This is a genomic window from Olleya sp. Ti.3.14 (genome assembly GCF_038154885.1).
Taxonomy (GTDB): Bacteria; Bacteroidota; Bacteroidia; order Flavobacteriales; family Flavobacteriaceae; genus Olleya.
This window is the reverse complement of record NZ_JBAKAO010000001.1, coordinates 115,343-173,013: the sequence shown is the minus strand read 5'-3', so window position 1 is coordinate 173,013 and position 57,671 is coordinate 115,343. Positions and strand designations below refer to the sequence as shown.

The window sequence follows — 57,671 nt, the reverse complement described above, 5'->3', positions numbered from 1 at the left end:
TTTAACCAATTGCTTAAAGCATCTGTTATAGCAGAACAACGTCATACTTTTGAATAATTCATAATAACATTAAGTTTTATAAAACAAAAAAGCTATCATAATTTTAATTATGATAGCTTTTTTTTAAGCTGTAATTTAAGAATTAACTAATTAGTTAATCTTAATAGTTAATACACCTCTTCTGTTTTCTGCTCTACCAGCAGCAGTTGTATTAGTAGATGCTGGTTGCGTTTCTCCTACTCCTGTAGTTGTAATAGTATCTGAAGCTAATCCTTTAGAAACTAAGTAAGCTTTAATAGCCTGAGCTCTTTTTATAGAAAGATTGTAATTATAATTTACACCACCTTTATTATCTGCGTGACCAACAATAGATACGTTGTAAGTTTCATCTTTAGTCATGTTAGACGTTAATTGATCTAATATTATTTTAGCATTTAAATCAAGTTCGGCACTATCATAAGCAAAGTATACTTTTCTTTCGCCTTCAATAGGGTTAGCCACTGGCTTAACGTCTTTAACAACAACAGGACAACCGTTATCTGTACCTTTTATCTCAGGACAGTTATCTTTATTATCAGGGAAACCGTCACCATCAGTATCTGGACATCCACCAAATTCAACAAGACCTTTTACTTCAGGACATAAATCGTCTTTATCAGCAACACCATCACCATCCGTATCAGGACATCCACCAAGACTAGCTAATCCTGCAACTTCTGGACAAACATCATACTCGTTTGGTACACCATCTCCATCAATATCATTATTTACTTCTTCTTTAGCGTTTCCATTACCTAATTTATACACGATACCTAAGCTATGTGCAAAATGTTTTGGTAAGTAATCTTTAAAAGCATGCTTATAAGTAGTTTGTAAGTTTAATCCAAAATCATCATTAATACTATATTTTAAACCAACTGCACCATTAACAGTTCCTGCACCAACTAAATCTGAACCGTTTGCTGCATAAGAGGTATTATAAGGACCTTCTTCAATCCAAGTATAACCACCACCAACTGCTAAAAATGGTTGTAAATCGTTTTTACCAAATGCATAGTTAATCATACCATCTAATCCGTAATACTTAAGGTTGTCTACTAAAACGCTTTCATCTGCACTACCTAAATCACCCCATTTAGTTAACTCGTTTAATGTACCTCTTGCAGTAATAGATAAGTTTTTGTTGAAGTTTTTAGTAACACCAACATACACACCTAAGTTCCAGTGATCGTTAAGGTTAAAAAATTCGTCAAAATAATCACCTTGTGGCGCATTTTCTCCAACAGGATAAACATCAATAGCACTTACACCAGTTTCAAAAGACCAACGTTTGTCGTTTTTAGAATCTGTAACTGACATGTCAGCACTATTTTCTTCCTTAATAGTATCTTGATTTAAGCTATAAACTAAACCTAAACTGTGTGCCCAATGTTTAGTTAAATAGTCTTCAAATGAGTGTTTATATGTAGTCTGTAAGTTAATACCAAATCTATTAGAAACGTTATAACGTAATCCTAAAGCTCCATTTACAGTACCAGCACCAACTAAGTCTGATCCGTTAGCAGCAAAAGAAGTGTTGTATGGACCTTCTTCTATCCAAGTGTAACCACCACCAACTGCTAAAAAAGGTTGTAATTTACCTTTACCAAAAGCATAATTGATCATAGCGTCTAAACCATAATATTTAAGGTTATCAACTAATACACTTTCATCAGCAGTACCTAAATCTCCCCATTTGCTAATTTCACTAAAGGTACCTCTAGCAGAAAGTGATAAGTTATTATTAAAGTTTCTAGTAATTCCAACATAAACACCGTAATTCCAGTGATCGTTAAGATTTAAAAATTCGTCTAAATAATCTCCTTGCGGAAAATCTTCTCCGACAGGATAAACATCAATTGCAGTAAAACCAGTTTCAAAAGACCAAGTCTTTTCTGTGTTTTGTGCAAAAGAAAATTGCATACTAAATACTAGTATAAGTGTTAATGATAAAATGTTGTAATACTGTTTCATATTCAAATTATTTTTTATTTTAAAAATTAATTAAGCCGGCAAATTAACAACAATTGAAATCAATAAAAGACAAAAATTTTAATGAAATAATTAGCTGTCAAAACCCACAATTATCGAAATAATAATGTTTTTGAATTAGAGTGTGGAATCGTTAATTAATTATGTTTAAATATGGTTTAAGTCTAATGTTTTTAGTGCTTAGCTAGTAAATGCATAAAAGTTAAATTAGTCATAAAACCGAAAAAAAGTGTTTGCATTATTAGTAGGAAATTCCATTCAAACGATTAACAGTAAAAAAGTCCGTTGTAGTAAAAATCTTATCAAATTTAAAATGTATTTTTTTGATTAAAATTTAATTTTTGACTGTGTAAAACGTTTAAAAATATCAGTTTTAGTATTTCAAAATCTGTTAAAAAACTATATTCGCAGCATGTGGATGTATTTAGGTTTATTAGCAGCTCTTTTTTTAGGATTACATAATTTGTGTAAAAAGCATGCAGTACAAGGTAATGAGGTTTTTCCCGTACTTCTTGGTACCATTGGCTCTGGCTTTTTATTTATTCTTCCGTTTTTTATTGGTTCTGTTTTTTTTCCAGAGGAAACCAAAAACTTGGGATTTTATATTACTAGTATTCCTTGGCAAACACATGGTTTTATATTTATCAAATCAATGATTATGGCTGCGTCATGGATATTAGCCTATCAAGCGTTAAAACACTTACCCATAACTATTGTTACACCCATCCGATCCGCAGGTCCTTTTTTTACTTTTATTGGTGCCATAATTATTTATAACGAAACGCCTAAGTTTTTACAATGGATAGGTTTTTTTCTTATCATATTTTCTGTAATCCTCTATTCTAGAATTGGTAAAAAAGAAGGTATTATATTTAAAAGAAACAAATGGATTTTCGCTATTATTGGAGCAACATTTTTAGGTGCTTCTAGCGGTTTATATGATAAATTTTTGATCCAGAGTTTAAGCCTTAACCCTCAAACGCTACAATTTTGGTTTTGTTGGTATACCATACTAATTTTAATAGTTATATTATCTATTACGTGGTTTCCGTATAAAGTTAAACGAGAAGCGTTTAAATGGCGTTGGACTATTATTGCTGTTGGTATTTTATTACAAGCAGCAGATTATTTTTACTTTAAAGCACTACAAGATCCTGATGCATTAATCATGTTATTATCTGCTATAAAAAGAAGTCAACTTATAATTGCAGTTGTAATTGGAGGTATTGTTTTTAAAGAACATAATAAACGCAAAAAACTAGTTCCTTTATTTGGAATATTATTAGGTGTCTTTTTGATTTTATATTCTTAAATAAAATCTACAGCTTCTTCAAGCTGAATGTTAGCCATGTCATAAACCAATTTATTTTTGGAAATATGTATTACAGACAACTCTGTACATGCCAAAACCACGACTCCGTTTGTTGTATATTTTTTAAGCAGATTATTAAAAATCATTAATTCCTCTTGGGTTTGTTGATTATTATAAACCGAAATTCTTAAATTATCAATTTGAGACATATCCTTTATGTTTGGTTGTAATACCATTATATTTTCCGCTTCAAATTTGGATTTAATATAGTCGGACTGCATGGTATGTCTTGTTCCAAAAAGGGTCACTTTAGCGTGTTTGTTCTTAAGTAATTTAGTAATAGTTTTAGTTATAGGATGAATTATTTTGGTTGAAATATTTAACCTATCAATGGTTTCATGTAAGGTTATATTTGGAATTAAAATAGCGTCTATTTGTAATTTTTCTAGGTTTTTAATACATGATTTTACAATTGTATCTAATTCTGTTGAAGTATTTGGAAGTAAATTGTTTATGGTATTAAAATCTACATTTAGCATTTTAAAAGGACACGTACTAAATCCGCCATAATTTGTATTATAAAAGGTGTTAAGCTGTTGTATATAATACAAGGTTGAAAAACTTCCTAGTCCTAATAATCCTAATGTTTTCATGCTATTTCAAGGATGTAATTAGCAAAATAGTTATTACTATCGCTTAATTTATTTTTTATAATGAATTGAGTATTGGAGATAATATTATTTAGAATTTCATCATTATATTTTCTCGAAATTTCTAAATGAATTTTTTCGTCTTTTGCAAAATGAAAGGTTTTATCAATAGCCTTAATATATACCACTTGGTTTATAATGCTTGTTAGGTAACTTTTAGCAATGCCTTCTTTTTCATTATAAGTTGGTGTGTGTATAAAGTTGTTTCTGTTAAAATCAGCATCTAATTCTTTATTAATTCGGTCTAATAAATTTAAATTAAAAGCAGCTGTAACACCCTGACTGTCGTTATAAGCTGGCAAAACTATAGCTTCAGGTTTTATTAAATCTACACCTAAAAATAGTTTGTCACCTAAGTTTAAATTAGCACTTAAGTTTTGCATAAACACAGCAGCGATATCATCGCTCATATTACCAATATTAGAACCTAAAAAAAGTATAACTTTAGGATGCTTACTATGCTTTAAAGATTCTAAAACCTCAAAATAATCCCCTTGTTTTGTTTTAACTGAAACAGAGGGTAATTCTGTTTTTAAATTGTTTTCAAGATTATCTAAGGCATTTTGAGAAATATCGACAGGTAAATAATCAAAATTATAACCTTCTTTACTTAACAATTTGAGTAGCTCTTTGGTTTTTGTACCATCACCAGCACCTAACTCTATTAATTCAAAATAGGTGCCTTTCTCTAATTTTAAAGATGCTATAATATTAGACGTTTGGTTTTTAAAAATATCATGCTCTGCTCTAGTTAAGTAATATTCTGGCAAACCCATTATTTTAACAAAAAGCGCATCTCCTTTTTTATCGTAAAAATATTTAGATGGTAAATTTTTATGTATTGCGCTTAAACCGTTGTTTACCGCTTCCTTAAATTGTTCTATCATGTATTATTTAACTAATCTAATTCCTGTGTATTGCCAGCGCTCTAATGGACTGAAAAAATTTCTATATGTATTCCTGCTATGGTCTTGTGATGTTGCAACAGATGCGCCACGAAGGACCATTTTGTTACTCATAAACTTTCCGTTATACTCACCTACTGCTCCATTGGCTTTCTCAAAGTTTGGATAAGGAAGGTATGCACTAGCGGTCCATTCCCAACGTTTTCCCCAATTAAGGTTTTTGGAAGCGACTTCCCATTCAAATTCTGATGGTAATCGCATACCTTTCCATTCTGCGTAAGCATTAGCTTCATAAAAGTTAATATGACTTAATATAGCGTTTTTATCCACAGGTTGCAATCCTGCTAAAGTGTAGTAATGCCATTCTTGGTCAATTTTATACCAATATAAAGGTGCATTTACCTGGTTTTTATTAACCCATGACCAACCTTCATCTAACCAAAGATTAAAATCTGAATAACCACCAGCTTCCATAAATTCAATGTAATCTCCATTGGTTACTAAAAAATTATTTATTTCAAAGTCATTAATAAAAACTTTATGTACTCCTAATTCATTATCATAACAAAAATCGTTTCCTTTATAGCCAATCTCATAAACGCCTTCCTTTATTTTAAAGGTTTCTTTAGATTGATTATGATTTTTTAAAAGGTTTTTATCCTTTTTATAAACCGGAAATAATGGATTGTGACCAAACATATATTTAACATCTGTAACCAATAATTCTTGATGTTGTTGCTCGTGGTTTAATCCTAAAGTAATTAAATCTGTTAATTCCTTACTAGAATTTTGAGCTAATAATTTTAAAACATTTTCATCTACATAGCTTCTATAATCCAATACTTCACTAGTAACAGGTCTAGACATATTGCCTCTATTAGATTGTAATATGCGTGATCCTAAAGTATTGTAGTAACTATTAAATAGGAAACTGTAATTATCGTTAAACTCTTTATAATTAGGAAGAAAAGGCTTTAAAATAAACTCTTCAAAAAACCAAGTCGTATGTGCTAGATGCCATTTTGGTGGACTTGCAAAAGCAACCACTTGAATTGAATAATCTTCAACATTTAAATGACTGCAAAACGATACCGTTTGCGCTCTTACCTGTTTAAAATGTGTTGTAATATTCATATAATTTTAATACATCGTGTTATTATGCATAGACGTTTGAGGTATTTGCTGTATACTATCCCAATGTTCTATGATTTTACCATTATCATCAAATTTAAAAAAATCCATTGTAACATACTGGTCGTTATCTGGCCAAATTTGATGTGTGTGTAAAGACACTAAGTCGTTTTCTGCCACAATTCTTACAAAATCGATAGACTTTTCTGGAAATTCTTTATGCATACGATTAAAATAATCTATAAATGCTTGTTTTCCATCTCCAACCATAGGATTGTGTTGCTTATAATTTTCGCCTACATACAACTCCACAGCTTTTTTTGGCTTACCTAAATATGCTGTTTTGTAAAATGCAATTGCGTTTTTTTTATTTTTCTCTAAAGCTTCAGCTTTTGCTTTAAACTTGTCCATAGCTTTTTTTAACTGACCAATTTTTTTAAAAGCATCTTCATCCTGGACAGCTGTAAATGTTATAATGTTTTCTTTTTGTTTATACTTTGCTTTTGCGCCACAAGTTGGGCATGTTCTTACGTCTGACATATTTATAAGTATTTTAAAATGATTTGTTTAATATAAAAAGGCTACCAAATAGATAACCTTTTTTGCTATTAATCAAGTCGGTATATGGTTATATTGTTTACTTATGAACTTTAATTGTTGAATTTTAAAACAAAGTTACTTTTATAACACAATTTATTAAAGGTGTAAATGGTTTTAAAAATGGTAAATGTCGAACCTTATGATATTAAATATAGTCTTTTTTGAAGCTATTTGGGGTGAATTTTGTATGTTTTTTAAAATACTTTACAAAGTTTGTAGGTTCTTCAAAGCCCAAAGAATAAGCTAACTCTGTACTTTTTATTTCCGAATTTAGAAGCAAACGTTTGGCTTCAAGAATAACAAACGCATCTATAAATTGTTTTGCAGTAACACTAACTATGTCTTTACAAATAGTATTTAAGTGCTTATAAGTGATGTTTAGCTTATTGGCATAAAAGTCTGCATTTTTACTTTTAATGTAGTTCTTTTCTAAAAGCGATTTAAACTCTAAAAACCTATTTAATTTATCAGACTTTTTTAAATGAATGGTTTGGTATTCTTTTAACCGTTCTAATTTAGAAAAGATAATGGAATACAAGGCTTTGTATGTGTTTTCCTGATTGTAATCTTCCTCAATATTAGAATATTCTTCATAAAATAATTCTATATAATTTAATACGTTAGACTTTTGAGAAGCTTGAATAATTGGAGAGAACAAATGTGCATTAAACAGCCTAATCAATTCATTTTTTGGTAATGTATTAATATGCTTTTTTAAATAGTCTTCCGTAAATAATATTATATAACCTTGTAATCCTTGGTTAAATTGAAACGCATTTATTTGACCTTTAGATAAGTGAACAATAGTGTTTTGTTTTACTTCGTGCCATACAAAGTCTACTAAATGTTTACTTTGTCCAGCGGTATAAAACACAATCATATTAAAAGCTAATTGATGTGCTTTTTCTGGGTTATGCGCTATCTCATTTTTTCTATCAAAAAGACTTTTAATAGTTAATATTTCAATACCACTATTATCTGGTTTTGAAGAATCAAATTCAATATTTGGAATGTTTTTCTCCATTACTAATTTTATTCTTCTTTAGTTTTTTCTAAAGCTTTTCTAATATGCTCACTATCCCAATGATTATCATAATCTACTATACCACGTTTAAAATCTTCGTTTAAAAATTTTTCTTGTTGCTCTAGCTCTTTTCTTGCTTTAAAAATGTAGTCCTCTTCCCGTTTAGGCTCTGATGCTAGACGCCTTAAACTGTCTTCATCATACTTAATAAAATTCTGAACTTGTCTGTTAAGCGTATATTTTCTGAAACCCATTTTACTCAATACATCCTTTGCTAAAGTTAATGAGGTTTCTAGAGATTCGCGGTAAATATTTTCGTGACCTAGATTAAGTAGTTCATAGGCATCATAACGATTTTTGGTACGAATCATCATTTCTACATGAGGATATTTATCATTCACTATTTTACTAATAGCTTTAGAAACACTTATTTTATTAGTAGCACAAATTATTATTTTAGCTTCTGCAATTCCTGCAGATTCTAATAAATCTAGTCGAGTAGCATCTCCATAGTATACTTCAAAACCCATTTTACGCAAAAAATCGACACGATTAGAGTCATGATCCAGAATGGTAGCTTCCACGCCATGAGAGCGTAAAAAGCGACCAATTGTGCTTCCAAAATGCCCAAAACCTACCAATATTATTTTTTGTGTTTTGGCAATATGATCCATTGGACGTTTAACAGACTCTTTTGTTCCTATTTTAGGAAGAATAAAACGCTCATTAATAATACCAATAATTGGTGTTAGCGACATACTTAACGCTGTAATTACTAATAGCATATCTAGTTGATTTTGTTCTAAAATATTAAGTCCAAATGCAAAAGACAATAATACAAATGCAAACTCACCAACTTGCGCTAAACTAAATGTAAGTAGTAATTTTTGATCTAATTTTAATTTAAAAACAAAACCTGTTATAAATAAAACTGCTGCTTTTAAAAAAACAATTGCTATTAACAAACCTCCAATAATCCATGGGTTTTTAGCAATAACGATAAAGTTTATGGAGGCACCAACAGCCATAAAAAATAAACCTAAAAGTAAATTTTTAAAAGGCTCTAAAGTACTTTCTAACTCGTGCTTATATTCACTATTAGATAATACTACACCACCTAAAAAAGCACCTAACGCAGGACTTATACCAACGTATTCCATTAAAAATGAAATTCCGAAAACAATTAGTAAAGCTGCTGCTATTAATAGTTCTCTAACACCTGTTTTTGCTACTTTGCGTAACATTGGTACAATTAAATAACGACCAGCAACAATAATTAAAACTACAGATAAAATAATAGCAAATGTTTGAAGTCCAATAGGTAACGTCTCTAGTAAATTTGCATGATTGCTATGTTTTTCTGCGGAAGCATTACTATCTGTATTTGATAATAAAGGGATAAAACCCAACATAAAAATAACGATGATGTCTTGAAATAATAGAATAGAAAAGGATGACGTACCAAAAGTCGTATCCATTAAGCCTTTTTCCTTTATTGTCTGCATCGCAATTGCGGTAGATGATAGCGCAACAGCCATAGCAAAAACTAATGCAACTTTCCACTCAAAACCCAATAACGTAAACATAAAATACGAGAGTAACATTGTAAGTCCTACTTGTATTCCTCCCATACCAAGAATGGTTTTTCGCATGTTCCAGAAATTTTTTGGCTCAATTTCTAACCCAATTAAAAATAGCATCATAACCACTCCAAATTCTGCGAAATGCAAAATATCTTCGCCTTCCTTTCCTATAAATCCAAAAACGTAAGGACCTATTAATACTCCAGCGAGTAAATAACCTATTACAGAACTTAAACCTAATCGCTTAGCAATGGACACGCATATAATTGCTCCAGCTAGAAATACTATGGCTTCAAAGAGGATGCTTCCTGTCATTAATATAACGTTTTTAGTTTAGGTATATCATTTAAAAAAGAAAACCCATTACAATCGATTGTGTTTAATTCTTGTTTTAATAAAAAGATCAAACGTTGATATTGTTTAGCGTAATTTGATAAATCTATATCACTTAATTTATGGGTTTCCATAACTGCAAAAGGCAATAAATATTCCATACCACAAAGTTTTGCTGTTTGTTCAAAAGGTCTTAAAAACTGTCTTATAGTAAAACTATTACTACCTTCTGAGCAATATACTTCTCTTGATCCTCCTGTGGTAATAACATTAAGACAAGTTTTGTTTTTTAAAGCATTACCATTTGGTCCATAAGCCCAACCAAACTCTAAAACCATATCAATCCATTGTTTCATTAATGGTGGGCAACTATACCAATACAATGGATGATGCCATATAATTATGTCATGTTTACTTAGTAGTTTTTTTTCTGCTATAACATCAATATTAAAATCAGGATAGCACTCGTACAAATCATGAAAAGTAACACCATCAAGATCTTTAATTTGATTGACAAGTGCAGTGTTAGCTCTAGATTTTTCAAATTTAGGATGCGAAAAGAGTACTAATATATTTTTCATTTAATTGTTTTGAATTTAAGTAGCGATTAAATCGAAAGAGATCTTAATACCTTGAATAATCATACCTGTACCAATGATAGCTATAATTAGTCCCATGATTTTTCCAATAACCGAAATTACATTATGACCAAAAATTTTAACAATGACATCACTTAATTTAAAAGTGAAATATGTTAATAAGCTCATAGACCCAAAAATAGCAATTACTAAAAACATTTGTAAAGGGGCTGCATTTGACACAAAATTCATAGCTGTTACAATAGTTCCTGGTCCAGCTAAAATTGGTATTGCTAAAGGAGAAACTGCAATATCCTCGTCAATATGTACATTATTTAAGCTTTTAACATTAGATTGTTTAGATTGTAGCATATCAAAACCAATAAAAAATATTAAAATACCTCCAGTTATTTTAAATGCAGGAATACTAATATTAAATAATTCGAAAATATATTTACCTAACAGAATAAAAATAGTTACTATTATAAAGGCAATAAAATTAGCTTTTTTATTGATTACACTTTTGGTTTGTTTGTCAGCACCTTGAGTTAGCGACACAAAAACGGTCATGTTTGATATCGGATTTGTTATGGCAAAAAAAGCAGTAAATACTGTAATTGCAAATGTTGTAATGTTTTCCATAGACTGTGAAAATTTAAATCTGGAAAGAACTTGAATTACTTCTGTTTAACCAAACCAATTATGATTTTATTTAGAATATTTTACAATTATTATATATAATAATAAATGCTACAATTAATTATGTGATTAATTGTAGCATTTTAGTATCAATTCTTTTTTTTATTGAAAATCTGATGCTTTACACTACACGTTGAGTAATACGTAACAATTCCTCAATTTTTACCGCATCATAAGCATCAGGATGCGCTGGAGAAAAGTATCCTTTTGGATCCCCTTTATCATTGTCAAAATACTTTCCTGAATCATTTTTATAATCATCAGACAATGCCAAATCTAATAAAATATCAACGCCTTTTTCTGCTGGAGACCAATGCTGACCATACGCTTCATTTGCCATTTTAGTATTTAATAATGACCCAGGATTTACAGCAATAACCGTAATATTCGGTTCTTGTTTTGCTAGATTAAAACTCCACATCGTCAATGCTAATTTACTTTGCGCATAGGTGCTATTTGCAGAGTCTTGCTCCTTCCCCTTTAAAACAGCTTCAGAAATTGGAGCTTGTGCAGCAGAACTTAAATTAATAATTCTTGGAGCTTCGGATTGCTTTATGTTTTCTAATATGGCATTTGTCAACACATAAGGTGCTAAATAATTTACCACCATTCTAATGTCTAATCCGTTTTTATTCTGAACCTCTTTCGTTTTAAAAATCCCTGCATTATTGATTAGTATATCTATTTTAGGAATGTCCTTTTTAATCTGTGCTGCTAATTTTGAAACAGCTTCTAAATCCGAAAAATCAGCCACCAAACCATGGATGTTCTGATTGTTTGTTGTTGTTTTTATTCCAGAAACAACCGCGTCTACTTTTGCTTCATTTCTTCCATGTACATAAACTGTATGTCCTTTTTCGGCTAAACTAAAAGCTGTTAACTTTCCAATACCGTCTGTACTTCCTGTTATTATTATTGTTTTACTCATAATTTTTTTTATTAAAATATCACCTTGAGTTCAGATGCGAACTATAAAACCTTTCGACTGCGCTCAAGGTGACATTTTCTTATTTTTTTTTGAATTTTATTATAAAATTCTAATAAATAGTCCAGTAGCTATTTTTCCATATAATCATTGCCTAAAGCAAGATAAACGTTTTCTAATCCTTTTAAAAAGGTGCAAAGGTATCTTTGGTACTCTTTGGCATACTCCAACGCTCACGAGGACTAATACTTTCTGGTGTAACCACTTTAGATACTGAATTATCGACACTACCGTAGCTACTTGCTCCGCCTCTTGGAATTTGCATACGGTCTCCGTATAACCACACTACCAAGTTACTGCGTTGCCCACTAATAATTGGGTGCGTAGCGTGCGCTACATCGCCTCTGTGAATTATTGCTTGCCCTGATTCAAATGTAGTTTGCACCGTTTTTCCCGTGGTTTTATCGTAAAAATCAACTTGCGAACCTGTAAATGCTTCATCGGGTAAGTTAATATTAATATTTAAAGTAGCAGCAGAAGCATCCGTGTGTGCGTGTAAATCTTTGTCTTTATCTGGGTTGTACTGAATAGAAAAACCAAATGTTTGGTTGTCATAACCATAAGTCCCCAATAACAAACGTGCAATCGGACGCATATAGCGGTCCATAATATCGTTATAAAATGCCTGAAAATTCGGTGCTGCAAGGTAGCCTTCTGAGCGTGGATCAAGCATAATTCCATAACGATTCAATTGTATTCCGTATGGTGCTCGTTTAGGAATTTGTGAATTTACTACAGCTTCTAAATATTTACGAAAATCCGCTAAGCGTTCTGGGTTAAAAAACTGTGCAGAATAAACACCAGGCATAATTTCTTCCCATAAATCGGCAACAGCATTTTCTTTTTCTGGGTTTTCCCAAGCATCTTTAATTGCCTTTTGCAAGCTTGGATCTAGTAGCGTTTCGTCAGGGATTAGTAAATTATCTTTGTTTTCAATTTCCCATTCCGTCCATGCCTCTTCTAGTAAATCTCGATTATTATTCCAAAAGTGTGAAACAGAGGCTTCACGGTTTAACGAGGCTTCACGAGTAGGTAAAGTAAGTGCACGAGCTTCTTCTAATATATTTTTATTTGTCATTGTTTTTATATTTTTTTACCAAAAACTGTCGCAATAGGATATTTTGGTTTTGTATGCATTCTTGATTTTAAGTTAAAATCAATAGAAAAGCCACTCAAACAGTGGCTTCTCTTCTTATTTAATAATAATAAAAGGTATTCAACTATTAATCAATTCTTAAATTATCTAAAATAAACCCCTGTTGTAATAGGTTTAAACCTGAAAATGTAAAATGGTTTTGTAGATAAATCTTTGCCATCATTAAACGCAGCACCTTTGTTTACCTGGGCAGCGGACACATACATATAACCGTCTACATGATTGTAGCTTACACCATCTGGCCAAACCATATTAACATCTTTCACCATGGTTTTTACACTTTTATCTTTGGCCAAAACAACAGCAACACTGTTGGTTTCTAAAGCTGTTAAATAAATATTGCCTGCTGTATCAATACTCATTCCTCCATTGTTTGGTTTTTCGGAATAGGTTTCGATTTTACTATCTAATACTTCTTCCGTAAAATCTTCATTTACTAAATCTAATGTTTTAATTCTGTAGATTTTAGTTCCGTTTAACGGACCATAATAAATGTATTCAAAATTAGCATCGGCAGTAATACCATCATTTCCTACCAACAAATCTTTACCGTTAACCGCTAAATGTTTACCGTTAATTACTGTTGGTGTGTTTTCTGGTAATGTTGTGCGTGTACCTTCTAATAAACGACGTGTTTTACCCGTTTTCATGTCTACAATAATAAATGCAGCATTTGTACCATCTCCTCCATTTCCAATACCTTCATCTGCAATTATAAAATAACCGTTTTTAGTATCAACAACCATATCATTTGGCTGCGAGTGCTTTGGTACGCTAGATTTAGGTAAATAATAAATACGTTCTAACTGATTGGTTTTTGTGTTCCAACCCACTATTTTAGGTGTTACATTATCTCGTTGCGCCATATCTAACATCCAAACAATTCCGTTTTCATCGTTTCTAATACCTAAAACATTACTTAGATAATTATCGTCTGTAGTTCGTGGTGTATTCCACGCTTTATTAGGAAACGGTTGGCTTACTTTAGTTTTGGCATCCATAATCATGACTCTATTTTCTGGTGAGAAAAAAGGATGATGACTATAAACTAAATCGCCAGTATCCGTAAACGTAATATTACCAACTGCCTGTGCTGTAGTTGCAAAAACTTCGGTTTCACCTATTGTGTTTTGTGCTTTTATGGACATAACTGACGTAATTAAAATTAATAAGACACTAATATTTTTCATCTTGAATATAATTATGACGTCAGTTCTAGTGAAATTCTTATTCAGAATTTTGTACCGAGAACTTTTTCGTTACCCAAACTTCTCGATACTAATTTCTCGTACCTCAAAATTCACTCGAAATGACGTTATTTTAAAGTTTTACTTACTCTTTTTTAAATACTCTGGTAATTCTTTAGATAACCAATCTTCACGCACAGGAACATGTATATCTAAATCTACTGTTTCTTCTAAAGCCCAAAACTCATGCGGTACATTTTCTGGAAACACAATCACTTCTCCTGCTCCAACTTCTACAAACGTTTCTTTACCATCAATAATGGTTTTGATTTTTACTTTTCCAGACATGATATAAGTAATCTGTTCGTTTGGATGTTGGTGCCAAGGAATATGAGCGTCTTTTTCTAAATTAAAAATGGTCATCTGTACTTTTTCTCCATGAAACCATTTACGTTTGATTCCTTCTCCAATAGTTTTAGATTCCATGTCGTCAAAATTGAAATGTTGCACTTTTGAAGTGGCTATAGAATCTTTAAATAGCTTTTATTTCTACTAAAATATCTCTCCCAGTAGCTTTTGGCGTATTTAATTCTATGTCTTGTAATGAGTTAACATCTTCTATTGGAAGATTCTCTTTATATCCTATTGCTTTCATTTTACTTATGTCGTTCTAATAAATTATATTACAGTGATAATTTCACTTTGTGGTAATCTAGATTTTGGTGTTTTTTCTGTTGAGTTAAAATCAGATTCTGCTCTATAGCCTAGAGAAACAGCTACTAAAGACGTAAATCCTTTTGCTCTTAACCCGAATTCTTCATCTAAAGCTTTAACATCAACACCTTCCATTGGCGTTGCATCAATACCTAAACTAGCTACTCCTAATAAAAAGCTACCAATGTTAAGATATACTTGCTTTTCCATCCAATGTTGATAATCTTTTAAATCGTATTTATGAATGTCTGCAAATGCTTTTACAGCGCCTAAAAAGCCATTTTTAATGTCTTCATTTGGGAACCTTCCATTTTTATCATCTATGTCAGCTATGTGCTTGAAATAGTCTTCATCAGCATCAATTTTAGAACAAAACAGTACAACTGCTGACGCATCCGTGATTTTTGGTTCATTAAAATGAAAAAAGCCTTTAGTACCTTTGGCCATACGTGCTTTACCTTCTGTAGTTTCAGCAACTATAAAGTGCCAAGGTTGAAGGTTTACACTTGATGGACTCATCCTTAATAAATTTTTAACCTGTGCCATATCCGATTCAGATATTTTTTTGGTAGTATCAAATTCTTTAGTTGTGTATCTCCAGTTTAGTGTTTCTTCTAAATTCATATTTATATGTTTTAATGATTAATTTTTAGTTATGTACAAAGATAAAACCAGTACACAGGTAAATTGAAGTATAAAAAAAGGTGAATTAGGTATAAATGGAGGTTTTAGACTTTAAAAAACATAAATATTTCTTAATTTTTATGAAATAACCCGACTATAGCCAACCATTTATACTTTTAAAACCATCGTAATCCTTTATTAATACCAAAAAAAATTACTGAACCCATCTAAAGGTTAAGTTAATTCTTGGTAGAATAGGTTTTACTGTTTTAGGGATTTTGTGTTTCCAGTTTTCTTGTGTAGCACCTTGCATTATTAACATGCTACCATGGGCTAACGGAATTTCGATACGTTTTAAATCCTTACGTGTGGCGTGTTTTAACTGAAACGGTCGTGTGGCTCCTAAAGTTACCGATCCAATTACCGTGTTTTTACGTTTACCGACTTCATAATCTTGATGCCAATCTACACTATCCTTTCCGTCGCGATAATAGTTAAGTAAGCAACGTGTAAACTTGACATCGACCTCCTGTTCTATACGTTCCTTGATTTTAATTAATTCTGCAGTCCAAGGACGTAACTTTGTTGTTTTTCCAACATAAGCAACTTCTAAATCCGTATCACCATACCATGCTGTAAGTCTAGGTAAATCTATTTGCTTACCATAAATAGCCATTTGGTCCTGCTCCCAAGTTGTATTATTTAATAGACTTGTATATAAGGCATTACTTTCTTCTATGCTGAAGAAATTTTCGAATAAAGTAACATCTGCACCAGGTAAATCATATACTGTTTTTACGACTTGATCTGTAGAAAATAAGTTAGGTTGATTAAACACATCCATACTTTTATTGTTTATATATTAATCGAAAATAGGACTAAAAACTTACAGTAATTACTGCTCTATTTTACTAGGTATTGCTTTGTTTTTCCTTAGGTCTTTAACAAAAAGAATCAACATAATTATAATAAAGAAAGCGAACGGTAACGACGTGATTATCAGTAAACGTTGTACTGCTTCTAAAACATTGATATCTGCCTTAATATTACCCAACAATACTAAAGCTATTGTAGCTAATAAAATAAAAACAGACCAGATAACACGATGTACTTTACTTGGGTTTTTAGCGCCTTTATCTGTAAACATACTTAATACAAATACTGCCGAATCTACAGAAGTAATTAAAAAGCTGATCAATAATATAATTGAAGTTATATTTAAAAATGTCGCAAACGGATAATGTTCAAAGAATACAAAAATGGAAGAAAACACGTTGCTAAATTCATTATTATAAGTTCCCCATTCTTCTATTAATTGAAAGGCAGACGTTCCGAAAACGGAAAACCAGAAAAAAGTCCCCAAAGACGGAATGATTAAAACACCCAATAGCAGTTGTCTAATGGTACGACCTTTAGAAATACGCGCAATAAATATACCTGTAAATGGTGCCCAAGCCAACCAAAAGGCCCAATAGTAAAAGGTCCAACCGGTTAAGAATTCTAAACCAGGATTATAATCGCCAAGCGCTAAACTCATGGGCACAAAATCGATTATATAATGATATGTAGATGTGAAAAATGCTATTAAAATTTGTTTTACATCACTAGTAAAAAAGATAAACAACAAGATGGCAAAAGTGACAATGATATTTAGGTTCGAGAATATTTTAATCCCTTTATTAACACCTTGCCAAGCAGAATAACAAGCCATAGTAGAAATAAACACACATAGTAAAATTGTAGTTATTAGTCCAAAATTTTGATTTGAAATATGATTTAAACCACCATTAATCTGTGTTGTTCCTAATCCGATTGCAGCCACTAAACCAAAGACAGTCGTTATAATAGTTATAACATCTACGCTGTTTTTTAAGGTCTTGCTTTTAACATCGTCTTCTATAGTTGCGCTTATTCTCACCCTCTTTTTCTTAACATGTAAGGCGTACCCAACAATTACTGCAAAAAGGCCATAAAAAGCCCACGCTGTAAGTCCCCATTGGTAAAACGTAAACTCTAAAGCGACGGTTTGTGCAGATAAACCAGAAGTAAAAGGCGGATTTTGTTGCATAAAAACAGGCTCTTGCACTGCTCTTAATAAAATACCAGACCCCATTCCTGCACTATAAAGCATAGCCGTCCAAGACCATAAAGAGTATTCTGGTTTAGACGATGGTTTCCCGAGTTTTATTCGTCCATATTTTGAAAACGCAATTAACAAAAGCGCCAAAACACAACCAGAACCTAAATACAAATAAAAATACCCAAAATAGTTACGCACCCATAATGAAGCACTTTCAATAGCATTATAACTTGCTTCAGTAGCAAAAAACACAACCAATGTACAAGTAAATATGATACTTACTGATATTGATAAAATGGAGTGTTTTTGAACGTGTTTAAACATTAAGGGTGTTTTGATTTATTCAAAAATAGGGATTAGAATTTAAATCCTAATCCCTATTAAATAATTTATAACTGTATGGTTTTCTAATTTACTGTTTCTGTCATTTCATTTAAAATAAACTCTTCAACCTTACCTTCTGTTACTTTTAAATAATGCGCTAAATATTTATTACCCATATGCTTTTGCCATAACTCACGATTCACCCATTTTTCATGAAATATAAAAAAGTTTGGATTATCATTATCCTGATGTAGATCATAACTTATATTACCTTCCTCTGCTCTAGTCACATCTAAAAGTTTTAATAGTTCTGCTTTTACAAACGCTCTATGTTCCTCTTTTACTAAAATTCTTGCTACAATTGTTAAATACGATTTTTTCATGAGTAAAATATTTAGATGTATTCAAGATTAGTCTCAAATACAATACAAAGGTATGATTGAACTGCCCCCTTTTAATGTACTTTAAATGGATATTAATGTATAAATAAAGGTTATAAGTATGAAAATTCAGGTTGTTATTTCTTTTTTTTCTAAATTTGAATAGAAATTGTAAACAATCAGACAGAAATGCAAGTAATTGAAGCTTTTAAACCTTTCGAAATACAAGAAATAGAATTAACAGATTGGAAACAACGTCCTGTTAAAAACAACTTTTTTGAATTGGTTTTAGTTAAAAATGGTACAGGAACGCAATGTATTAACTATAACGAGCACGCCTATAATAAAGGCAGCATCTTTTTATTACCACCTTTAAAATGCCACTCATTTACAATAGCGCAACCTACACAATTTGTGTTTTTAAAGTTTACAGATTCATTCTTTAAAAACATAAATCGTATTACTATTGATAGAAATGAATGGTTTAAAGAAGCCTCTTATATTTTATCAAATTACAACCAATTACCAGGTGATATTATTAAGAATGATGTAGATAGGAACCATCTAGAAAGCTTAATCAGTATGATTTTACAAGAATCTAGAAACTACGGAGAATCGTCTATAAACCTTGTGACAAGCCTAATGACTAGCATTCTTGAAATACTAATTAGGAACATAAAAAAAGGAAGCTATTTTGAATTACCTAAAAATAATTCGGATGATAGAATTACAAAAATGCTAACTTATATTAATGAAAATATTGATAAAACAGAGTTGCTTAAAGTCGAAAATCTGTCCGATGTCTTTATGATGTCTCCAACTTATGTTAGCGAGTTTTTTAAAAAACAAGTTAATATGCCTTTACGTGAATACATTATTAAAGCGAAGCTCAAATTAGTAGAAATAAGACTACTAAACTCTGATTTTACACTAACTCAAATTGCTGACGAGTTAGGTTTTACAGATGTTAGTCATTTATCTAAAACGTTTAAACGCTACGCTGGAACTTCAATACGTGAGTTTAAAAATAATGGAGAGTATATGTTACTAAAAAGAGGTGCTTGTGCTTCTAATATTAGAGCTTAATTATTTCTTATTTAATAACAAGTCTTTGATCTCTTTCAGCTCGTTTTCCATAGCTTCTTGTCTTAATTTTAAAGCTTCATTTTCGGACTTTAAAACCTGAATCTCCTCTGTTTGTTCTTGAATAGCTTTTACCATTGGCGCCATTAAATCGTTGTATCTTACACTTAGCATACCTTCGGTATCTTCTGTAATAATCCCATTTATTTTTGAACTACTATTTTTTAATGTTTCTTGTAATTCCTGAGCTATAAAACCATACTCCAATTTATACTTTTTGTCATTATTCCTGAAGTAAGATACTGGACGTAATTTGTTTATAAAATCTAATCCTAAATCTGAATCTTCAATAGTATTTTTCCAACGTTTATCCGATGTTATAGTCCATGCTACTTGGACGCCAGCGTATGTTATGGCTGTACCACCAATTCTTACTTGGTTGCTAGCTGCTCCATCAGGAACATTAGATAAATAACCGATTGCAATATTATTGCTTCCTGTGCTTACATTGTCTAAAGACCTATGACCAACAGCTGTATTACCGCTTCCCGTTGTTAATATTCTGGATGAGTGATAACCTAAGCTAGTATTATTACTTCCTGTTGTACTTAAATTTAAGGCGATATAACCCATTCCAACATTGTAATTACCAGATATATTTCTTGGTAAAGCACTATATCCATTTGCTGTATTACCTAAACCAATGGTATTATCATTTAATGATGAACCACCTATTGCTGTATTATAATTCCCAGAAGTGTTTGAATTTGAAGTATTAACTCCTATAGCAACATTTCTAATACCATCAATATTACCACTTAAAGCACCCTGACCATAAGCAACATTATAGTCACCTGAAACATTATTTAACATGGAATTTATACCACTAGCAGTGTTTCCTGTGCCTGATGTATTATATAATAGTGCATTTACACCTGAAACCGTGTTATTAGCTCCTGAAATATTATTACTTAAAGCGTTAGATCCAGTTGCTGTGTTATTTGATCCTGTAGTATTAAGTCTCATAGCACCATTTCCAATTCCTGTATTACCAGCACCCGAATTATTTGTATATAGCGAATTAGCTCCAACAGCAGTATTTCCCGTTCCTGTCAAATTTGAATATAATGCATTTGCACCTATTGCAGTCGCACTGCTCCCTGTATTATTAGATGTTAGCGCGTTATAACCATTTGCCGTATTATAACTTGCTGTTGTATTGCTAGTTAAAGCATTTACACCTGTAGCAGTATTATAGTAGCCATTATTTGTTGAAAGCGCAAGTACACCTACAGCTACATTACTACTTCCTGTAGTATTTAGTAATAATGCATTCTTACCTATGGCTGTATTATTACTTGCAGTATTGTCTTTAAGCGAATTTGCGCCTAAAGCAGTATTATTAAACCCAGTAACATTAGCATATAAAGCATTTGAACCAACAGCTGTGTTTTCATTAGCTGCAGTATTAGAATATAAGGCATTACTTCCAACCGCTGTATTGTAATCACCTGTGGTATTAAAAGTTAGTGATTCTGACCCAGTAGCTGTGTTGTGCGTTCCTGTTGTATTATCAAACAATGAAAAAAGCCCACTAGCAGTATTATTAGTTCCGGTTGTATTTTTAGTAAGTGACTGCATACCTATTGCAGTATTATTTCCTCCTGTAGTATTTTGATTTAATGTTAACGAACCAACGCTTGTATTACCAGAGCCAGAAGTATTGTTAACTAAAGTACTAGATCCAATTGCTGTGTTAGAACTGGCAGTATTTGCAATAAGCGTATTAAAACCTACTGCAGTATTACTTGTACCATCTTGATTATAGCGTAAAGCGTTTTGCCCAATAGCTGTATTTTGTCCTCCAGAAGTATTAGAAGACATAGTGTTTACACCAATACTAACATTATCTGTACCTGTAGCACTAAGTGGCAAACTGTTAACACCAAATGAAGTATTATTAGAATTTAGTAAACCTGCTTGTATGTTATTTCGTTTAAAAACTAAATCTTGATTATCTAAGGTACCTATAAAATTAACAGTATTATCGGTTCCTGAATTACCCAAAATACTCCAAGTATTATCAACTATTTTTGACGTTGCTAATTTTGACCATTCTGTTCCATTCCAATAGTAATAACCTGGAGTTATATTAGAAACTGTTGAAGTATTATATATTAACAAACTGATACTTGGTGAAGGTATTGTAGAAACATCTGAAGTTGATGTTAAGCCAATTCTAGGTATTAATAGGCCTTTATCTGTACTTGTTACATCTAAAATTGATGAAGGATCTGGTGTTGTAGTGTTTATGCCAACTTGTCCGAAAGAAATTAGGGTACAGAAAAGAATTAAAAAGGTTAAGTTTTTCATTATTAAGGATAATTATTTAGGAGCGCGAATTTAAACGATATAATTGTACAATACAACGATTATCTATTCTAAAGCTTGCATTTTACAATATAATTAAGACCAGAATATAAATTTGAGTTTAATAGAAATTGATACGAATGAATATATTATGGCTCAAACCCATAAAACTGACTTACATACTTTGATTGCCATTATTTTTGAAAGTAATTGACATCAAAAATATTGCAAACTATAAAACTATTTAATTTTAGACTGATTATAAATTAAAAAAACCGGAGTAAGTTGATTAACATTTAATTATATTTGAAAGTAATCTGCTACATTTTGTAATGTTTAAAATTAAATCTTCTTTTTTTGACATCGTTTTTTTTATTGCTGTAATAGCAGCATTGATTATGAGTGTTTCACTTACGTCAAGAAAAGATTTGATTTATATCTCTCCTATAGTTATTCTAATATTAATTTTTAAATATGTAAGTATTACTAAAAAGAAAGCTGATCCTAAATTTTTACTAGCATTTTTAGCCTTTCTTATTCTAAATATAATAAGTTTTTATAATTATAATAAATATTTTAATGCCATTAGTTTACTAACATCAGGTTACCTTGTACTTTTTACTTTGATTTTGAAAAAGTATTTAATAAAAAGTAAATTAAAATCTTTTTTATCATTATCTGTTATACTTGGCGTTTTTTTAGTTGGATATGTTATTTATGCAGTGGTAGATTTATTGATTGATCAAATTCCGAATTATAACATAATATTCATGTTTATTTGTGCGTTGTGCTTATTTATTTATGCGATCACTTTTGCTATGATTTATATTAGTGATAATTACGCTACTGGTACAATTTTGTTAGCCTCAGGTGTAGCCACAATTTTCAACCTAGGCTTATCTCCAATCAATGAATATTTTCATTATAACGAAATTTTCACCTTATTAATATTGTTTTGTCATTATTTGTCGCTTTATCTTTTTATGACATTTATTTTAAAAACTAAAGTTGTCAAAGATAATGATGTGTCTAGTAAATATTTTTAATTATAAATAACTGTTTTTAAAACTGTTAAATAATTCAATCTAACTAATCACTTCATATAATCAGACTTGTAAAAACAGTAGTTTTTAATCAGGTTTTCAACATAATTTATTACTTATATTTTTACAAATTTTAACGTATTTTAATATTTTGGTATGGCTTTATGCTATACATTTGCCAACTTAAATTAATTATCAAGAATCTCAATAAAAGGAGATAGCAACCTGCAATAACAAGCAAGGTGCTAAATAGATAAGCCAATTAATTGGAACAAATGTTAACTCATACTTCTTTTTACTTGTTGCTATTTCCTTTTAAAAATGAAAAGGAAACATGGCAAATTCAAAAACAATTACTCCAAAATTTTCAGCGTTAATACCACTATTCGTATTTGTATTTACGTTTTTAGGTGTTGGAATCTATCAAAACGATTTTTACGCATTACCAGCTCCAATTGCTGTTATAGTAGGTATAATTGTGGCATTTTTAATGTTTAAACAATCCATAACCTCTAAAATAAATACGCTGCTTAAAGGTTGTGGTGATGATAAAATATTAACCATGTGCCTAATCTATTTATTGGCTGGTGCATTTGCAACTATAACTAAGGCTACTGGAAGTGTAGACGCTATTGTAAATCTTGGACTGGATTATATTGCTATACAATACATCTATTTTGGCGTGTTTATAATAGCAGGTTTTTTATCTGTATCTACAGGTACATCTGTTGGTGCAATAGTTGCATTAGCTCCAATTGTGATTGGTTTTGCAGACAAAAGCAATGTAGATTTAGGGATATTATGTGGTGCATTACTAGGTGGTAGTATGTTTGGAGATAATCTTTCGGTAATATCAGACACAACTATTGCAGCTACACAGTCATTAGGCTGTAAAATGAGTGACAAGTTTAAGCAAAATATTAAAATCGCTTTACCTGCAGCTTTAATTACTATAGGTATTTTAATTATACAAGGTTTTGGATTAAAAGCTGTGCCGACAAATGCTGTAACCTACACCTACTCCATTATTAAAATCACGCCTTATCTATTGGTTATCCTACTTTCTATTATTGGTATAAATGTATTTGTAACATTGCTATTAGGCGTTATTGCTGGTGGACTATTAGGAATTATTTATGGAGATTTCACATTAATAGAGTCTACTAAAATCGCATACAATGGTTTTACCAGTATGACCGAAATCTTTTTGTTATCTCTATTAACAGGTGGATTAGCTGCTTTGGTGGAAAAAAATGGAGGGATAAACTATATTCTTAGTAAAATTAAAAATTTAATTCAAAGTAAACGCTCTGCACAACTAGGTATTGCTGCATTGGTTGGTACAATTAATATGGCTATTGCTAATAATACAGTTTCTATTATAATAGCTGGTCCAATCGCAAAAACAATCAACGATCAATATCATTTGGACAACAAAAAAACAGCTTCTATTTTAGATATTTTTGCTTGTATTATTCAAGGAATCTTGCCTTATGGTGCACAAGTATTAATGATACTTAGTTTTGCAAACGGTAAAATTGATTATCTAGATTTAGTTTCAAATACCTGGTATTTAGCGTTGTTATTCATTTATACAATCATTTATATTAGCTTTAAGCCTTTACGTATACGCTAGTGTTACTATGATTTAATCTTATGGTTTTATAATTAAATCATCATAAATTAAATCTTTGTTAAAAAAAAAGAATGAACATTCATTTTTGTATATCTTTGCATCAGAATTAGAACAAAAATGGCAAAACTTCAAAAAAGTATAGATAAACGTAACGCATTGGTAAAGGCGACAATCGAGTTGGTTAACAACAACGGTTTTCATGCAACACCAATGAGTAAAATAGCAAAAATGGCTAACGTCTCACCTGCTACAATCTATTTGTATTTTGAAAATAAACAAGATTTAGTAAATAAGACTTACGTCGAAGTTAAAGCAGACTATACAAAATATGCTTTTGAGACTTATAAAGAAGATATGCCTATTGAAGCTGGCTTTAAACTAATCTGGAATCGTATTGCAGACTTTAAATTAAAAGAAAGTGAAAACGCTATGTTTTTAGCACAATGTGATAACACACCAATGATTGACGAGATAAGCAGACAAGAAGGTATAAAACACTTACAGCCACTGCTAGACCTTTGGGAACGCGGAAGACAAGAAGGAATTATTAAACCTTTATCTGATTATTTACTGTACGCCTATGCTATAAATCCATTATCGTTTTTAATGATTACTCAAAAACGTGGTGTTTTTCAATTAGATAAAGCCCATTTAGAAGAAGCCTATCAATCTGCTTGGAGCAGTATAAAAGTGTGTCAATAAAATGAATAAAACAGCAATAATATTAGGAGCAACAGGTTTAACTGGAGGAATTTTACTTCAAAAATTAATTGAAGACAAAGATTATTCAAGTATCAAATTATTTTCACGATCAAAAATAGAGGGATTACCTAGCAAAGTAACTCAGTATATAGGAGATTTATTAAAACTAGAAGATTTTAAAGACGATTTTACTGCACATCAAGTGTTTTGTTGCATTGGGACAACTAAAAGTAAAACACCAGATAAATCACTTTACAAAAAAATAGATTACGGGATTCCGGTTTCTGCTGCAAAGCTTGCTAAAACTAATGGTATAGATACATTTTTAGTTATATCTGCAATGGGAGCCAATGCAAAAAGTAATATATTTTACAATAAAACTAAAGGCGAAATGGAGCAAGATGTCCTAAATCAAGATATCAACCGGACCTTTATTTTAAGACCTTCATTAATTGGAGGAAAACGCGAAGAGAGACGCACACTTGAAAAAATAGGAATCTCAATTTTTGAATTATTAAAACCACTATTTATAGGCTCCTTAAAAAAATATAAAATTATTCAACCAGAAACCATTGCACAAACCATGTTAAACTTAGCTAATAGCACTAATCATGCTAATACTATTATAACATCAGACGCAATACAACGTATTACAAAAAACAACTAAAATAAAAATTAAAACTATGGAATTATTAGACAAATTAAATTGGAGATATGCTGCTAAGGCAATGAATGGTAAAGTCGTACCAGAAGAAAAAGTAGAACGTATTTTAGAAGCTGCACGCTTAGCTCCTACGTCATCAGGTTTACAGCCTTTTGAAATATTTGTTGTAAAAAATCAAGACATTAAAGAGCAAATTAGACCAATTGCTTGGAATCAATCTGTAATTACAGACTGTTCTCACCTTTTAGTATTTGCTGCTTGGGACCATTATACACCAGAACGTATTAATTATATGTTTGATTTAACCAATGACATTCGTGGTTTTAAAAACGAAGGTTGGGAAAATTACCGACAAATGTTATTAAGTATGTATCCTCAAAAAGATCCAGAAGAAAACTTTATTCACGCATCAAAACAAGCTTACATTGCTTTTACGGAGGCTTTAACTGCTGCAGCTTTTGAAGGTGTAGACGCAACGCCTTTAGAAGGTTTTGAGCCAGATGCTGTAGATAAAATTTTAGGCTTACGCGAAAAAGGATTACGTAGTGCAGTATTATTACCAATTGGTTACAGAAAAGAAGATGAAGATTGGTTAGTAAATCTGGTTAAGGTTAGAAGACCTATGGATGAGATTGTAACCGTTATTGAATAACATAAAACTTAAATGAAATTGAATATGAAAACGATAGTATTAAAAAGCAGACCTGAAGGACAACCTACACTTTCTAATTTTGAATTTGTGGAAGACAATAAATCGTTAACCATAGCTGATGGAGAGATTTTATTAGAATCAGCTTATGTATCTGTAGATCCTTATTTAAGAGGACGCATGAGCGAGGCAAAATCTTACGTTCCACCTTTTAAGTTAAACGAGCCTGTACACTCTGGTGTTGTGGCTAAAGTTTTAGAATCTAAAAACGATAATTTTCAAGTTGGAGATTACGTTTCTGGTATGCTAAACTGGTCTACACAACAAGTGTCTGATGGTGAAGGTTTAAATAAAGTAGATCCAGAAAAAGCACCTTTAAGCACCTATTTAGGTGTTTTAGGTATGACAGGTTTAACTGCGTATTTGGGCTTAAATGAAATAGGAAAACCTAAAGCAGGCGAAACTATTGTGGTTTCTGGAGCTGCAGGAGCTGTTGGTAGTGTAGTTGGACAAATAGCAAAAATACTAGGTTTACGCGTTATTGGTATTGCTGGTACAGATGAAAAAATCGAGATGCTAAAAAGTAAATTCGGCTTTGATGAAGGTATCAATTATAATACCACTAAAGATATGAAATCTGCAATTGCAGAAGCTGCACCAAACGGAGTTGATGTGTATTTTGATAATGTTGGAGGACCAATTTCGGATGCTGTAATGTTTAGTATTAATCAATTCGCAAGAATCATTATTTGTGGTGCCATTTCAGTATATAATAATACTGAATTGCCTACTGGATTAAGCGTACAACCTTTTTTAGTTAAAAACAGTGCTTTAATGCAAGGCTTTATTGTTAGTAATTATGCCGAAAAATTCCCAGAAGCCATCCAAAAATTATCAGGTTGGTTAGCTGAAGAAAAATTAACCTATACCGAAACTATTGTTGATGGTTTTGATAATATTCCTCAAGCTTTTATCGATTTATTTGAAGGTAAAAACAAAGGGAAAATGATTGTAAAAATATAATAACCAAAAAAGAAAAAGAAGATGAACAATTTTGAATTTAAAAATCCTACCAAAATTATTTTTGGAAAGGATACCATAGAAAAATTAAAAGAAGAAATTCCAACAGATGCTAAAGTATTATTGCTTTATGGTGGAGGAAGTATCAAGAAAAACGGAATTTACGACCAAGTAAAATCCGCTTTAGCAGAAGTTGATGTCACTGAGTTTGGAGGTATTCCTGCAAATCCAGAATATGCAACTCTAATGGAGGCTTTAAAAGTAATTAAAAATGAAAATATTACGTATTTACTTGCAGTTGGTGGTGGCTCTGTAATTGATGGAACCAAATTTTTATCTGCAGCTGCTGTTTACGATGGTGATACACCTTGGGATATTTTAACTAAAAATATCAGAACAGAAAAAGGAATGCCATTTGGAACTGTGTTAACCTTACCAGCAACAGGATCCGAAATGAATTCTGGAGCAGTAATTACACGTGAAGAAACTAAAGAAAAGCTTGCAATGGGTGGACCTGGATTATTTCCTGAGTTTTCAATATTAGATCCTCAAGTAATTACCTCTATTCCAGAACGTCAATTAGCCAATGGATTAACTGATGCGTTTACACACGTGTTAGAACAATACATGACCTATCCAATTGGTGCGTTACTACAAGACCGCTTTGCCGAAAGCATTTTACAAACACTAATAGAGGTTGCTCCTAAAGTATTAAAAGATCCAACAGACTATAAAGCAGCTTCAAACTTTATGTGGAGTTGTACTATGGCTTTAAATGGTTTAATACAAAAAGGTGTACCAACAGATTGGGCTGTTCACGCAATGGGTCACGAGTTAACAGCTATGTTTGGTATTGATCACGCACGTACTTTAGCTGTAATTGCTCCAAGTCACTACAAGTTTAATTTTGAATCTAAAAAGGAAAAATTAGCGCAATATGGAGAGCGTGTTTGGAATATTACAGAAGGTAGTACAGACGATAAAGCCTATGCTGCTATTGAAAAAACAGTAGATTTTTTCCATCAATTAGGTATTGATACTAAATTATCAGATTACACTAACGATTATGAAGGAACTGCTGAAAAAATCTCAAAACGTTTTACAGATCGTGGATGGACAGGATTAGGAGAACACCAAGACTTATCTCCAGATAAAGTAGAAAAAATTGTAAAAATGGCATACTAAACATACTATCATTTTTGGGTGTAGTTAAAGTGCTATAACAGCAAAAAATTCTAAGGTTTTTAACTGCACTCAAACTGATATGATTATTAAATATACTCAGTAGTATTAAAATGAATTTAATAAAAACATTAGCCTTAACGCTAACCATTATTACAGCAACTAGCTGTAAGGATAAAACACCTTCTGAAAACGTTTCAGAAGTAAAAGCAGAAACTAAAAAAGAAAAAACTATGAACGTATTATTTGTATTGACATCTCACGATAAATTAGGAGATACAGGAAAAAAAACAGGATTTTGGGTTGAAGAATTCGCAAATCCATATTACACATTAGTAGACAAAGGTGCTAAAATTACTATTGCCACTCCAAATGGAGGTGCAGCTCCAATAGATCCAAGTAGTGATTCACCAGATGCTGCTACTGAAGATACTGAGCGTTATAACAATGACGAAGCAACACAAGCATTAATTGCTAATACACATAAATTATCAGACATGAATGCTGACGATTTTGATGCTGTATTTTATCCAGGTGGTCATGGACCATTATGGGATTTAGCAAACGATGCAACATCTATTGCCTTAATTGAAAAATTTAACACACAAGAGAAGCCTGTAGCATTTGTATGCCACGCTCCTGCTGCATTAAAAGGTGTTAAAGGAACAAATGGTGAACCTTTAGTAAAAGGTAAAAAAGTAACAGGATTTACGAACTCTGAAGAAGCTGCTGTTGGATTAACAGACGTAGTTCCGTTTTTAGTAGAAGACATGTTAAGTAAAAATGGTGGAATCTACTCTAAAAAAGAAGATTGGGCAGCTTACGCTATTCAAGATGGTAATTTAATAACTGGACAAAACCCAGCATCATCTGAGTTAGTTGCAGAAAAATTATTAGAAAGCTTAAAATAAGCTTCGCTTTAAATATTAATAAAAAAGGTTGTCCATTTGGACGACCTTTTTTTGTTTGTAATTATATGCCAAAATAAATCCATTAGAGATTGAAATCTTTTTAAATCCTGTTTTTAAATAGATCTTAAATTTAGCGCATAAAAAAAGGCTGCCTTTTTAGGCAACCTTTTTCTTGAATTGTACTGAATATATATCTTAGATAACTTTTACGTTAACTGCGTTTAATCCTTTGTTTCCTTCTTGTAAGTCAAATTCAACCTCATCACCTTCTCTAATCTCATCGATTAATCCAGAAATGTGTACAAAATGATCTTTGTCTACTCCTTCTTCAGTGATAAAACCAAATCCTTTTGTGTCGTTGAAAAACTTTACTGTACCTCTACTCATTGTAATGTAATTTATTTATTAATACTTAATATTATGCAAGTATAGTGCCATTAATTAGATAATGAGTTATAATTCTCATTTATTATTTGATTTTCAGTGAAATAAAAATTAATGTCTATGTAAAAAAACGAAATATTTAATCGTCATCTTCATCAAAACCAGGCAATTCCAAAGCTTTTACAGATTGTATTGCATTTCCAGCAATACCTTTAATAGAACCATACATATCTATCGTATTTGTCACAACTTTCTCGATTTGCTTCTCTCTTTGCTTCCAAATACGTTGCATCGATCGTTTTTCGCTCTCTAAATCAGACTTCATTTGTGTAAAACCTTCCACAATTGCTTCAATTTGCATTCTAAAGGTGTTGCTAGTTAGGTAATCATATAGTAAATCCATTTTATCACCTTTGTTTTCTTGAGTGATAATCGCGTTATTAACTTGTAAAATTCCTTCTCTTAACACAGCACACAACCCTTTAAACTCGTCATAATTACAAATCCAAATTCCATCCTTTAAACCCATTCGGTCCATATCTGATGGCATGACCTCAGTCACTAACACACCAATATTGGCTCCTCTATCTCTAATGTCTGCTTTAAATTTTTCTATCCAGCTAGGCTGAAAATCTTTTGTACGTTTACTCTCGTAGTAAATAGTACCACAGTTTTGTTCTGTTCTAGTATGTACAATTTGGATACAGTCTCCACCTCTAGCACCTTTTTTAATTTCCTCGATAGTATCTAACGGAAACTGAGCTGCTAACCACTCTTCTATTGCTAACTCTTGCACTTCACCTTGCAATTGCATGGAGCCTTGCTCCTGCTTACGTTTCATTTCTTCGGTTAGTTTTTTCTGGTCTTCCAATTGCTTTTGCATTTCTTTAAAACGCAATTCGTTTTTGTCTTCCTCAGATTTTTTAATCTTCTCCTTTTCAGCAATCAAAATCTCGTTCAGCTTTTTTTGTGCTTCCGCCTCAGCAGCTTCTTTAAGCTCACTTTTTTCTCTTTTAAGCTTTTCAATTTCAGCTTTGGATCGGTTTAACTCTTTGACTTGTTCAGACTTTTCATTTAACTCTTTTTGTAACGCAGCAAACTGATCCGATTGCTCTTCCTTTAACTTAAGTTTTAGTTTCGCTTCAATTTCCTTTTTATCTTCTTTAAGCTGATTTTCTAAACGTTCTTGAAATAACACGTTCTCGCGCTTTTTCTTTTGTTCAAAATCTAATTTTTCTTGTTTTAATTGCTCTTGCTGACTCTCGTATCGTTTTTTTTCTGCAGCAATTTGCGACTGATACTTTTGTTTTATTTCCTCTTCTAATTGATGCGATAAAATATCTTGAACATCTATGGAAGTCCCACAATTAGGACATTTTATTTGATTTTCGTTTTTCATTTTTATTCAAATTTTCTCTTAAATAAGAAATTTTTAGAGATTTTATTCTACCTATAATTTATTACATTTTTTTCAATTTAGATTAAACAAAATTGACAATATTTTAGTTGTGTAGAAAAATTAAAACTACAAAATACAAAGGGATTTTAGTGAAAAGGATTGAAAAAACTTTTGCTATCATTCTTAATTCAAACCTCAACATTAAAATTCCACCATAAACAAAAAAAAGACCAAGCTTTTCAACTTGATCTTTGATATACAATAGCTGTTACGCTATTATAATTTATTTGCTATTATTCAGCATAATAGATTTAGAATTTACAAACTCTCTGATACCAAATCCTCCATGTTCACGTCCATAACCAGAGTCTTTAATTCCTCCAAATGGCATGTTTGGATGTGCTAATCCGTAAGAGTTAATGTTTATCATTCCTGTGTCAAAATGATCTTTTGCTAATTGGATGGCTTTGTCTTCGTCTTTACTAAAAATTCCGCCTCCAAGTCCAAAACGACTGTCGTTAGCTATTCGCATTGCATCATTGTTATCTTTTGCTTTAATTAGTGACGCTACTGGTCCAAATAACTCTTCGCTATATGCTGGTTGTCCTGGTTTAACGTCGCCTAAAACAGTTGAAGGATAATAATATCCTGTAACCTCAGGAATTGTACCACCACATAAAATGGTTGCTCCATTAGCTACACTGTCTTCTACTTGTTGGTGAATTTTGTCTCTTAAATCTTTTCTAGCCATAGGTCCCAATTTAGAATCTTTGTCCATAGGATCGCCAAAATTAATGTCTTTCATTCCTTTAACAAAAGCGTCTTTAAACTGGTCGTACACTTTGTCTACTACCACAAAACGTTTTGCTGCTACACAAGTTTCTCCGTTATTGTACGTACGTCCTTGTATGCTTGTTTGTACTGCTAAATCAATATCTGCATCGTCTAATACTAAATAGGCATCATTACTACCCAACTCCAAGACTGTCTTTTTTAATGCTTTGGCTGCTTTTTGAGCTACGTACTCACCAGCTTTAGAACTTCCTGTTAGCGTTACACCTCTAACTGCTTTATGTTCGATAATTTTGTCAGATGTATCGTGATCTATAATTAAAACCGTAAAAAGGTTTTTAGGTAATCCTGCTTTTTCAAAAACGTCTTTAAGTTTTAATGCAGATCCTGTCACGTTTTTAGCGTGTTTTAATAACACTCCGTTTCCTGCCATTAAATTTACTATCGCATAACGAATGGCTTGGTATAATGGAAAGTTCCATGGTTGAATACCATAAATAACGCCTAAAGGTGCTTGTTGGATGATTCCTTTTCCACCATTTTCCATGGTACGTACTTCGTCTTGTAATTGTTTGATACCTTCAGTTGCTGTGTATTCACAAATTCCAGCACAAAGCTCTATTTCATCATGACTATGACTCACTAATTTACCCATTTCTTGAGTCATTAATTCGGCATGTTCATCTTTAACCTCCAATAGCGTTTTTCCAACTGCTTTAATAATGGTTGCGCGATCTTCTAACGATTTTAGTTTCCAATCTAAAAAAGCTTCATGACAATTGTCCACAGCTTTAATAGCTTGGTCTTCTGTCATGTAATCGTATTGTTTTATTGTTTTTTCGGTTGCTGGATTAATCGTTTTAAATCCTTTATCTGTGGTATTACTCATTTAAATTTATATTTAAGTTAGTGATACGCTTAGCACTGTCCAAGTGGGACTTTAATATGAGTAAGCGTGTTTTAAAATGCCTTTAATGAAAGGCTAATCGTGTTGTTGAATTAAATTTATATTTAATCCTAAGGTTTTAGGCTTCTCCTCTAGCAGGATAATCCGCTTTTAGTATGTAGTCAATACCACCTAAAACATCATTAAAACCTGGTCTTCCAAATGGCATGGATTGGATAGATTCCCAATACACGGTTTGGTCTGGTGTAATTAAAAATAATCCAGGCTCTGTAAATAATTCTGGTTCTTCTTTAATTCCTGAAGAAATAAATAATCCCCATTTTCTAGCTTCGTCGATTGAAAAATCGTAGCCTAACGGAATGTTTGAAATGTCCCATTCTTTATGTGTTGCTTTTGCGACGTCCTCTGTATCAGAACTGATGGCAATAACATTTACGCCTCTATCTGTAAATTTATCTAACTTTTTTTGAAGCTCTTCTAATTGACTCTTGCAAACAGGACAATGTTTACCTCTATAAAATAATACTAATGTGAAATTTTCTGGCGATTGATCGCTTAATTTCCATGTGGTATCGTTAACTAATTTGATTTGTAATTCTGGTGCTTTTTCTCTTGGTTTAATCACAGCTTTTTATGTTTTATAATTAATCAGAAACGTGTTGCTATTTGGATAGCGTTTTATAATTAATTGGTTTGAATTTGTTTTACACAAAGGTCAGAAAAAAGCTTGCTTTAACTGTTACACAATTACTGTTGTCCTTTACAATATTGACACATTAGTTAAATATTAAGCCCCTAATATTAATCCTTAATAAAGCTATTAGCGTAGGTTTTTGTAAAATGTGCACCATACAATAGTATCAAGCTAGTATAAGACACCCAAAGCATAATTAATATTATAGAACCTGCTGCTCCATAGGTGGATCCTGGTTGCATGGTATTAAAATATATAGCTAAAAGGTATTTACCTAATAAGAATAGTAAGGTGGTAAGTAAAGCTCCTACCCTAACGGACTTCCAGGAAATAGTTGCTGAAGGTAAAAACTTAAACATAGCAGCAAATAATACGTATATAAATCCAATAGAAATTATAAAGTCAAAAGCAAACAAGTATTCCACGACATTATCCGGAAGAAAGCGTTGTAATTGATTGCTAAACGTACTTAATAATGAAGTTAGTAAAAAACTAGTTAGCAGTAAAAAACCAATAATTAATATAAAACCAAAGCTTTTTAAACGACTAATAAGGGTTGCTATAAATCCATTGGTATAATCCGCTTCATTATCCCAAATTTTGTCAAAAGCAGCTTGAAGCTGAAAAAACACTCCTGTTGCACCATATAATAAGGTTGCTATACCAACGACTGTTGTAAATAATGATGTGGTTTCATTACCACGACCAACTATCATTAATCGAATAGTTTCGGCAGTGTCAGGACCTATGGCTTTAGCGATTTCATCTAACAATTCACCCTGTACAATATCACGTCCCCAAACAGATCCTACTAAATTTAATATGATTATAATTAAAGCTGGTAGAGATAAAATGGCGTAATACGCAACAATTGCGCTACGTTGGAAGGGTTCGCTTTTATACCAAGACTTTGCTGTAGTAAACAATAGTTTAGGTAAACTTGTAAGCTTAAATGTTTTTGTGGTTATCATGTTGCTATTGGAATATAAAACTACAAAAGCCCAACCTAGTTAGTTGGGCTTTATAAACTAAAGGCAATACTAATTTATAATTGTTCCGTTTGCTCTAAACTCGACATCCTTATTTTTACCTTTTTGCTTAAACTCTACGTCATAAAATTCGCCTTTTGACGCACTATTAACATACTCGACTTCGGTAATGTCTTCACTACCATATTCTTTTTTAATGATGTCTCTAATAGCTTTAGGCAAGTCATCTTTTTTAATGCTAGATTCGGTTTCAATCCAATTTCCGCTAGGACTAAAATCTGCTCTATATTTTTCTCCATTTTGTTTAAATTGTGCTTCGTAATTACCATTTGCATCAACCTCCCAATCTGGATTATTTTCGTTTGGATACTTGGCTTCAAATGCTTGTTTAACAACCTCAGGAGTTTGTCCTTTAACTGTGTTTTGACAACTAAACGCGATAAGTGCGATTAGGGCAAATTTTATGTTTTTAAATGCTTTCATAATTTATTGGTTTATAAGGTTAATAGATACGACTTCAATTTCACTGTAAATGTTATCCTCTGTACTTTGTTTTACAGTTAAATTAAAGGCTTTACCAACGTGTTTATTGGCTTCTAGATTATAATTATTTAAGGTTTTACTTGCGTTTATATCTTCAATAATAATTGTATTATCTTTTATATCTGTGAAGTAAAAAATTCTTCCATCATAGCCATCATAAACGACTTGTTTTGTAATACCTCTATTATCCATAGTGTTAACAGCATTAGAGTTTACTACTATTGTGGAAGCAAAAAATAGACTGAATAATATGCTTATTAGCTTCATAATTTTAGTGTTTAATGGGTTACTAATTGTTATACTACAAAGATGAATATAAACACCACTAAATACATTATACAATTATCTTAGACCTTTACAATATTTACATATACAATAATTTTAAAGCATAAAAAAAGCACAATGATTACATTGTGCTTTTAAGTACTATATATAGTGAGTGGTTATAATTTATTTCCGTATATATCTAATTGTACCACAGGTTTACCTAATTTTTTAACTTCCTCAAATTGAGTAGCTTTGTCACCAACTACTAGATAGACCATTTCAGACTCGTTTAAATATTGGTCTATAATTGCTTGGTAGTTTTCCAGACTCATAGATAATAATTCGTCTTGATCTGTGTCTAAAAAATTGTCGTCTTTATTGTATTTACTAATACGTCTTAAAATACCTAATTGTGCACCTAAACTTTCATAAGCTCTAGTATTACCTTTTAATATTTTGTTTTTGGTTAACTCTACTTCAGTGTCTGTGAAGCTTTCTTTATAGTCTTTAACCATGTTTTTAATGATTTCTAGAGACTTTAAAGTTGCATTGGCACGAACACTTGATCTAATAGCAAAAGGACTAACAGCTTCACGATTTGTAATACCAGAATACGCACCATAAGTATAACCCTTACCTATCCTAAGCGTTTGAAATAAGCGACCACTTGATCCTCCTCCTAAGATTTCGTTAGCAAAATCAAGATTGTTAGCATTTTCGTCTTTTCCAGATAACGCTAATTTACCAATATATAACACAGATTGTTTAGCATCAGGTACGTCTACAAAATATAGTGTTCCACCTGTATTAGTTGATTGAACCGTTAATGTTGGTACATTTATAGTATCTCCTTCCCAAGCTTTTAAAGGACTTAAAGCAGCTATGGTTTGCGTTTTGTTAATCGCTCCAGCAATATGGAATGTAGCATCCTTAGGTGATAAGTTGTGGTAATAGGCTTTTAAATCTTCCATTGTAATATCCTTAGTACTTTGTAAAGTCCCAGAACTATTAATTCCAAAACGATTATCCCTACCATACATTAATTGGTCAAATACATTAGAGGCTATTGCATTTGGGTTAGCTTCGCTACCCTTTAAATTGGTTTCTAATGCTTGTTTTAGTCTACTAAACTCACTAGCATCCCAACGTGGTTCTAAAATAATCTCTTTAACTAGTTTAATAGTCTCGTCTAAATTTTTAGTTAAACACGATCCTGTAATATGAAAATCCTCATTTGCACTATACATATTAATATTAGCACCTAATAACCCAATAGCTTCCTCTAAATCTGCAGCAGTTTTTGTTTTTGTCCCTTGCATCATCAAATCGCTAAATAAATTAGATACACCTTCTTTTCCTTTTGGATCTAATAATTGTCCACCAGGAATTGTAATATCAAACTGTACTAAAGGCACTTCGTTATTTTCTATACCATATAAAGCCATTCCGTTTTCTAACTCACCTTTCCAAATAGCAGGTGCTTTAAATACCGGAAGTTTACCAAAATCAGGTTCGCTTCTATCAAATTTACTAGGCGTTTTCTCGTAAACCGCTTCTTCACCTTGACTCACCTCTTCATTAGCGACGTCTTGTTTAACCTCTTCAATCCAAACCGTTGCTTCTTTACTTTCAGCTACAGCTAAATCTAATTGTCCCTTTGGTACAACGCTAGTCATTACAGCATGTTTACCTTTTAAGTAAGTATTGTACACACGCATAATATCTGCTTCTGTAACAGCATTAGTTAATTTGGCACGTTCTGTAATAAAACTAGGATCACCATTAAACTCGTTATCCTGAACTAATTGAAATGCTTTATTTAACACAGTACTTACACCTTGATATAAATCTGTTTCTAATTGAGCTTTAATGCGTTTTAAATCTGCCGAATTTACTCCGTTAGTTTCAAAGCGTTTTAAACCATCATCAATAGCAGACTTAACTTGATCTAAATCTGTTCCTGCATTAGCACGTACTCTAAAAACAAATTCGCCTGCTAATTCACTACTATTTTGGTAAGTGCCAACGTTAGGTGCTAATTTTTGTTCTTGTACAATCACGTTATATAAAGGTGATTTTTTGCTTCCGCTAAGTAATTGACCTAAAATATCCAAAGCATAAGTGTCTTCATGATAATTTTTGACTGTAGGATACACTAGTCTTATTTCTGGTAGTTTAGCAAAATTATCTTCAAAGTATAACGACTTAGTTTCTTTTAATACAACAGGTTCAAAATTTTGCTCTTCAACTTCTGGTCCACTTGGGATTTCGCCAAACCATTGTTCAACCAATTTTTTAGTTTCGGCAACATCAATATCTCCAGCAATAACTAAAGATGCATTTTTTGCTCCATAATATTGTTGGTAAAAGGCTTTAACATCATCTATAGTTGCTGCTTGTAAATCTGGTAAGGCACCAATAACTGTCCAACTATAAGGATGTCCTTCTGGATATAGGTTTTTTCTAATAATTTCATCTGTATAACCATAAGCTGCATTATCAACACGTTGGCGTTTTTCGTTTTTAACCACTTGCTTTTCGCGCTCTAAAGCAGCTTCTGTCACAGTGTTAATCATATAGCCAAAACGATCTGAATCAATCCACATGATTTTTTCAAATGCGTCCTTAGGTACAACTTCATAATATACAGTATAATCATTAGAAGTTCCACCATTACGACTTCCTCCCCATTCTGGTATCATTTTACGATTGGCTCCAACAGGAACATTCTCTGAGTCGTTAAAAGACATATGTTCAAAAAAGTGAGCAAATCCTGTTTTTCCTGGTTTTTCTCGGTTAGAACCTACATGCATTAAGGTAGCAACAGCTACAATTGGGTCAGAATGGTCTTCATGAAGGATTACTTCTAAACCATTTTTTAAAGTGAATTTTTCATAATTGATTATAAAATCTTCAGTTTTTGTAGTTTCAGAGGTGCCTGAATCTTTGCAAGAGATTACTGTTAAGGACATTAGCAGTAAAGCAATTTTAATTGTACGCATTATTTAAAGTTTTTTTGATTGTGGTTTAAAGATAATCAATAATTTTTTGTCTTAAATTTTTAATAAATTAAATGGAAATGAAATTGAATTTAATTATCTTTAAGTAATCTTAAAATCTAAATATATGGATATCAATTTTGAATATGACAAGGTAAAAGCAAGTGAGGCTTTAGAGGAATTTACCACTGAAAAAATCCAAAAACTTTTTAATAAATATGAATTTATAGTACGTGCTGATGTATTTTTTAAATTAGAAAATACTAATGACGATAAATCAGGTAAAATTGCTGGTATTAGACTTAGTGCTCCAGGACCTAGACTATTTGCTGAAGAAAGCAAAGAGACCTTGCACAAAAGTGTTAGTGAAGTTGTTAATCAATTAGAAAGACAATTAGCCAAACGTAAAGGTAAAATGAATACGCATTAATTTAATGCTATACTTTATATAAAAAACAGCGACTTTTTCAAGTCGCTTTTTTATGTTTTATAATTAAACAGATAGTTGTTTAAATTTAATACCTAATGTGGTTTCTACTTTTTTAAGATCACTATGCTCATTACCTAAAATTAATGCAATAGATTCTCCTTTTTTACCAGCACGTGCTGTACGACCACTTCTATGTGTGTAATACTCGGTATGTTCTGGTAATTGATAATGAATTACAAATGCTAAATCATTAACATCAATACCTCTAGCAGATACATCTGTAGAAATTAATAATTGTAAGGTTGTATTTTTAAAAGCACGCATGACTTTATCACGCTCTTTTTGTTGCATGTCACCTTCTAAAGCACCAACGTTAAACCCTTCGGTTTCTAATTGATGTCTTAGTGCTTGTGCACCAGCTTTTGTTTTTGTAAAAATTATACCACGTTGGTTTTCTCGGTCTTCTAAAAGTCTAATTAATGTAGACGATTTTTCGTGCAACGTTGTTTCAACAAAATAATGAGATATGTTTTGGTTTACTACACTACTTCTATCTATCTCTAGTCGTATAGCTTCGTCAGCGATGTAACGCTTAACAATATCTTTTAAGTCGTTAGACATTGTAGCACTAAATAACCATGTGTTTTTTTGACCAGTAACGCCTTTTAAAATAGAGGTTAAATCATTTTTAAAACCCATACTTAGCATTTCATCTGCTTCGTCTAAAACAATTGTTTTAACTTGAGATAAATCTACAGCCTCACGCGTCATTAAATCTACTAATCGACCTGGAGTTGCCACAATAATATGTGTGGTTCTAGCAACGTTACGTAACTGAATATCAATCTTTTCTCCACCATAAACACCTTCTAAAAATATTTTAGAATTATTGTATTTAGTGAATTTAAATAGTTGCTTTTTAATTTGCTGAACCAATTCTCTAGTAGGCGCAATTATTAACGCTTGGATTGCATCTTTTTTAGGATTAATTTTATGTAGTAATGGCAGCCCAAAAGCAGCTGTCTTACCTGTTCCTGTTTGTGCTAAACCAATAAAATCGGTTGATGATTTTAATAACATAGGAATCGCTTGTGCCTGAATTTCGGTTGGCGATTTAATCCCTAATTCCTTAAGAGATTTTATATAGTTTTTATCTAAACCAAGGTCTTTAAAAGTCATAATTAAATAGTAATTAGTCTGTGTTATTAATATGTTTTTACAAAAGTAAGCAACTGCAGACTGCGACTGAATACTGTTACATTTAAGATTTAATCTTCTGGTGGAAAACCATTGATTTCCTCAAAAATCTCATCAAAATTAGTACGTAAATAGGCGTTTAATTTTTTACGATAATCGTCTTTTAACCATTCTACAAAGTTAAACGTACTTTTACTTATACACTTAGTATATCTAGAAATACGGTAATCTATATCGTCACCCAATAATTTAGCTAAAGCTAATGCATCCCATAAATCCTCACTATTTTCTGTACAAATATGTGCGTGATGTTGGATTGAGCGCTCTAATACCACTTTAGAGCTTTCTCCTGCTCTAATACTATCAATGTAGCATTTTTTAATATCAAAATACACATGGTCAGATTTTTTAAATTGCTCGCGCAAGTCCTCTGGCATTTCATATCTAAAATTGTTTTCAAGTTCTTCATCACTTAAAATACCATCTAAATAATAATTTGGAGAACGGAAAATTTTGTGCCAATCTAAGTCACTTCCCCAAGGTCCAAATCTGTGTAAGTTGTTACCTAAATCGATAACTATAAACTTATTTTTATTTTTTAATATACGCGATCCACGACCAATCATTTGGTAGTATAATGTCAACGACTTGGTTGCTCTGTTAAGCATGATACAGTCTACTGTTGGCTCATCAAAACCTGTGGTTAAGATACTTACCGATGTTAGTATGGCATCTGGCGTTTCTTTAAACCATTTAAGTATGGCTTTACGCTCTTTTTTAGTGTTGTTATTATCTAAATGTGCTACAGGATATCCAGCACGTCTAAAGGTATCATATACGTGTAATGATGTATTAATACCATTATTAAATATTAATGTTTTTTTACCTTTACAACGTTCTTCATAAGCTTGTATCAGCTTAGTTAACATATCTGTATTGGTATATAAATCTTCTGATGATTTTACGGTATAGTCACCATTAGCTCCAACCACTAAAGAGGTTAATCCTACATTGTATGAAAATATTTCGGCACGTGCTAAAAATTCGTTTTCAATTAAAGATTGGATGGTTTCTCCAACGATTAACTCGTTATAATTATCCTTCATTGGAAGGTTAATATTACTACTTAAAGGTGTCGCAGTTACACCAAGAATAAACGATTTTTCAAAAAACTTAAATAACTTAGTAAAACTATTGTAATGTGCCTCATCAATAATTACTAGTCCAATGTCTGAAATATCTAGCTTATTATCTGTTAAACGATTATTAAGTGTCTCCACCATTGCTACAAAGCAATTAAAATCACCTTGATCACTTAAATCTGCTTTACTATCTACAATTTTATTACTTACACCAAATTCTGAAAGCATATTTGATGTTTGCTTACATAATTCTATTCTATGTGTCATTACTAACACTTGTTTTTTGTGGTGTTTTAAGTATTGTCTTACAATTTCAGAGAAAATAACTGTTTTTCCACCACCTGTAGGTAGTTGATATAATAGATGATAATCTTCAGGCGCTTCTTCAAAACATTTAAAAATCTTATCGATTGCCCCTTTTTGGTAACTATAAAGACTTTTTCCTTCTGTACGTTCTTGTAATTCTAGAGTTTTAGTAGACATTAATTAATTGCAATTTTTAAATTTTAAGATGTGCAAAAATACAACGATTTAAAGGGTTTCAACGACTATTCTTTAAAAAAAATTATTATACCTATTTTTACACAACCATATGAGCGATAAAACCGATAATTTTCAGGCCCAATTTAGTGGCTTTTTTAATACACCACATTTATTTTTTTCTGAAATAAATACTATGCAACCTTTTGTTAAGCAATTAGATAGACCTTTTGTTTTTAATAGAAAGGTTAGACCTAATATTAGGTTAGGACAACGTGTAGAACAATTTGTGTTTGAAGAGTTAAAGCAATTTGATGACATTTCTGTTTTGTCAGAAAATATCCAAATACAGGAAAATGTGAACCAGACTATTGGCGAATTGGACTGCTTAATATTAAATAATTCGGAACCAATACATTTAGAAATTCAGTTTAAATACTATCTATATGATGCCAGTTTAGGGAGCACTGAAATAGACTGTTTAATTGGGCCTATGCGTCGAGATAGTTTAATTGAAAAATTAAATAAACTTAAATTAAAACAACTACCACTACTATATAATACTGCTACAAAACCTTACTTAGATAAATTACAATTAAATGTCGATACCATAAAACAGCAAATATATTTTAAGGCGCAAATTTTTGTGCCTTATGGAAGTAGCATTACTTTTAACACGTTAAATAACAACTGTATTTATGGCTTTTATTTTAATTATAAAGATCTAATTCTGTTTAAGGATTGTAAATTTTATAAGCCTCAAAAAACCGATTGGTTATTAGACGTGAATAGTCATATTAATTGGTTGACTCTAGATCAAATAGAGCCGCAATTAACCATATATCAATCCGAAAAATATTCACCTTTATTATGGCTTAAGTTTCCTAATGGTCAAATAACAAAATGCTTTGTGGTCGCATGGTAATTTAATTTATTAGAGTAGTTTTGTAGCCTTAAATCTTTTTCCCTAACTAATATTAGTAATTAATCCGGTTTCTTATTTTTTGAAAACACACAAATACATCAGGCTTTTAACAGTTGCTTTGTTATTACTTATTCAGATTGTTTTTTTATCCATGATAATTAAAGAACAATACACAGCAAATAATGTATTGATTAGTACTGCAATTATAGTAGTTATCCTATCTACCTTTTTTGGTTACCGCTATTTAGATTTACATCATCACAAGTATAATTATGAGAGGTTGTCTGTTGTAATTTGGGTTCCGATAGGTGCATTACTCTGTTATATAATTAATATATATCTTGGTTTGGGTAGTGTATTGGCAGCAGGAATTATTGGTGTTTTAGCCTCATTTGCACCAAAAATAAATAACCAATCTAATTATCTAAAAAAACTACCAACAGTAATATATTGTGGTGCTTTTGTTGGTATGTCTAGCGCACAAATAACACCATCTATAAGTTTCGTAATTGCTGCAGGTAGCATTACTGGATTGTTATATATGCTGTCTAAAAACTTGTTTCTTGGAATTGGAGGTAAACTTGGTGCTTTAGCTTTTGCAGGTGTCATTATTGTATCATTAATACACTGGTTATATTTATGAATATTATACCTATAATATTAGCTAGTATTTTAGGAGCTACTGTAACGTTTTACGTAAGTGAACAGTTAAAACAAGGTCCAGTCAGGGCGTCTGCCTTATTATCTTTAATAATTGGTTTGTTTTTTTACTGCTTTCCTAATGTATTAAATGTGTATCTCACTCAAAATATTCCGTTAGTATTTATTGGAGCCTCATTTATTGGAATGGCTTCTCCAAAAGGTAAAAACAACTATTTATTGTTAGCTTTTGCTGGCCTTTTATTTAGTATAGTTTACATAAATAAAAGCGCTTTTTTTAAGGGTTATGGTGGTGCTTTAGGCACATTAGCTTTTATTGCATTAATAACAACACTGTTTTTTGCACATCTTTTAAATCATAGATCTAAAATGCTTTCTGGATTTAATTTAATTAAAAACAAAATATTTAAAAAAAAGGACAATTAACTATTATTGCTAAAGTCTTGTATTTAAATTTATTCAGTTTTTATTACATTCGTGGTACATACGATAGCATTTAAATTTGAAAAATGAAAAAACTACTTTTACTATTAATCACCTTAATGTTTATAGTTTCTTGTAAATCTAAACAAGAAACTGCCAATAATAACATTGAAGATACCTATAAAAAATCCCGTTTATACGATCAGGAAAATAATAGAATAAGTCAATCTAAATTTTACAATCAACTATTAAAAAACCAAGATTTATCATGGGCTTATGTGTCCAATAAAACAAAATTTGATAAACGATTAGTAGCTGGTCAAAAACATGGTATAATATCAAATAAATCAACTATAATAAAACAATTAAACAATACATTAAATATTGATATTGCTAGTGACAAACCTGTAGTGATTATTTATTATCCAGGAAAAGACCCTTGTAATTCTAGTGGATCTGCAACAAAACAAACACGAGCAAAAGCACAACAAGACTTTGAGGATAAATTATACAATTTAGCTCAAATCAAACCTATTTACTTGTATAAAACTATAGATGGTTTAGCAAATAATTATGATTTATCTAAATGGCATCAAGATCCAGATGGTTTAATTGAATCTTTATTTTTTGAATACCATTATCCATGTTCTAGCTATTTAGTCATTTCAAAAGATGGCGAATTTACTAGTAATTTTGGAGAGTTTAATTATTCTGAAATTTTAGCAACAACCAAAAGACTTAACCAATAGTTAATAACTACTAACAAAACCCTTTTATTTAGTTAACTTATTCACTTATTTTGCGACTTTAAATCTAAAAATTAAAGCCTAAATGTGGCGCATTAATATATTAGCGCAACACCTAATCTTTTGTGTTTTAATAATTAATTGACCTAATAAAATGAAAGTCTGCATTGCCGAAAAACCATCTGTAGCTAGAGAAATAGCTCAAGTATTAGGTGCCAACGCTAAACGTGATGGTTATTATGAAGGTAATGGCTATGCAGTAACCTATACTTTTGGTCACCTTTGTACCTTAAAAGAACCAAACGATTATAAACCTTATTGGAAAAGTTGGGATTTAAACAACTTACCAATGTTACCAGAAAAATTTGAAACTAAAGTCACCAAAGATTCTGGGATACAAAAGCAATTTAAAATTGTTAAAAGCCTATTTGATAAAGCAGATGTGGTGATAAACTGTGGTGATGCAGGAACAGAAGGAGAATTAATCCAACGTTGGGTTATTGATCAAGCTAAGTATAAAGGTGAAGTACAGCGATTATGGATTAGCTCTCTTACGACCGAAGCAATAAAAGAAGGTTTTGAAAAACTAGAACCAAGCAAAAAATACGACAATCTATATTACGCAGGTTTTTCGCGTGCTATTGGAGACTGGCTACTTGGTATGAATGCTACCAGACTATATACCGTTAAATATGGTGGTTACAAGCAAGTATTAAGTGTTGGACGTGTACAAACACCAACTTTAGCAATGGTTGTAAACCGTTGGAAAGAAATTGAAAACTTTAAGCCTCAACCCTATTGGGAACTGCAAACAATGTATCGCGATACCTTATTTAGCTATGAAGAAGGTCGTTTTTTAAAAATGGAAGATGGAGAAAAGTTAGCCAATATTGTAAAAGCACATGACTTTGAAATCGTCTCTATTACCAAGAAAAAAGGTAATGAATATGCGCCAAAATTATTTGACTTAACAGGATTACAAGTGTATTGTAATACCAAATTTGGATTTTCTGCAGACGAAACCCTTAAAATTGTACAAAAACTGTATGAAATGAAGGTGGTTACCTACCCTAGAGTAGATACAACCTACTTACCCAACGATATTTATCCAAAAGTACCAAGTATTTTAAAAAACCTAACACAATACGCGACTTTAACAGCTCCTGTTTTAGCAAAAAAAATTAAAAAATCTAAAAAGGTTTTTGATGATGCTAAGGTTACAGATCACCATGCCATAATCCCAACTGGTGTACAAAGCAATCTACAGTATAATCAACAACAAGTATATGATATTATTACACGACGTTTTATTGCTGTGTTTTACGACGATTGCAAAGTGGCTAACACGACAGTCATTGGAAAAGCTGAAAGTGTTAACTTTAAAACCACTGGTAAAGAAATCCTTGAAAAAGGATGGCGTGTCGTGTTTGAAACTAAAGACAGCCCTACTAAAGAGCCTGGTTTACTACCAACCTTTATTAAAGGCGAAAAAGGACCACATGAACCTAGTTTTTTAGAAAAACAAACCAAACCACCCAACCAATATACGGAAGCAACACTACTTCGTGCTATGGAAACTGCAGGAAAACAAGTGGACGATGACGAGCTGCGTGATTTAATGAAAGAAAACGGTATTGGTAGACCATCCACACGTGCAAATATCATTGAAACACTATTTAGACGTAAGTATATAAAACGTAATAAAAAACAAGTTTTACCAACCGTTACAGGCATCCAATTAATAGATATTATTAGTAATGATTTGCTTAAATCTGCCGAGTTGACTGGTCTTTGGGAGAAACAATTAAAAGATATAGAAAAAGGCGAATATTCTGCTGCTGCTTTTATTAAAAACATGAAGCATATGGTAGACCAATTAGTCTATGAAGTACGAAGCGAAAAACTTGAAGCTAAAATAAGCTACACTAACAATAAATCAGAAAAATCCACTAAAACAAAATCTAAAACCAAAACTGGTACTAAAGGTATTGTAGGTAAAGCCTGTCCTAAATGCAAACAAGGACAAATTTTAAAAGGAAAAAAGGCTTATGGTTGTACCAATTATGGTAAAACATGTGATTTTGTATTGTCTTTTAGTTTTGGTGAAAAGAATATATCCGAAAATCAATACAAACGTTTATTGGACAAAGGATCTACCGTTAATTTAAAAGGTTTTAAAGTGGAAGGTGCAACTGTTGAAGGTTTGTTGCGTTTTGATGATAATTTTAAACTAAAATTAGAACCTAAGCAAAAAAAGCCCGCAAAAACAAATACAGCTTCAGAGACTAATCCGTGTCCAAAATGTAAAAAAGGAACGATTATAAAAGGAAAAACAGCTTATGGTTGTAGTGATTATAAATCGGGTTGTGATTTTAGATTTAGCTATGACTTAATTCGTGAAAAAGCCAATGGACAACAACTTACAAAGGATTTAGTTTTCAAAATTTTATATGGACACTAAGCATAAACACTTTAAAATATACAAACCTTATAGAATGCTAAGTCAGTTTTCTAGCAATGCTGCTAAAGAACAGAAAAAGCGATTTTTAGGAGAATTGGGTGATTTTCCGGAAGGCATTATGCCTATTGGTCGTTTGGACGAAAAAAGTGAAGGTCTACTCCTACTTACCACAGATGGTAAACTAAGTGACCATGTTAACCAGTCCGGAATTGAAAAAGAATACTATGCGTTAGTAGATGGCGACATTTCCGCGAAAGCGATACAACAATTATCAGAAGGTGTTGAAATAGGATTTAATGGTAAAAAATACACTACAAAACCTTGTAAAGTCACAAAATTAAAGGAATTACCTAAATTACCAGAACGCTCTAAAAAAATTAGAGATGCAAGACATGGTCCAACAACATGGATTTCGGTAACCTTAACAGAAGGTAAATTTAGACAAGTCCGTAAAATGACTAGTGCTGTAAATTGTCCTACGCTACGTTTGGTGCGTGTTAGGGTCGGAAATATTACTCTAGATAATATGCAAGTTGCAGATGTTTTGGCTATTAAAAATCTAAACCAATTACTTTAACGTATCTTTAGTTTTTATAGCAAGAGTAATTGTCAAAAACATAGTACTTTTGTTTTAAATATTAACATATTTCATGATACAATACGCACATTTTTTTTACGATTATTTTAGAGATTTAGGTCTTACTAGAGTAACATCCAAGTACCTAAATATGTTAGTGTTATTAGTTTTAACACTAATCTTTATTTTAATTTTAGATCTATTAGTTAGAAAGGTTTTAAGGTTGATTTCGGCTAAAATTGCATCACGAACAAAATCAAATTTTGACGACTTACTTATTACCAATCGTGTACCAAGAAATATAGCGCATATTCCAGCTTTATACATTGCAATAAAAAGTATTCCGTTAGTATTTAATGACTTTGCAAATCTGCATTTGCTTTTTGAAAAATGTATGCAAGTGGCAGGAATCGTTTTAGGGCTTTGGATTGTAAGAAGTATACTTAATACTTTAAAAAATTACTTTAAAACTTTACCTAGTTTAAGGGATAAACCTATTGATAGTTACATACAAGTATTTATGATATTTGCATGGATTGTTGGTGCAGGATTAGCTATGGCTGTTCTTGTTGGAGGCGACTCGTTATGGAAGTTTATCACTGGTTTTGGTGCTGCTACAGCTATTATATTGTTAATATTTAAGGATACCATTTTAGGTTTTGTAGCTAGTATACAAGTATCTATTAATGATATGGTGCGTATTGGTGATTGGATTACTTTTGAAAAATTTGGTGCAGATGGAGATGTTATTGAAATTAATTTAGCAACGGTTAAGGTTCAAAATTTTGACAACACGATTACTACAATACCAACATATGCTTTAATATCAGACTCGTTTAAAAACTGGAGAGGAATGACAAACTCTGATGGTAGACGTATTAAACGACACATGTTAATCAAGCAAACGTCTATCAAATATTTAAATAATGAAGATATTGAACGATTAAAAGAGATTGAAATCATATCCACTTATCTAAGTACCATGCAAGACAAGATTAACAATTTTAATACATCGCATGGTATTGATAAAACAGCTTTAATTAACGGTCGCAATATGACCAACATTGGTGTTTTTAGAAAATTTATTCAAACCTATCTAGAGCAACATTCTGCTATTAATAATAACATGTTATTAATGGCAAGGCAACTACAACCTACCTCACAAGGTGTACCTCTAGAAATTTACTGTTTTAGTAAAGACAAACGTTGGGAGAGTTATGAGTATGTTATGAGTGACCTTTTTGATCATTTTCTTGCTGCTGTACCTTACTTTGATTTAGAACTTTTTGAATTGCCTAGCAATAGTACTTTCAAGTAAATTTCTTTTAAAATTTTTAAAAAAAGTTAATTAATAGTTAATTTGATTTCAGTTATAATAGTATTACTATTATCTTTGCAATCAAATAATTAATTATGCATACTTTACTTTCAAATTTAAAGATTAATATTAATGATAAAATTTACCTTAAAGATCCGGAATCTTCTGATTTAGGGAAACGTATCGTTGAAAACAGTATCCAATTAATTGACGAGATTGGATTTGATGTATTTACTTTTAAAAAATTAGGTGCTAAAATTGGTTCCAACGAAAGTAGTATTTATCGTTATTTTGAAAGTAAACACAAATTATTAATTTACCTTACCTCGTGGTATTGGAGTTGGTTAGAATATCAATTAGTTTTTGCAACAAATAGTATAGCTAATCCAAAAGATAAAATTGAAAAAGCTATTGAAGTACTTGCGCAATCTGCAACACTAGATTCTAATTTCTCTCATATAGATGAGGTGATTTTAAAGCGTATTGTAATTAATGAGTATTCTAAATCCTATTTAACTAAAGAGGTCGATAACGAAAATAAAGATGGTTATTTTTTAGTATACAAAAGACTAGTAACAAGACTACACGACATGGTATTGTCTATAGATAATGACTATCCGTATGCCTTTAGTTTGGCTAGTACTGTTATTGATGGTGCATTACATCAGCATTTTTTAAAAGATCATTTTACTACCATATCTGACCTAAAAAAAGCAGACGATCCTACTAACTATTTTAGAGATTTAGTTTTCAAAACCCTAAATATCCCAACAAATGAGTAAAAAAATCCTTACCGCTTGGCAACGTTTTATTAGCCTATTAAAACTAGACAAAAAGGACGTTAGACAAGTTTTTTTCTATGCAATTTTTGCAGGATTAGTAAACCTATCGCTACCACTTGGAATACAAGCTATTATTAATTTATTACAAGCAGCTCAAGTTAGTACGTCATGGATAGTTTTAGTCATATTAGTTACTTTAGGTGTTGTTTTTGTTGGTGTATTACAACTAATGCAGATTAGAATTATTGAAAACATTCAGCAAAAGATTTTTACAAGAGCGTCTTTTGAGTTTGCCTACCGTTTTCCTAAAATGAAAATGAGCGAATTAAATGGATATTATCCGCCAGAATTAGCTAATCGATTTTTTGATACCATAAACGTACAAAAAGGTATTGCTAAGGTAATGATAGACTTTCCTGCTGCAGTATTACAAATTGTATTTGGATTAATGTTATTATCTTTTTACCATCCCTTTTTTATTATTTATGGTGCTTTACTTTTAATCTTAATTTACGTAGTATTTAAGTTTACTGCAGAAAAAGGGCTAAGAACAAGTATCGACGAGTCTAACCATAAATACAAAGTAGCACATTGGTTACAAGAAATTGCTAGATCAATTGTTAGTTTTAAATTATCTGGTAAAACAAGTTTAGCACTAAATAAAAATGATAAATTAGTTACTAATTATTTAGAAGCACGTGAGAGTCATTTTAAAATATTGGTTGTACAATTTATTCAACTAATTGGCTTTAAGGTGCTTGTTACTGCAGGATTATTAATGATTGGTGGTGCTTTAGTACTTAATCAACAAATGAATATTGGTCAATTTGTTGCTGCAGAGATCATTATCTTATTAGTTATTAATTCTGTAGAAAAACTAATATTAGGACTAGAAACCTTTTATGATGTTTTAACTTCTATTGAAAAATTAGGTAAAGTTGTTGACAAAGAGTTAGAGTCTCAGGATGGCGAAATTTTAAATGTAAAACATAATGACTTTAATATAGAACTTGACAATGTATCTTATAGTGTTAAAGACAGAAAAAAGCCAATTTTACAAGATGTTTCTCTAAAAATTAATGCAAAAGACCGCATCTTAATTCAAGGTAATAGTGGTTCTGGTAAATCTAGTTTGTTAAAATTAATAGCTGGAGTAATCAGTCCAACAAATGGTAGCGTTTATGTTTGTGACAAATCGCTGACAAGCCTAAATATAAATAGTTACAGACAACATATTGGTCAAACTTTAGTAGAAGAAACGCCTTTTGAAGGTACACTTTTACAAAACATTACGTTTGGAGATACAGACATTACAAGTCAGCAACTAGATTGGGCTATTCAAAATGTAGGATTAAAAGATTTTGTAAAACAACTACCTAATGGTTTAAATACAATGATTTATCCAGAAGGAAAAGGGGTTTCCTTTACTGTTTCTAAAAAAATTATGTTAGCTAGAAGTATTGTTAAAAACCCTAAATTATTGATGCTTAAAGAGCCTTTAGATCAGTTTGAAGCTAAAGAAGCTCAACAACTGGTAGACTTTTTAAGTCAACCTGAACATCCTTGGACATTAGTTGTGGTAAGCCAGAATAACATTTGGAAACCAAAATTAAACAAGCTTATTATTTTAGATAAAGGTCAAATAATTAACACTAAATAGTATGTTAAATATTTCAACAAATAGCGTCAATAAAAACGTTGACATCAGTCGCTACACTTCAGTGCAAAAAGCACTACACAGAAGACATTACAAACACTTTAATCGTTTACTTATCACATTTGGAGTCATTGGTATTATTATTTTGTTTTTACCATGGACTCAAAATATTACAGCTTCAGGATTAGTCACTACATTAACACCAGATCAACGTCCTCAAACTATACAATCTCCAATTCCTGGACGTATAGAAAAATGGTTTGTTAAAGAAGGGGATTTTGTGTCTAAAGGAGATACAATCTTATTTATTTCTGAAATCAAAAACGAATATTTTGATCCTAATTTAGCTGAAAGAACAAGTCAGCAAATTAAAGCCAAATCATCTTCTGTACAATCGTATGTTGGTAAAGTCAATGCCCTAAATAATCAGATTTCGGCTTTAGCCAATGAAAGAAAATTAAAACTTGAACAAGCAGAAAACAAACTTTTACAATCTAAATTAAAGGCTAAAAGTGATAGTATAGATTTTGAAGCTTCAAAAACCAATTTAAGTATTGCGCAAAAACAATTTGAGCGTACACAGCAATTACAATCAGAAGGCTTAAAAGCGGTTACAGATGTTGAAGAAAAACGCCTGAAATTGCAAGAAACTCAAGCAAAGCTAATATCTCAAGAAAATAAATATTTAGCTGCTCAAAATGAAATTATCAATGCTAAAGTCGAGTTAAACCGTATTAGCGCAGAATACACGGATAAAATATCAAAAGCACAAAGCGATAAATTTACTGCAGAATCTAGTGGTTATGATGCCGAAGCTCAAGTTACAAAACTTGAAAACGCTTTTACCAATTACTCAATGCGTAATGAGATGTACTATATTAAAGCACCTCAGGATGGTTACATTAATAAAGCTATAAAGGCTGGTATAGGAGAAACGTTTAAAGAAGGCGAACAGTTGGTAGGAATCTCTCCTTCTAATTTTGATGTCGCTATTGAGACTTTTATAAACCCAATAGACTTACCATTAGTGCATATTGGCGAAGTTTTTAGAGTACAGTTTGATGGTTGGCCTGCCATTATATTTAGTGGCTGGCCTAACGTATCGTATGGTACTTATGGAGCAAAAGTAGTAGCAATCGAACGTTTTATTAGTCCTAACGGAAAATTTAGAGTGCTTTTAGCGCCTGCTGAAAACGAGCACAAATGGCCTGAAGCTATTCGCGTTGGTTCTGGTGCCAGAGCTATTGGATTATTAGAGGATGTACCTATTTGGTTTGAGTTGTGGAGACAATTAAATGGCTTCCCTCCTAACTATTATCAACCTAGTGGTAGCAAAACAGCTAAAGCAGATAAAAAATAAATATGAAAAAAGTTATTTTATACATAACAATTATTATCCCATTTGTACTGCATTCTCAAACGTTGGATAGTTTAAGTTATACCGAATTTTTAGGCTATGTTAAGCAATATCATCCTGTTGCTAAACAAGCCGATTTATTGCTTGAAAGTGGTCAAGCGTCATTAATGAAAGCACGTGGTGGTTTTGACCCAAAGCTTGAAGCCGATTTTAATGAAAAAGATTATAAAAACACCGAGTATTATGAGCGTTTAAATGCAACATTTAAAGTTCCTACTTGGTATGGTATAGAGCTTAAAGCTAATTTTGAAGAAAATACAGGCTATTATTTAAATCCAGAAAACACAGTACCTGACGATGGATTATTTAGCGCAGGAATTGGATTTTCTCTAGGTCAAGGTTTATTGATGAATAAGCGTATGGCTGACGTTAAAAAAGCTAAGTTTTTTAAAGAGCAAACTCAAGCAGAACGTAATTTACAAGTAAATCAAGTCCTTTATGATGCCTCTATTGCTTACTTTGATTGGTTACAAGCATATAATGAAACTAAAATTTACGAACGCTTTTTAGTAAATGCTAGCATTAGATTTGAAGGTGTACGATCTAGCGTTATAGCAGGAGATAAAGCTGGTATTGATAGCTTAGAAGCAGGTATTGTTGTTAAAAATAGAACTTTAGAATTGGAGCAAGCCAAAGTAAAATTATTAAAAACACGCTTAGAGGCTTCTAATTTTATATGGCTAAACAATACGCCTGTAGATATTAATCAAACCGTAAGTCCAATGACCACTTTAGAAAAAGATATTGATGTGGTTTTAGGCATTAATACCATCCAGAGTTATAACGTTGACAACCACCCAAAATTATTAGCTTTAGGCAGTAAAATAGACGGTTTAGATGTGGATAGACAATTAAAAGCTAATAAGTTATTACCTGTAATCGATGCTCAATATAATTTTTTATCAGAAACTCCAGATCAAGCCAATAGCTTTAATGCTTCATCTTATAAGGCAACCATAAACGTTGCATTTCCGCTGTTTTTAAGAAAGGAACGTGGTGATTTAAAATTATCTAAATTAAAATTACAAGATGCTCAATTTACATTTGCAGACACACAACTTCAAATTAAAAATAAAATTGAAGCCATAACACAAGAATTAGAGTCTTATAAGACACAAAATAACCTTATTAAAACAATCGTTGCGGACTATCAGACGTTACTAAGTGCTGAAGAACGTAAATTTAGTTTTGGAGAAAGCTCAGTGTTTTTAATAAATAGTAGAGAGAACAAATTAATAGATTCTCAAGTAAAAGCAATCAAGCTTAATAACAAGTTTAATGCTACAAAAGCGAAGTTGTTTAACAGTTTAGGATTAGTACCTAATTAGGCTATTCGTCATTTTTAGGATTTGGATCAGCTTCAGATTTATCCTCTTCCTGAGATTTTAACTTAAGCACACTACCCTTTTCTTTAACAACAATAATTGATGCTTTAACACCTGTTGCAAGATTCCATTGGTTTGCTGCAATAACGTTACCTGCCTCATCCAACACCTGAAACTCTGCTGTGTTTGGACCAGACGTTCCTTGGTTTAAGGCCTGAAAATCTATTTTATTAATTCCTTCGTCTAAATAAATAAGCAGTCCGTTAAATCCAGAAGTTAACGTTACACTAGGTACCATAATATCATCATTTAAAAAAACACGTATAGCATCTCCATCAGGATATTGATGATCTCTATAAATAATATTTACGGTTTTGGCAGTCGTTTTATATTCTCCTAAAAACTGATTAACCAAACTTCCGTTATTAGATTTTTCGTCATCTTCCTTAAACTTAAGCTGCTTTTTTAATTGTTTATTAAACAATTCTGCTGGATTTCTAAAGTTATTATCCTCTTCAATCATCGAGAACTCTTTTTTAGGTTTAACAGCAGTTTGCACCTCTTTAGGCGCAATAATTTTATTGTTATTTGCAGCATCAGGTTTAACCGTTTCTGCTTCTGGAGCAGGCTCTATAATTAATTCTGGATCATCTTTAGGGTCTTCAGATTCTATTGCAGGAATGGCAAAACCATTATTCTGACTGTCTATTTGTGCATAACCACATAAAGAAACACTGAAAAGAATTAAAAAAGAAATGTAAAATTTCATGGTATTATAATCTATTATTAGTCGAAAATAAACCAAAAATCATACCTAAATGCTAAAAATATATTAATACTCTAATAATTTTAGCAATTCACCTTCAAATTTATCTCTAGAAAGGTATTGATCTTCTAATTGGTTTATAAATGGTATTGGTGTATCTAAACTTGCTACACGTTTGACTGGAGCGTCTAATTGCTCAAAACAATGTTCCATTATTAGTGCAGATATATCACTTGCTATTCCACCAAATAACGAGTCTTCTTGCAATATAATAGCTCTACCTGTCTTTTTAACTGACGCGTAAATAGTATCTGTATCTAAAGGTTGTAAAGTTCTTAAATCAATAACGTCTGCTTTAATATTTGGATGTTTTTCTAGTGTATTTAAAGCCCAATGTACTGCTGCTCCATAAGCTATTACAGTAACATCATTTCCTGATTGTAAGGTTGCAGCTTTGCCAAACGGAATTGTAAAATAATCGGTTGGAACCTGTTGTCTAATACTTCTATATAATGCTTTATGTTCAAAAAACAAGACAGGATTTGGATCGTTAATAGCTGTAGCTAAAAGCCCTTTAGCATCATACGGAAACGCTGGATAAACCACCTTTAAACCTGGTGTTTTGGTAAACCAAGCTTCATTAGTTTGACTATGAAAAGGTCCTGCTGCAACGCCTGCACCACATGGCATTCTTAAAACAACATCTGCATTTTGGTTCCAACGGTAATGTGATTTTGCTAAATAATTGACCACAGGATTAAAACCTGAGGTCACAAAGTCACTAAATTGCAACTCGACAACACTTTTAATTCTTGCAATGCTTAAACCCATTGCAGTTTCGATAATAGCAGATTCACAAATTGGAGTATTACGTACTCGGTCTTTTCCAAATTGCGCTACAAAACCATCAGTTATTTTAAATACACCACCATATTCGGCAACATCTTGACCCATAATTACTAAATCATCGTGACGCTCCATGGATTGTTTTAATCCTTCAGATATAGCATCAATTAATCGTAATTCTTCAGTATTGCTATTTTCTTTAAATTCTTGATATTCAAAGTTTTGAAATACATCATTTAATTCATTGCTTTCAACAGGAACGATTGGAGTTTCCGCGTAAGCGATATCTAAATTATCATTAATTTCTTTAATAATTTCCTCTTTTAAATCTGCAATAATTGTTTCATTTAAAAGTGCTTGTTGTATTAAATACTCTTGAAAATTATCAATAGGATCTTTAGCAGCCCATTGATCCATTAAGTCTTGTGGCACATATTTGGTACCACTAGCCTCTTCGTGTCCTCGCATTCTAAAGGTTTTAAACTCGATTAGAACAGGACGCGGATTTTCTCGCATACTTTTTACAATGTCATTTAATTTAGTGTAAACTTCTAAGATATTATTACCATCAATTATATGGCTTTCCATACCGTAACCAATAGCTCTGTCTGCTAAATCTTTACAATTATATTGCTCTGTAGTTGGTGTAGATAAACCATATCCATTATTTTCTATACAAAACAACACTGGTAATTGCCATACAGAAGCTACGTTTAACGCTTCGTGTATATCACCTTCACTTGTTCCGCCTTCTCCTGTAAATACAGCAGTAACTTGATTTTTGTTTTTAAGTTTTGATGCCAATGCAATCCCATCTGCAACGCCAAATTGAGGTCCTAAATGACTAATCATTCCCACAATATTAAACTCTTGTGTTCCAAAATGAAAACTTCTGTCACGACCTTTAGTAAAGCCATTAGCTTTTCCTTGCCACTGCGAAAACAACCTATGCAAAGGGATGTCTCTTGTAGTAAAAACACCTAAATTTCTGTGCATTGGCAAGATGTATTCTTCCTTATCTAAAACTGAAGTAACGCCAACAGATATGGCTTCTTGACCAATTCCAGAAAACCATTTACTTACCTTACCTTGACGTAGTAAAATCAGCATTTTCTCTTCTATTAATCTTGGTTTTAGCATACGCTTATAAAGATTTAAAAGCGTCGTGTTATCTAGAGTTCTTTTATCAAAAGTCATTATCGTTTTTTCTAATACTGCTGTTTTCATAAATAGCGTTTGTCAAATATAGAATAATTGCTTAAAAGTAAATCAGCGCTTTTAAAAAAATATGACTATCATTTTTCCAATGTTTTCGCTACATTTGTATATATTACACTTATAAAATAATAAAGATGAATAGCATACCTAGCGTTAATTTAAAGGATTTTACATCTGGAGATCCTGTTAGAAAACAAAAATTTGTTGCTGAGATAGGAAAAGCCTATGAAGAAATAGGGTTTGTAGCCTTAAAAGGACATTTACTTGATGAAGCCTTAGTTGACGATTTATATAAAGAAATAAAAAACTTTTTCTCTTTACCATTAGAGACCAAACATAACTACGAAATTCCAGGTATTGGAGGACAACGTGGATATGTGTCTTTTGGAAAAGAAAGTGCAAAAGGAAAAAAAGAAGGAGATTTAAAAGAGTTTTGGCATTTTGGACAATACGTTGAAGATGATGCTGAACGTGCAAAGGAATATCCTGAAAATGTTACGGTTAATGAGTTGGCTCATTTTAATGAAGTCGGTAAAAAAGCCTACCAAAAATTAGAAGAAACTGCCAAATACGTGTTACGTGCTTTAGCGTTATACTTAGGTTTAGAAGAAACTTATTTTGATAATTACATCCACAACGGAAACTCAATTTTACGTCCTATCCACTATCCTCCTATTACTCAAGAGCCTGATAATGCTGTACGTGCTGCTG

Annotated in this window: 55 protein-coding genes and 1 riboswitch (2 of these 56 running past the window's edge); of the genes, 24 read left to right on the top strand and 31 right to left on the bottom strand. The window is 31.6% G+C overall.

The features are described from left to right. Positions 1–57 carry the 3' portion of a thiamine phosphate synthase gene (gene thiE / locus V6251_RS00810; protein WP_341586562.1) on the top strand. The gene continues 588 nt to the left of window position 1, outside the view, so 57 of the gene's 645 nt are visible here — the last part of the coding sequence; its start codon lies beyond the left edge, outside the window; the stop codon is at positions 55–57. A gap of 93 nt (positions 58–150) precedes the next feature. Here thiE and V6251_RS00805 read toward each other — a convergent pair whose 3' ends face one another. Continuing rightward, positions 151–2,013: an OmpA family protein gene (locus V6251_RS00805; protein ID WP_341586561.1), complete on the bottom strand. Its 1,863-nt coding sequence runs from the start codon at positions 2,011–2,013 to the stop codon at positions 151–153. Positions 2,014–2,443: 430 nt separating this feature from the next. On the opposite strand from V6251_RS00805, the gene V6251_RS00800 reads away from it, so the two are divergent. Further along, the gene (locus tag V6251_RS00800; RefSeq protein ID WP_341586560.1) at positions 2,444–3,343 is read left to right on the top strand and encodes an EamA family transporter; all 900 of its coding nucleotides are present in this window, start codon (positions 2,444–2,446) and stop codon (positions 3,341–3,343) included. Here V6251_RS00800 and V6251_RS00795 read toward each other — a convergent pair. The 17 genes from V6251_RS00795 to V6251_RS00715 form a co-directional block, all read right to left on the bottom strand. Continuing rightward, positions 3,340–3,996, bottom strand: coding sequence for an aspartate/glutamate racemase family protein (locus tag V6251_RS00795; RefSeq protein WP_341586559.1), 657 nt, complete (start codon positions 3,994–3,996; stop codon positions 3,340–3,342). The genes V6251_RS00800 and V6251_RS00795 overlap by 4 nt on opposite strands. Beyond that, positions 3,993–4,940 (bottom strand): L-histidine N(alpha)-methyltransferase, encoded by a 948-nt coding sequence (locus V6251_RS00790; RefSeq protein WP_341586558.1) that lies wholly within the window; start codon positions 4,938–4,940, stop codon positions 3,993–3,995. The genes V6251_RS00795 and V6251_RS00790 overlap by 4 nt, the downstream gene beginning before the upstream one ends. A gap of 3 nt (positions 4,941–4,943) precedes the next feature. Then, a complete protein-coding gene (gene egtB / locus V6251_RS00785) occupies positions 4,944–6,092 on the bottom strand; it encodes an ergothioneine biosynthesis protein EgtB (RefSeq protein WP_341586557.1) in 1,149 nt (382 codons plus the stop codon). Positions 6,093–6,098: 6 nt separating this feature from the next. Next, positions 6,099–6,500 (bottom strand): nuclear transport factor 2 family protein, encoded by a 402-nt coding sequence (locus tag V6251_RS00780; protein WP_341587159.1) that lies wholly within the window; start codon positions 6,498–6,500, stop codon positions 6,099–6,101. Between the two features lie 334 nt (positions 6,501–6,834). After that, a complete protein-coding gene (locus tag V6251_RS00775) occupies positions 6,835–7,713 on the bottom strand; it encodes a helix-turn-helix domain-containing protein (RefSeq protein WP_341586556.1) in 879 nt (292 codons plus the stop codon). Positions 7,714–7,721: 8 nt separating this feature from the next. Beyond that, complete coding sequence (locus tag V6251_RS00770; RefSeq protein WP_341586555.1) at positions 7,722–9,611, bottom strand: monovalent cation:proton antiporter-2 (CPA2) family protein; 1,890 nt, start codon at positions 9,609–9,611, stop codon at positions 7,722–7,724. Next, positions 9,611–10,210, bottom strand: a complete 600-nt coding sequence (gene kefF / locus V6251_RS00765) for a glutathione-regulated potassium-efflux system oxidoreductase KefF (protein WP_341586554.1) — start codon at positions 10,208–10,210, stop codon at positions 9,611–9,613. Before kefF ends, V6251_RS00770 begins: the two co-directional genes overlap by 1 nt. 15 nt (positions 10,211–10,225) lie before the next feature. Continuing rightward, positions 10,226–10,849, bottom strand: coding sequence for a MarC family protein (locus tag V6251_RS00760; protein ID WP_341586553.1), 624 nt, complete (start codon positions 10,847–10,849; stop codon positions 10,226–10,228). Positions 10,850–11,027: 178 nt separating this feature from the next. Then, positions 11,028–11,834, bottom strand: coding sequence for an SDR family NAD(P)-dependent oxidoreductase (locus V6251_RS00755; protein ID WP_341586552.1), 807 nt, complete (start codon positions 11,832–11,834; stop codon positions 11,028–11,030). A gap of 181 nt (positions 11,835–12,015) precedes the next feature. Next, positions 12,016–12,969: a 2OG-Fe(II) oxygenase gene (locus tag V6251_RS00750; protein WP_341586551.1), complete on the bottom strand. Its 954-nt coding sequence runs from the start codon at positions 12,967–12,969 to the stop codon at positions 12,016–12,018. A 161-nt stretch (positions 12,970–13,130) separates the two neighbouring features. Beyond that, a complete protein-coding gene (locus V6251_RS00745) occupies positions 13,131–14,237 on the bottom strand; it encodes an L-dopachrome tautomerase-related protein (protein WP_341586550.1) in 1,107 nt (368 codons plus the stop codon). 138 nt (positions 14,238–14,375) lie between these two features. Continuing rightward, entirely contained in the window at positions 14,376–14,720 is a 345-nt protein-coding gene (locus tag V6251_RS00740; RefSeq protein WP_341586549.1) for a cupin domain-containing protein, read from the bottom strand. Positions 14,721–14,766: 46 nt separating this feature from the next. After that, positions 14,767–14,889: a hypothetical protein gene (locus V6251_RS00735; protein WP_341586548.1), complete on the bottom strand. Its 123-nt coding sequence runs from the start codon at positions 14,887–14,889 to the stop codon at positions 14,767–14,769. A 23-nt stretch (positions 14,890–14,912) separates the two neighbouring features. Beyond that, positions 14,913–15,572: an oxygen-insensitive NAD(P)H nitroreductase gene (nfsB, locus tag V6251_RS00730; RefSeq protein ID WP_341586547.1), complete on the bottom strand. Its 660-nt coding sequence runs from the start codon at positions 15,570–15,572 to the stop codon at positions 14,913–14,915. Between the two features lie 214 nt (positions 15,573–15,786). Beyond that, positions 15,787–16,416, bottom strand: coding sequence for an alpha-ketoglutarate-dependent dioxygenase AlkB family protein (locus V6251_RS00725; RefSeq protein WP_299247874.1), 630 nt, complete (start codon positions 16,414–16,416; stop codon positions 15,787–15,789). A 51-nt stretch (positions 16,417–16,467) separates the two neighbouring features. Next, positions 16,468–17,976 carry a BCCT family transporter gene (locus tag V6251_RS00720; RefSeq protein ID WP_341586546.1) on the bottom strand — a complete coding sequence of 503 codons (1,509 nt, stop codon included), beginning with the start codon at positions 17,974–17,976 and terminating at the stop codon, positions 16,468–16,470. A gap of 83 nt (positions 17,977–18,059) precedes the next feature. Continuing rightward, positions 18,060–18,359 (bottom strand): putative quinol monooxygenase, encoded by a 300-nt coding sequence (locus V6251_RS00715; RefSeq protein ID WP_341586545.1) that lies wholly within the window; start codon positions 18,357–18,359, stop codon positions 18,060–18,062. Positions 18,360–18,545: 186 nt separating this feature from the next. On the opposite strand from V6251_RS00715, the gene V6251_RS00710 reads away from it, so the two are divergent. Next, positions 18,546–19,442: an AraC family transcriptional regulator gene (locus tag V6251_RS00710; RefSeq protein ID WP_341586544.1), complete on the top strand. Its 897-nt coding sequence runs from the start codon at positions 18,546–18,548 to the stop codon at positions 19,440–19,442. Here V6251_RS00710 and V6251_RS00705 read toward each other — a convergent pair whose 3' ends face one another. After that, positions 19,443–21,812, bottom strand: coding sequence for a tail fiber domain-containing protein (locus V6251_RS00705; RefSeq protein WP_341586543.1), 2,370 nt, complete (start codon positions 21,810–21,812; stop codon positions 19,443–19,445). 329 nt (positions 21,813–22,141) lie between these two features. Between V6251_RS00705 and V6251_RS00700 the strand changes: the two genes are divergently transcribed. From V6251_RS00700 to V6251_RS00665, 8 genes are all read left to right on the top strand, one after another. Beyond that, complete coding sequence (locus V6251_RS00700; RefSeq protein WP_341586542.1) at positions 22,142–22,855, top strand: hypothetical protein; 714 nt, start codon at positions 22,142–22,144, stop codon at positions 22,853–22,855. A 184-nt stretch (positions 22,856–23,039) separates the two neighbouring features. Beyond that, positions 23,040–23,138: riboswitch (SAM-I-IV-variant riboswitch) on the top strand. A 48-nt stretch (positions 23,139–23,186) separates the two neighbouring features. Continuing rightward, positions 23,187–24,488: a Na+/H+ antiporter NhaC family protein gene (locus V6251_RS00695; protein ID WP_341586541.1), complete on the top strand. Its 1,302-nt coding sequence runs from the start codon at positions 23,187–23,189 to the stop codon at positions 24,486–24,488. A 117-nt stretch (positions 24,489–24,605) separates the two neighbouring features. Next, on the top strand, positions 24,606–25,190 hold the full coding sequence (locus V6251_RS00690; RefSeq protein WP_341586540.1) for a TetR/AcrR family transcriptional regulator: 585 nt from the start codon (positions 24,606–24,608) through the stop codon (positions 25,188–25,190). A gap of 1 nt (position 25,191) precedes the next feature. Beyond that, positions 25,192–25,857: an NAD(P)H-binding protein gene (locus tag V6251_RS00685; protein WP_341586539.1), complete on the top strand. Its 666-nt coding sequence runs from the start codon at positions 25,192–25,194 to the stop codon at positions 25,855–25,857. 16 nt (positions 25,858–25,873) lie between these two features. Next, entirely contained in the window at positions 25,874–26,506 is a 633-nt protein-coding gene (locus V6251_RS00680) for an NAD(P)H-dependent oxidoreductase (RefSeq protein WP_341586538.1), read from the top strand. Positions 26,507–26,530: 24 nt separating this feature from the next. Then, entirely contained in the window at positions 26,531–27,526 is a 996-nt protein-coding gene (locus V6251_RS00675) for an NADP-dependent oxidoreductase (RefSeq protein WP_341586537.1), read from the top strand. A gap of 21 nt (positions 27,527–27,547) precedes the next feature. Next, positions 27,548–28,708, top strand: coding sequence for an iron-containing alcohol dehydrogenase (locus V6251_RS00670; protein WP_341586536.1), 1,161 nt, complete (start codon positions 27,548–27,550; stop codon positions 28,706–28,708). A gap of 110 nt (positions 28,709–28,818) precedes the next feature. Next, positions 28,819–29,616, top strand: coding sequence for a type 1 glutamine amidotransferase domain-containing protein (locus V6251_RS00665; RefSeq protein WP_341586535.1), 798 nt, complete (start codon positions 28,819–28,821; stop codon positions 29,614–29,616). Between the two features lie 195 nt (positions 29,617–29,811). Here V6251_RS00665 and V6251_RS00660 read toward each other — a convergent pair whose 3' ends face one another. From V6251_RS00660 to V6251_RS00625, 8 genes are all read right to left on the bottom strand, one after another. Further along, complete coding sequence (locus V6251_RS00660) at positions 29,812–30,003, bottom strand: cold-shock protein (protein ID WP_145001677.1); 192 nt, start codon at positions 30,001–30,003, stop codon at positions 29,812–29,814. 136 nt (positions 30,004–30,139) lie between these two features. Further along, positions 30,140–31,399, bottom strand: a complete 1,260-nt coding sequence (locus tag V6251_RS00655; RefSeq protein ID WP_341586534.1) for a DUF2130 domain-containing protein — start codon at positions 31,397–31,399, stop codon at positions 30,140–30,142. A 283-nt stretch (positions 31,400–31,682) separates the two neighbouring features. Continuing rightward, entirely contained in the window at positions 31,683–33,080 is a 1,398-nt protein-coding gene (locus V6251_RS00650) for an NAD-dependent succinate-semialdehyde dehydrogenase (protein ID WP_341586533.1), read from the bottom strand. 136 nt (positions 33,081–33,216) lie between these two features. Next, a complete protein-coding gene (locus V6251_RS00645) occupies positions 33,217–33,723 on the bottom strand; it encodes a peroxiredoxin-like family protein (RefSeq protein ID WP_341586531.1) in 507 nt (168 codons plus the stop codon). Between the two features lie 176 nt (positions 33,724–33,899). After that, positions 33,900–34,763, bottom strand: a complete 864-nt coding sequence (locus V6251_RS00640) for a YihY/virulence factor BrkB family protein (protein ID WP_341586530.1) — start codon at positions 34,761–34,763, stop codon at positions 33,900–33,902. Between the two features lie 69 nt (positions 34,764–34,832). Further along, positions 34,833–35,264 (bottom strand): PepSY-like domain-containing protein, encoded by a 432-nt coding sequence (locus tag V6251_RS00635; RefSeq protein WP_341586529.1) that lies wholly within the window; start codon positions 35,262–35,264, stop codon positions 34,833–34,835. A 3-nt stretch (positions 35,265–35,267) separates the two neighbouring features. Further along, a complete protein-coding gene (locus V6251_RS00630) occupies positions 35,268–35,591 on the bottom strand; it encodes a hypothetical protein (RefSeq protein WP_341586528.1) in 324 nt (107 codons plus the stop codon). A gap of 176 nt (positions 35,592–35,767) precedes the next feature. Then, the gene (locus V6251_RS00625) at positions 35,768–38,593 is read right to left on the bottom strand and encodes a M16 family metallopeptidase (RefSeq protein WP_341586527.1); all 2,826 of its coding nucleotides are present in this window, start codon (positions 38,591–38,593) and stop codon (positions 35,768–35,770) included. Between the two features lie 124 nt (positions 38,594–38,717). On the opposite strand from V6251_RS00625, the gene hpf reads away from it, so the two are divergent. Continuing rightward, positions 38,718–39,020 carry a ribosome hibernation-promoting factor, HPF/YfiA family gene (hpf, locus tag V6251_RS00620; RefSeq protein WP_028282178.1) on the top strand — a complete coding sequence of 101 codons (303 nt, stop codon included), beginning with the start codon at positions 38,718–38,720 and terminating at the stop codon, positions 39,018–39,020. Between the two features lie 63 nt (positions 39,021–39,083). Here the strand turns inward: hpf and V6251_RS00615 are convergent, their stop codons facing one another. After that, a complete protein-coding gene (locus V6251_RS00615; RefSeq protein WP_341587158.1) occupies positions 39,084–40,202 on the bottom strand; it encodes a DEAD/DEAH box helicase in 1,119 nt (372 codons plus the stop codon). Between the two features lie 86 nt (positions 40,203–40,288). After that, positions 40,289–41,842, bottom strand: coding sequence for a DEAD/DEAH box helicase (locus tag V6251_RS00610; RefSeq protein WP_145001668.1), 1,554 nt, complete (start codon positions 41,840–41,842; stop codon positions 40,289–40,291). A gap of 109 nt (positions 41,843–41,951) precedes the next feature. On the opposite strand from V6251_RS00610, the gene V6251_RS00605 reads away from it, so the two are divergent. The 11 genes from V6251_RS00605 to V6251_RS00555 all read left to right on the top strand — a co-directional run bounded on the left by V6251_RS00605 (position 41,952) and on the right by V6251_RS00555 (position 54,133). Then, positions 41,952–42,764, top strand: coding sequence for a DUF1853 family protein (locus V6251_RS00605; protein WP_341586526.1), 813 nt, complete (start codon positions 41,952–41,954; stop codon positions 42,762–42,764). 79 nt (positions 42,765–42,843) lie between these two features. Next, the gene (locus V6251_RS00600; RefSeq protein WP_292945569.1) at positions 42,844–43,407 is read left to right on the top strand and encodes a hypothetical protein; all 564 of its coding nucleotides are present in this window, start codon (positions 42,844–42,846) and stop codon (positions 43,405–43,407) included. Next, positions 43,404–43,850, top strand: coding sequence for a hypothetical protein (locus V6251_RS00595; protein WP_341586525.1), 447 nt, complete (start codon positions 43,404–43,406; stop codon positions 43,848–43,850). Before V6251_RS00600 ends, V6251_RS00595 begins: the two co-directional genes overlap by 4 nt. 83 nt (positions 43,851–43,933) lie before the next feature. Then, entirely contained in the window at positions 43,934–44,596 is a 663-nt protein-coding gene (locus V6251_RS00590) for a hypothetical protein (protein ID WP_341586524.1), read from the top strand. A gap of 151 nt (positions 44,597–44,747) precedes the next feature. After that, positions 44,748–47,054, top strand: coding sequence for a DNA topoisomerase 3 (locus V6251_RS00585; RefSeq protein WP_341586523.1), 2,307 nt, complete (start codon positions 44,748–44,750; stop codon positions 47,052–47,054). Then, on the top strand, positions 47,044–47,631 hold the full coding sequence (locus V6251_RS00580; protein WP_341586522.1) for a pseudouridine synthase: 588 nt from the start codon (positions 47,044–47,046) through the stop codon (positions 47,629–47,631). The genes V6251_RS00585 and V6251_RS00580 overlap by 11 nt, the downstream gene beginning before the upstream one ends. A 73-nt stretch (positions 47,632–47,704) precedes the next feature. Next, the gene (locus tag V6251_RS00575) at positions 47,705–48,949 is read left to right on the top strand and encodes a mechanosensitive ion channel family protein (RefSeq protein WP_341586521.1); all 1,245 of its coding nucleotides are present in this window, start codon (positions 47,705–47,707) and stop codon (positions 48,947–48,949) included. A 95-nt stretch (positions 48,950–49,044) separates the two neighbouring features. Then, positions 49,045–49,731 (top strand): TetR/AcrR family transcriptional regulator, encoded by a 687-nt coding sequence (locus V6251_RS00570; RefSeq protein ID WP_341586520.1) that lies wholly within the window; start codon positions 49,045–49,047, stop codon positions 49,729–49,731. After that, a complete protein-coding gene (locus V6251_RS00565) occupies positions 49,724–51,391 on the top strand; it encodes a peptidase domain-containing ABC transporter (protein ID WP_339874117.1) in 1,668 nt (555 codons plus the stop codon). The genes V6251_RS00570 and V6251_RS00565 overlap by 8 nt, the downstream gene beginning before the upstream one ends. A gap of 1 nt (position 51,392) precedes the next feature. After that, the gene (locus tag V6251_RS00560; RefSeq protein ID WP_341586519.1) at positions 51,393–52,748 is read left to right on the top strand and encodes an HlyD family secretion protein; all 1,356 of its coding nucleotides are present in this window, start codon (positions 51,393–51,395) and stop codon (positions 52,746–52,748) included. A 2-nt stretch (positions 52,749–52,750) separates the two neighbouring features. After that, positions 52,751–54,133 (top strand): TolC family protein, encoded by a 1,383-nt coding sequence (locus V6251_RS00555; RefSeq protein WP_341586518.1) that lies wholly within the window; start codon positions 52,751–52,753, stop codon positions 54,131–54,133. Between the two features lies 1 nt (position 54,134). Here V6251_RS00555 and V6251_RS00550 read toward each other — a convergent pair whose 3' ends face one another. Together V6251_RS00550 and V6251_RS00545 are read right to left on the bottom strand one after the other, a co-directional pair. Continuing rightward, entirely contained in the window at positions 54,135–54,899 is a 765-nt protein-coding gene (locus V6251_RS00550) for a hypothetical protein (protein ID WP_341586517.1), read from the bottom strand. A gap of 63 nt (positions 54,900–54,962) precedes the next feature. Next, a complete protein-coding gene (locus tag V6251_RS00545) occupies positions 54,963–56,939 on the bottom strand; it encodes an alpha-ketoacid dehydrogenase subunit alpha/beta (RefSeq protein ID WP_341587157.1) in 1,977 nt (658 codons plus the stop codon). 155 nt (positions 56,940–57,094) lie between these two features. Here V6251_RS00545 and V6251_RS00540 point away from each other — a divergent pair, with 155 nt between their 5' ends. After that, positions 57,095–57,671 carry the 5' portion of an isopenicillin N synthase family dioxygenase gene (locus V6251_RS00540; protein WP_341586516.1) on the top strand. Its footprint extends 371 nt past the window's final position, so 577 of the gene's 948 nt are visible here — the first part of the coding sequence; its start codon is at positions 57,095–57,097; its stop codon lies off the right edge, out of view.

Coding starts and splice junctions, on each gene's coding strand:
- V6251_RS00805 (WP_341586561.1), bottom strand. CDS start 2,013: ATGAAACAGTATTACAACATTTTATCATTAACACTTATACTAGTATTT.
- V6251_RS00800 (WP_341586560.1), top strand. CDS start 2,444: ATGTGGATGTATTTAGGTTTATTAGCAGCTCTTTTTTTAGGATTACAT.
- V6251_RS00795 (WP_341586559.1), bottom strand. CDS start 3,996: ATGAAAACATTAGGATTATTAGGACTAGGAAGTTTTTCAACCTTGTAT.
- V6251_RS00790 (WP_341586558.1), bottom strand. CDS start 4,940: ATGATAGAACAATTTAAGGAAGCGGTAAACAACGGTTTAAGCGCAATA.
- egtB (WP_341586557.1), bottom strand. CDS start 6,092: ATGAATATTACAACACATTTTAAACAGGTAAGAGCGCAAACGGTATCG.
- V6251_RS00780 (WP_341587159.1), bottom strand. CDS start 6,500: ATGGACAAGTTTAAAGCAAAAGCTGAAGCTTTAGAGAAAAATAAAAAA.
- V6251_RS00775 (WP_341586556.1), bottom strand. CDS start 7,713: ATGGAGAAAAACATTCCAAATATTGAATTTGATTCTTCAAAACCAGAT.
- V6251_RS00770 (WP_341586555.1), bottom strand. CDS start 9,611: ATGACAGGAAGCATCCTCTTTGAAGCCATAGTATTTCTAGCTGGAGCA.
- kefF (WP_341586554.1), bottom strand. CDS start 10,210: ATGAAAAATATATTAGTACTCTTTTCGCATCCTAAATTTGAAAAATCT.
- V6251_RS00760 (WP_341586553.1), bottom strand. CDS start 10,849: ATGGAAAACATTACAACATTTGCAATTACAGTATTTACTGCTTTTTTT.
- V6251_RS00755 (WP_341586552.1), bottom strand. CDS start 11,834: ATGAGTAAAACAATAATAATAACAGGAAGTACAGACGGTATTGGAAAG.
- V6251_RS00750 (WP_341586551.1), bottom strand. CDS start 12,969: ATGACAAATAAAAATATATTAGAAGAAGCTCGTGCACTTACTTTACCT.
- V6251_RS00745 (WP_341586550.1), bottom strand. CDS start 14,237: ATGAAAAATATTAGTGTCTTATTAATTTTAATTACGTCAGTTATGTCC.
- V6251_RS00740 (WP_341586549.1), bottom strand. CDS start 14,720: ATGGAATCTAAAACTATTGGAGAAGGAATCAAACGTAAATGGTTTCAT.
- V6251_RS00735 (WP_341586548.1), bottom strand. CDS start 14,889: ATGAAAGCAATAGGATATAAAGAGAATCTTCCAATAGAAGATGTTAAC.
- nfsB (WP_341586547.1), bottom strand. CDS start 15,572: ATGAATTTAGAAGAAACACTAAACTGGAGATACACAACTAAAGAATTT.
- V6251_RS00725 (WP_299247874.1), bottom strand. CDS start 16,416: ATGGATGTGTTTAATCAACCTAACTTATTTTCTACAGATCAAGTCGTA.
- V6251_RS00720 (WP_341586546.1), bottom strand. CDS start 17,976: ATGTTTAAACACGTTCAAAAACACTCCATTTTATCAATATCAGTAAGT.
- V6251_RS00715 (WP_341586545.1), bottom strand. CDS start 18,359: ATGAAAAAATCGTATTTAACAATTGTAGCAAGAATTTTAGTAAAAGAG.
- V6251_RS00710 (WP_341586544.1), top strand. CDS start 18,546: ATGCAAGTAATTGAAGCTTTTAAACCTTTCGAAATACAAGAAATAGAA.
- V6251_RS00705 (WP_341586543.1), bottom strand. CDS start 21,812: ATGAAAAACTTAACCTTTTTAATTCTTTTCTGTACCCTAATTTCTTTC.
- V6251_RS00700 (WP_341586542.1), top strand. CDS start 22,142: ATGTTTAAAATTAAATCTTCTTTTTTTGACATCGTTTTTTTTATTGCT.
- V6251_RS00695 (WP_341586541.1), top strand. CDS start 23,187: ATGGCAAATTCAAAAACAATTACTCCAAAATTTTCAGCGTTAATACCA.
- V6251_RS00690 (WP_341586540.1), top strand. CDS start 24,606: ATGGCAAAACTTCAAAAAAGTATAGATAAACGTAACGCATTGGTAAAG.
- V6251_RS00685 (WP_341586539.1), top strand. CDS start 25,192: ATGAATAAAACAGCAATAATATTAGGAGCAACAGGTTTAACTGGAGGA.
- V6251_RS00680 (WP_341586538.1), top strand. CDS start 25,874: ATGGAATTATTAGACAAATTAAATTGGAGATATGCTGCTAAGGCAATG.
- V6251_RS00675 (WP_341586537.1), top strand. CDS start 26,531: ATGAAAACGATAGTATTAAAAAGCAGACCTGAAGGACAACCTACACTT.
- V6251_RS00670 (WP_341586536.1), top strand. CDS start 27,548: ATGAACAATTTTGAATTTAAAAATCCTACCAAAATTATTTTTGGAAAG.
- V6251_RS00665 (WP_341586535.1), top strand. CDS start 28,819: ATGAATTTAATAAAAACATTAGCCTTAACGCTAACCATTATTACAGCA.
- V6251_RS00660 (WP_145001677.1), bottom strand. CDS start 30,003: ATGAGTAGAGGTACAGTAAAGTTTTTCAACGACACAAAAGGATTTGGT.
- V6251_RS00655 (WP_341586534.1), bottom strand. CDS start 31,399: ATGAAAAACGAAAATCAAATAAAATGTCCTAATTGTGGGACTTCCATA.
- V6251_RS00650 (WP_341586533.1), bottom strand. CDS start 33,080: ATGAGTAATACCACAGATAAAGGATTTAAAACGATTAATCCAGCAACC.
- V6251_RS00640 (WP_341586530.1), bottom strand. CDS start 34,763: ATGATAACCACAAAAACATTTAAGCTTACAAGTTTACCTAAACTATTG.
- V6251_RS00635 (WP_341586529.1), bottom strand. CDS start 35,264: ATGAAAGCATTTAAAAACATAAAATTTGCCCTAATCGCACTTATCGCG.
- V6251_RS00630 (WP_341586528.1), bottom strand. CDS start 35,591: ATGAAGCTAATAAGCATATTATTCAGTCTATTTTTTGCTTCCACAATA.
- V6251_RS00625 (WP_341586527.1), bottom strand. CDS start 38,593: ATGCGTACAATTAAAATTGCTTTACTGCTAATGTCCTTAACAGTAATC.
- hpf (WP_028282178.1), top strand. CDS start 38,718: ATGGATATCAATTTTGAATATGACAAGGTAAAAGCAAGTGAGGCTTTA.
- V6251_RS00610 (WP_145001668.1), bottom strand. CDS start 41,842: ATGTCTACTAAAACTCTAGAATTACAAGAACGTACAGAAGGAAAAAGT.
- V6251_RS00605 (WP_341586526.1), top strand. CDS start 41,952: ATGAGCGATAAAACCGATAATTTTCAGGCCCAATTTAGTGGCTTTTTT.
- V6251_RS00595 (WP_341586525.1), top strand. CDS start 43,404: ATGAATATTATACCTATAATATTAGCTAGTATTTTAGGAGCTACTGTA.
- V6251_RS00590 (WP_341586524.1), top strand. CDS start 43,934: ATGAAAAAACTACTTTTACTATTAATCACCTTAATGTTTATAGTTTCT.
- V6251_RS00585 (WP_341586523.1), top strand. CDS start 44,748: ATGAAAGTCTGCATTGCCGAAAAACCATCTGTAGCTAGAGAAATAGCT.
- V6251_RS00580 (WP_341586522.1), top strand. CDS start 47,044: ATGGACACTAAGCATAAACACTTTAAAATATACAAACCTTATAGAATG.
- V6251_RS00575 (WP_341586521.1), top strand. CDS start 47,705: ATGATACAATACGCACATTTTTTTTACGATTATTTTAGAGATTTAGGT.
- V6251_RS00570 (WP_341586520.1), top strand. CDS start 49,045: ATGCATACTTTACTTTCAAATTTAAAGATTAATATTAATGATAAAATT.
- V6251_RS00565 (WP_339874117.1), top strand. CDS start 49,724: ATGAGTAAAAAAATCCTTACCGCTTGGCAACGTTTTATTAGCCTATTA.
- V6251_RS00560 (WP_341586519.1), top strand. CDS start 51,393: ATGTTAAATATTTCAACAAATAGCGTCAATAAAAACGTTGACATCAGT.
- V6251_RS00555 (WP_341586518.1), top strand. CDS start 52,751: ATGAAAAAAGTTATTTTATACATAACAATTATTATCCCATTTGTACTG.
- V6251_RS00550 (WP_341586517.1), bottom strand. CDS start 54,899: ATGAAATTTTACATTTCTTTTTTAATTCTTTTCAGTGTTTCTTTATGT.
- V6251_RS00545 (WP_341587157.1), bottom strand. CDS start 56,939: ATGACTTTTGATAAAAGAACTCTAGATAACACGACGCTTTTAAATCTT.